Below are 57,671 nucleotides of genomic sequence, written 5' to 3'. Positions count from 1 at the left end.
GCTCAGAGGTATTGACGACATCGTTATTACATTTGAAGGGATCATGTAGCCCGGCAATAACGCTGCAAGATAATTTTGCACACGATGCATGATGTCACCTGTCGCTTCTTCGACCTTGTCTTCGCCATTCAACACCTCGGTCTTGAGGACAATGGCACACACCAATTCAGCAGGGCCAGACCTTACTAAGGCAACAGCCTGTTGCACATAGCTAAGCTCATTCAATGCCGCTTCGACGTCACCCAACTCAATTCGATGACCTCGAATTTTGACTTGATTATCTTGGCGTCCGAGGATTTCAATAACACCGTCGGGGCGGTACCTGCAAATATCGCCTGTTTTGTACATTCGTTCACCAGAAACAGGATGAAGTATGAAGCGCTCACGCGTTCTTTCCGGATCATTAATGAACCCTTTCGCAACACCTGGACCACCTACTAGCATTTCGCCCGGCACCCAGTCAGGACAATCTTCATACTGGTTGTTTTGGATATACAGTCTGTGATTTCTCAATGGCAGGCCGTAGGGAATACTCGTGGCTCCTTCTGGCACGTCCTTTATCTGGTTAGCGATACAAGTGACAGATATTTCTGTGGGGCCACCCAGACTGTTGAGTGATAACGTCGGTAACATTTCATGAATTTTTGGCGGCAGCGACACGGGGATCCAATCACCGGAGATAAAGGCAAGTCTTAAGGTAGAAAGATCCATTGAACGGCTGTTCTCACATAATGACATGAGCATTTGCATGTGGGCGGGTACAGAGTTCCATATAGTAACTCTCTGATGTTGGATTGTTTTTGCCCACACTTCGGGGTTATTCCTCCATCCATCGCCAGGAAGTACCAATGTTGCGCCCGCACTCAACGTACAAAAGATATCCAATACAGAAAGATCGAAACTGTAATTGACCAAGGCAAGCGTTTTGTCGTCACTTTCTATACCGAATTCTGCATTAAAGCCTGCAATGGTATTACCAACACCTTCATGCGTCAGCATGACTCCCTTAGGACGCCCAGTCGTGCCTGATGTGTAAAGGATATAAGCTAATTGGTTACGGGTATCTGATTGTAAACCTTGATCGATAATGCGTGATAAGCGTTGTTTCAATGCCAGATCATTTCTCTCTAGAGTTGGGGGGTCAGCGATCACCATGGTTCTGATATCAGCTGGCCAGTTTAAGTTAGCGTCAGTTTGAGCAGTCAACATCAATCGGATGCAAGCATCGTGAATAATTGTGTTTCGTCTCTTTTCAGGTTGGATAACATCAATAGGCACGTAAGCACCGCCAGCAAGAAGTATTCCCATGATGGCAGCTATTTGCTGAGGTCCTTTATCCAAGAATATGGCAACGGGCTCGCCGGGCTGAAGCCCCTTGTCTAGAAGCGTGTCGGCAATAGAAATAGACCATTCGGCCAGATCGCGGTAGGTGTAGGCTATGGGTGTCTGCGCATCATGAATCAGTGCCACTTTATCCGGTGATGTGATGGCATGATGGCAAAACGACGCATGAAGAAACCCTTCTGGAAGCGGCGCATCTCTTTCTGTATTGAGTTTCTTACGCAACGCAATACAGTCTGAATTTAAGGAAACAGGCACGCGACTGTTCCAGTGGCCTTTTGACTTAGACAAAGAAAGGAGTAGGGTTTTGAACGCATCAAAGGCTTGTTCTATGGCGCCCGGTAGGAATACACCTTTTCGGATATCCCAATCTACGCACAATGCTCCTTTTCGCTCTGTGACTTGGCAATCCAGCCAAACCTGAGGTGTTTGCGTAATCCCAAAATTCAATTTTGCATCATGCATAAATGCATTTTGGGGTAAGGCTTCACCACTGACGCCGACAGTGCTGGTATAAACAACGGGAATGAGCGTATTACTTTTTCTGTCCTTGGTCATATCACGCAGAACATCAATACCAGTGTAACTATCGTGCTCGAGGTCCTTCCAAAGCTGATGCTGCAAGGCAACAGCTCTTTCTTTAAAGTCATCGCCTCGGTCGTGTGCTATTTCCAACACATTCACCGCAATAAAATCGCCGACAATACGATTCACATCTGGATGCGGCGCTTTGCGGTTGAGTAATGTCAGGTTGATGCAAAAGTCATCGTTTCTAGACCAGCGTTGTAACACCTCCGCGAAGGCATTCATCACTGCACCAGATGGCGTGATGTGATGTGACGTAGCGATTTGACAGAACGCTTGCCACTCAGGGGGAGATACCTCTAACGATTGCCTTTCAAAACTTGGCTCGCCGTCAGGTATTGGATGAGCTGATGGATGGATGTTCTGATGAATGGGTAATTCAGGGGCACCAGGTAACGACGGGATACGCTGTTGCCAATATTGACGATCCACTTGGTATTTTGAATCACTTTCTTGGTGTGAATGACACGCTTGCTGGTAGAGCACAATGTCACGGAAAGACACATTTATTGCGTCGAGTTCTTTTTCTGGGTGTTGATACAGCTCCCCCAATTCGGCTAAAAGGATTTGGATACTGGCAAAGTCGGCGATCAATAGATCGGTGGAGTGGTGAAGTATTGAACGATCATCATATTGCGTTAGCCGCAATTCATACAGTGGCCAACATGTTGAATCATAGCGGCGATATGCCATTTCATTTCGAGCTTGGATGATGGCGGTTTCGAAAGCACTAGCGGATAAGCCTTTAGTGTCGCGACATATAACCTCGGGGAGAGTGACATGCTTTAAAATCTGCTGTTTGCCATCTGTACCAATAACAGCACGAAGCATCTCGTGACGAAGGATGAGTTTGTGCCATGCATTTTCTAGACGCGCATGATCCAGCCGTGGCATGTCAAGCTCGATATAGGAATGGCAGCCTACGCCCCCCAACTCATAGTTATTTCTTCTTCCGACAATATACGCCAGTTGTAAATCAGTGAGCGGGAAAGGTTCGTAACGATCCTCTGGGTAAGCTGTTAACGTAACCTCGTCCGGAACATGGTTAAGAAAACCGATGACCTCTGATTTTTTTGCCAATAATATCGATGTAAGTTCTGCTGTCATCACACCCGTGGGTGCTTTGAACTTGAGTGCTTCTCCTTCAACCCAAAGTTGAACGCCACGGTTTTTTAACGCCTCAACGAAGGCTGAAACCTCCATCCCTTTAGTAAACATGTTCATAGCGAACCCTCCTCAAAAATATCTGAACCTTCCGTTTGCCCCTCTGCGAGGTTTTGCCATTGTGCTGATACTTCCTGTGCAAACTCAGCAATGCTTGGTGCCGTAAATAACAGTGAAAGGGGAATAGCGTTGGGGCTAATGCGTTGTTGTTGCATGGTTTGCACAATCCTCGTTGCTGCTAAGCTGTCTCCACCAATCATGAAGAAATTGTCATGGCGGGAAAGGCGATCTATTGCGAGTTCAGCTTCCCAAATTTCTGCAACCTGCTCTTCAATGGGGCCAATTGGCGCTTCATATTGAGTTTCTGATTGACGATGTAATTGCTGAGACAAAGACTTTCTATCCACTTTGCCATTGGCGCTGAGGGGGATGTCATCAACAACTGCCAGCGTTGAAGGCACCATATAATCAGGCAGCAATGCGCGGAGTGGGTCTGTGATGTCCGTATGCGCGAGGGGGGTATCGTCGGTGGAGGCCGACATGACGATCGCGGCGGCCAAAGAGGCAGGCTGGCCGGATGGCGTCAGCACCACAGCAACAGCCCGTGTAATACCCTCGAGGCGGGTCAAGGCACTTTCTACTTCACCCAGCTCAATGCGATGCCCACGCACTTTGACTTGATGATCTAGTCGACCAAGGAATTCCAAATTCCCGTCTGGCCAATACCGCCCTTGGTCGCCCGTACGATACCAGCGAATCACAGACGCATCAGGCACAGTGTCAGACGACGCTTCCACAAAGCGGGCATGGGTGAGGCTTGCATCCCCACGGTAGCCCGTTGCCACGCCGTCGCCGCCAATCCACAATTCGCCGGGCACCCAATCGGGGCAGTCTCGGCCTTGTGCATCAACCACACGATAAACTTGATTCGCCAGTGGCTTGCCATATGGGATGGAGGTCCAATGGGCAGGGAGAGGGGTATCGGGGTCGAAGGCGTCATAGGTATTTGACCAAATGGCCGCTTCCGTTGCACCGCCCATGGCCGCAAGACGAACCTGATGGCCGTTAAGCGCAAACAGACGCTCAGGAATGTCCATACCAATCCAATCACCGGAGAGCAACACTTGTTCGAAAGACAGTAATGCATTAATACTTTCCGCCACCACCATGAGCATATCAAGCAAGACAGGCACAGAGTTCCAGACGGTAACGTGATGGTGCTGGATCAATGAGAGCCAAGCACTGGCATCACGGCGGCTGTCTTCCTCCACCATCACGATAGCCCCTCCGACACTGAGCATACCGAACAAGTCATAGACTGAGAGGTCAAAATCCAGCGCAGAAACCGCAAGTACACGGCTATCAAAGTGCATACCATAACGACGGTTAATGTCATCAACGGTATTGGCGGTAGCTTGATGGGCCATCTCCACACCCTTAGGCTCACCGGTAGAGCCGGATGTGAAAATAATATAAGCAGGGCTTTTGGGTGACACCGTAATGACGTCATTAAGGGGAAGTATGTCTTTGATATCACGGATATCAATGGCTTGCCCCGGAACCGCATCTAGGTTCAATGTGTCGGTAAGGGTAAAGCGTATCCCCGCGGTGGCATGAATACGTTGTTGCCGAGCGAGAGGCTGATGCGTCCCAATAGGCACATAACACCCGCCGGCGGCCAGAATGCCCAATACAGCACAGGCTTGGTCTACGCCTCTGGGTAAGGTGACAGCAACAGGCTCTTCAGGCTTCAGCCCCTGTTTAATGAGCAAGGCAGCGAGTTGGCGAGCACGGTATGCAAGTTCACCGTATGATAGCGTGGTTTGTTCAGCGATAAGCGCGGTGCGTTCAGGTGCTTTCGATTCCCATTCAAAGAAGGGGTGGTGAAGTGTGCGTTCTTGCTGATGATGGCCTGTAGCGTTGAGACTGCGGCGAGCCATGCTCTGCATCACGGGTAACATCGGATCTAATGGCAAGTCCCAAGAAGAGTGCAGAGTATTTAGCATGTTTTCAAAAACAGTAAACATACTATCAAACATGCCTTCTGGGAAAAGCGCCTCAACGCTATCCCATGAAACATGAAGCTCACCGTTGTATTCGTACATTTGGTGATCGAGCCACACTTGAGGGGTTTCAGATAAACCGCCGCCTGAGAGTTGAGGGAATCCAATGTCTGGCGTTTCTTTTAAAAGTTCGTCAGACATACCGAGTGTGCTTGTAAAAACAATCGGTAACGCCGCTGCCGTCATATCCATATCTTTCGCACGTTCGCGCTGCACAAAGATGGAGGAAACTTGGCGATGTTCCAGCGCGCTGAATGTTTCTTCTTGCAAACACAACGCACTCTCAAGAAACGTTTTTGTCCTATCTGGTGAATAACCAACGGGAACCAGCGACGTGAAGTCACCCGCCACGTCGTTGATATCAGGGTGGAGAGGCTTTCTGTCAAACAGTGTCATGTTCACGGTATGAGAACGTCCACCGCTCCAACGACTGATGACTTCGCAAAACACACTGAGCACGGCGACAGACGGCGTAATACCATGTTGCCTTGTCGTGTCTTTTAAGGATTGCCATGTATCTTGACGTAGAATTAAAGACCGTCTTTTGAATTGTGAATTACTGATGGTTCTTGGGTCGACCTCGAGAGGCAGTGCGGCAGACAATGGCAGTGTATCGAGTTTTTCCCGCCAATATTTGATTGCCGTTTCATGTTGCTTTGGCGACGGTGATACCTGTTCGACATAGTCACGAAATGATATGGATGGTGAAGGGATGAAAGCGTCTAGGTTTTGGTATCTCAGCGCCAACTGACGCAGCAGCATTTTTATACTGAATCCATCCAGTGAAAGATAATTGAAGATAAGACCCAAACGACAACGGCTGTCGTTATATGAAAAGGCCTGAGCCGCAAATAAGGTCGCGTCTTTGGCTGATGAGATACTCCGCCACCAACGTGCCAGTTGTGACTTTGCATCCTCCTCGTTATCGCACGTCATCAGATCGATAGATGTAAAGAATCGAGTGGGGTCTTGTGAAACGCGTTGTATTTCAATATCAACAAGCTCAACCCTGAGCATGTCATGATGCTGAACCAAGCTATTCCAAGCGTTTTCAAGGCGACCAATGTTAACGTCTTCGCCGTCCAGCTCCACCAAGTAATGTGTCCCACAATTTAGCGGCAATCCAGGGGATTGTCCCATCCAATAGGCGCGTTGAATCTCCGTGAGAGGGAATGGTTCAAAACGCGCTTCTGGATCTGGCGTGAGTGTGCAAACTGGCTCAACATCTTGCGCGATAAGTCCTGCGGCAAAGTCGGCTAACACAGGTTGAGCGAACAAAAAACGAAGAGGCTGCTCAGCGGAAAGCCCGCGTTCACGCAATGCTGAAATGACCTGCGTTGCCAATAGACTGTCTCCACCGAGAGAGAAAAAGTGGCTTTCCCGACCAATGTCTTTCTCTGGAAGTAACGCACGCCAAACATTTGCTACCTGCACTTCTGTTTCACCTTGTGGCGGCGTGAGTGAGGTTTCCTGAGTGTCAACATGCTGGGTTAATAACAGTTGCGCCTTTTTCCTGTCCACTTTGCCATTGGCACTGAGGGGGATTTCATCAACAACTGCCAGCGTTGAAGGCACCATATAATCAGGCAACAATGCGCGGAGTAGGTCTGTGATGTCCGTATGCGCGAGGGGGGTCTCGTCGGTGGAGGCCGACATGACGATCGCGGCGGCCAAAGAGGCAGGCTGGCCGGATGGCGTCAGCACCACAGCAACAGCCCGTGTAATACCCTCGAGGCGGGTCAATGCACTTTCTACTTCACCCAGCTCAATGCGATGCCCACGCACTTTGACTTGATGATCTAGTCGACCAAGGAATTCCAAATTCCCGTCTGGCCAATACCGCCCTTGGTCGCCCGTACGATACCAGCGAATCACAGACGCATCAGGCACAGTGTCAGACGACGCTTCCACAAAGCGGGCATGGGTGAGGCTTGCATCCCCACGGTAGCCCGTTGCCACGCCGTCGCCGCCAATCCACAATTCGCCGGGCACCCAATCGGGGCAGTCTCGGCCTTGTGCATCAACCACACGATAAACCTGATTCGCCAGTGGCTTGCCATATGGGATGGAGGTCCAATGGGCAGGGAGAGGGGTATCGGGGTCGAAGGCGTCATAGGTATTTGACCAAATGGCCGCTTCCGTTGCACCGCCCATGGCCGCAAGACGAACCTGATGGCCGTTAAGCGCAAACAGACGCTCAGGAATGTCCATACCAATCCAATCACCGGAGAGCAACACTTGTTCGAAAGACAGTAATGCATTAATACTTTCCGCCACCACCATGAGCATATCAAGCAAGACAGGCACAGAGTTCCAGACGGTAACGTGATGGTGCTGGATCAATGAGAGCCAAGCACTGGCATCACGGCGGCTGTCTTCCTCCACCATCACGATAGCCCCTCCGACACTGAGCATACCGAACAAGTCATAGACTGAGAGGTCAAAATCCAGCGCAGAAACCGCAAGTACACGGCTATCAAAGTGCATACCATAACGACGGTTAATGTCATCAACGGTATTGGCGGTAGCTTGATGGGCCATCTCCACACCCTTAGGCTCACCGGTAGAGCCGGATGTGAAAATAATATAAGCAGGGCTTTTGGGTGACACCGTAATGACGTCATTAAGGGGAAGTATGTCTTTGATATCACGGATATCAATGGCTTGCCCCGGAACCGCATCTAGGTTCAATGTGTCGGTAAGGGTAAAGCGTATCCCCGCGGTGGCATGAATACGTTGTTGCCGAGCGAGAGGCTGATGCGTCCCAATAGGCACATAACACCCGCCGGCGGCCAGAATGCCCAATACAGCACAGGCTTGGTCTACGCCTCTGGGTAAGGTGACAGCAACAGGCTCTTCAGGCTTCAGCCCCTGTTTAATGAGCAAGGCAGCGAGTTGGCGAGCACGGTATGCAAGTTCACCGTATGATAGCGTGGTTTGTTCAGCGATAAGCGCGGTGCGTTCAGGTGCTTTCGATGCCCATTCAAAGAAGGGGCGGTGGAGTGTGTGCACTGATCGTGATTGTAGAGTCGCGTTTGTTTCTTGGCGTGACACGCATTGCTGTGCTGGCAATACAAGGTTTAAGTTGGCACTCCAGTCAGATTGGATTAAGCTTTCAATGACTGAGACGTAGGTATCGAACATTTCATCGATCATATGTTCAGGGAATAGAGCGTCGACACTGTCCCAAGATAATGCCAATTCACCATCAAACTCATAAACCTGATGGTCAAGCCAAACCTGAGGCGTTTCTGATAGGCCTCCAGCCACCATTTTGGGGAATCCAGATTCAACCTGCTCAAATAGCCCATTCCCTAAACCCAATGTACTGGTAAAAACAATGGGAAGAGAAGCCGCCGTTAGGCTCATCTCTGACGAACGTTGGCGCTGGATCCAAATGGAAGAAATGGCTTTGTTTTCCAATACATCTGCGATCTCACTCTGCGTCGCAGAGGCTATATCAATTAAGCTACTATTTTGCTGATTGTAAAAGCCAACAGGTGAAAGCGTCGTAAAGTCACCCATAATTGTGTTGATGTTCTTATGGACAGGCTGACGATCAAACAAGGTCAAATTAATAGAATGATCTTTCCCACCACTCCAAAGCCGGAGGACTTCACTGTAAGCAACCAGCAAGACGACTGACGGTGTAAATTGATGCTGCTGCGCTTTTTCTTTTAACGACGTCCATTTTTCTTCACTTAACTTATGTTCTCGGCGAGTAAATATGTGGGCGGTGAGTTGTTCTGGTTGTATTGCCAAAGGCAGAGATGCCCTCAGCGGAAGTACGTCTAGCTTTTCAGTCCAGAATTTTTCAGCCTTTTGTCTCTCTTCGTCACAGGGGGTGATTTGGTTGACGTAATCTCTGAACAGCAAATCTGTTTTTTTAGGGAGAGATCTTATGTCCAAATATGTTTGGCTCAATTGCTCTAGGAACAACTTAATGCTGAAACCATCCAGCGTTAGGTAATTGAAGATGATGCCGATACGGCAACGCGTTTTTCCTTGTAAGTCACGGTAAGACGCGACAAATATATGATGCAGTTGCTCAGTGATCTCGGTGTTGTTCTGACTTTTTGCTGATGTTGCATAGAACTGTTGATACAACCACTGTTGTGCGGTGTGTTCACCGTTCTGATCTGCTGTATTGTCGAACTGGTGACAGGTCGCTGCGATAGGTTGGGAAAAGGGTAATACACGCTGATTTCCATCATTTTCAATGACAACTCTGAGCATGTCATGATGCTGAACCAAGCTATTCCAAGCGTTTTCAAGGCGACCAATGTTAACGTCTTCGCCGTCCAGCTCCACCAAGTAATGTGTCCCACAATTTAGCGGCAATCCAGGGGATTGTCCCATCCAATAGGCGCGTTGAATCTCCGTGAGAGGGAATGGTTCAAAACGCGCTTCTGGATCTGACGTGAGTGTGCAAACTGGCTCAACATCTTGCGCGATAAGTCCTGCGGCAAAGTCGGCTAACACAGGTTGAGCGAACAAAAAACGAAGAGGCTGCTCAGCGGAAAGCCCGCATTCACGCAATGCTGAAATGACCTGCGTTGCCAATAGACTGTCTCCACCGAGAGAGAAAAAGTGGCTTTCCCGACCAATGTCTTTCTCTGGAAGTAACGCACGCCAAACATTTGCTACCTGCACTTCTGTTTCACCTTGTGGCGGCGTGAGTGAGGTTTCCTGAGTGTCAACATGCTGGGTTAATAACAGTTGCGCCTTTTTCCTGTCCACTTTGCCATTGGCACTGAGGGGGATTTCATCAACAACTGCCAGCGTTGAAGGCACCATATAATCAGGCAACAATGCGCGGAGTAGGTCTGTGATGTCCGTATGCGCGAGGGGGGTCTCGTCGGTGGAGGCCGACATGACGATCGCGGCGGCCAAAGAGGCAGGCTGGCCGGATGGCGTCAGCACCACAGCAACAGCCCGTGTAATACCCTCGAGGCGGGTCAATGCACTTTCTACTTCACCCAGCTCAATGCGATGCCCACGCACTTTGACTTGATGATCTAGTCGACCAAGGAATTCTAAATTCCCGTCTGGCCAATACCGCCCTTGGTCGCCCGTACGATACCAGCGAATCACAGACGCATCAGGCACAGTGTCAGACGACGCTTCCACAAAGCGGGCATGGGTGAGGCTTGCATCCCCACGGTAGCCCGTTGCCACGCCGTCGCCGCCAATCCACAATTCGCCGGGCACCCAATCGGGGCAGTCTCGGCCTTGTGCATCAACCACACGATAAACCTGATTCGCCAGTGGCTTGCCATATGGGATGGAGGTCCAATGGGCAGGGAGAGGGGTATCGGGGTCGAAGGCGTCATAGGTATTTGACCAAATGGCCGCTTCCGTTGCACCGCCCATGGCCGCAAGACGAACCTGATGGCCGTTAAGCGCAAACAGACGCTCAGGAATGTCCATACCAATCCAATCACCGGAGAGCAACACTTGTTCGAAAGACAGTAATGCATTAATACTTTCCGCCACCACCATGAGCATATCAAGCAAGACAGGCACAGAGTTCCAGACGGTAACGTGATGGTGCTGGATCAATGAGAGCCAAGCACTGGCATCACGGCGGCTGTCTTCCTCCACCATCACGATAGCCCCTCCGACACTGAGCATACCGAACAAGTCATAGACTGAGAGGTCAAAATCTAGCGCAGAAACCGCAAGTACACGGCTATCAAAGTGCATACCATAACGACGGTTAATGTCATCAACGGTATTGGCGGTAGCTTGATGGGCCATCTCCACACCCTTAGGCTCACCGGTAGAGCCGGATGTGAAAATAATATAAGCAGGGCTTTTGGGTGACACCGTAATGACGTCATTAAGGGGAAGTATGTCTTTGATATCACGGATATCAATGGCTTGCCCCGGAACCGCATCTAGGTTCAATGTGTCGGTAAGGGTAAAGCGTATCCCCGCGGTGGCATGAATACGTTGTTGCCGAGCGAGAGGCTGATGCGTCCCAATAGGCACATAACACCCGCCGGCGGCCAGAATGCCCAATACAGCACAGGCTTGGTCTACGCCTCTGGGTAAGGTGACAGCAACAGGCTCTTCAGGCTTCAGCCCCTGTTTAATGAGCAAGGCAGCGAGTTGGCGAGCACGGTATGCAAGTTCACCGTATGATAGCGTGGTTTGTTCAGCGATAAGCGCGGTGCGTTCAGGTGCTTTCGATGCCCATTCAAAGAAGGGGCGGTGGAGAACATGTCGAGTAACGCTGCGTTCCGTTGAATTTGCCGAGACACGGCTAACACGCTGTTCTTTCTGTAGGGAAGGGTTATAAGGGCGATCCCAACTAACATCATCGACTAAAGACTCTAAAAGCTGGCAGTAGGCATCAAAAGCACTGTCTATAACACCTTCAGGGAAGAGTTCATCTACCGAATCCCAAGCCAACAAGAGACCATCTTCCATTTCATATAATTGGTGGTCTAGCCATACTTGTGGCGTTTGAGAGATCATGTAGTTCAAACTGCCCAGCGTTTCTCGGCATGTCTGAGTAATTAATTGCGTGCCCAGATTACATGCGAATACGACCGGGGCGCTCACCCCTTCAGAGAGCCCTTGCTTTTGAAGCTCACGTTGGATGCTAACGGCAGAATACGTTGAGTGAGAAAGATCTTTATGTAATTGCTTTTGCGTTGCTTTTACACGAGCAGTAAATGGAAGAGGCTGGGTACAATCACATTCAAGTAAAAGAAGGTTTGTAAAATCAGCAATGACGTTTTCAATACCTAGCTGCCCGCCATGCCTATCGAAAATAGGGACATTTAGGACAAAACGAGCCAGGCTGCTCCAATGCGCGAGCACCTCCGCATAGGCGGTGGCCAACATGACGGCAGGTGTCAGTCCTTTTGATGTCGCCTTGCCTTTTATCGCTGTCCATTTGTCATGTGAAAGCGTGTAGGTCCGTCGAATAAAGCGTGGCTCACTCACAGACTCAGGCAAACAAGATAGGGGTAACTGTGGCCCAGAAGGGAGCGTTGCGAGTCTCTTTTTCCAATACGCTTCATCGGCTACTGTGCGACCCTGATCAGCTTGTTTTTTCGCCTCCAAATAATGCTTAAATTGCCAATCTGGGTCTGCGGGAGGGAAATACTTGTCGTTACCTCGTTTGAATTCGCCGTAAAGATCCGCCAGATCTTTCAGTAAAATATGAATGCTTTGGACGTCTGCAACGAGTAGGTCAACATCAAAATGGATCCGTGTCTTATTATCGGGTAGCAGAGAAAGTGAGATATCAGCAACGTGGGCTTCATCGATAGCCAACTTGCGATGAGATAGGTGTTCACGGGTTTCTAATAAGGCAATTTCCGTCTCTTTCGATGTAAGGTTTTGGTAGTCTCTCACCAACAGTGCGGGTAACGCGATGTCGCTACCGATACGTTGCTTACCATCAGATGTAAAGGTCGCCCTGAGCATTGGGTGATGGCAAAGTAGGCGATGCCAAGCGCGTTCTAGCGACCGGCTTTCAACATCGTTTCCATCTATTTCAATGTAGGCATGACAACTCACACCGCCAAGGGTTTGATGGTTTTGTCTTCCTAGCCAATAAGCATATTGCACATCGGTTAAATCAAACGGTTGATCATCATGTTCAAGTGTTTCTGTGCCATTAGAAGTAGAAGTTAAAAGAGGAGATGACTGGCTCCTGTTATCTGAGTGGGTCGATAGTAACCGCGTTAGCCATACTGATAAGATTGGGCATTCTATAAGGTCAGCAAATGTCACGTCAGAACCCGCCCGTCGCCACTTATCAACCAGTCGCATCAATTGAAGTGAATCGAGCCCTTGTTCAATCAGGTTAATGTCTTCTGAAACTGTGGGTTCAATCTCAATGTATTCACGAATATCACTGAGAATAGACGTCTTGCTAGGGCGAGTCTGGAGGCATTCCATTGCGGTCCTCACACTACCTCCTTCCGTAATTTACTTTGTGCAGACTGTGGCGCACTATCCTCTCTAACAACGTATTGAGCGATACAGTTCAGCTTCTCAATGGTTTCAATAAGCTCTCTTTCAGGGACAGATTGATCGACAATCCCGGCGCCAGCCTGAAGCCAACATTTGTCCTCATTACGATAAATCGATCTGAGTACTAACCCCGCATCCATGTGACCATTTTGGTCGACAATCATTACGCTACCGGAGTAAAGAGACCGGTCTTCAGGTTCATACTTTTTAATCGCTAACAGCGACGCTTTCTTGGGAATTCCTGATGCGGTGACGGCGGGAAAGAGCGCTTTGAATGCCGCCCAGTTGTTTTGGTTGCTTGCGAGCTGACCTTTCACTCTGGAGCCTAAATGTTGGACACTGCCTCTTCGTTTGACTGACATGAAGTCACACACTGACAAGGTTTCTTCATCGCATACTTCATGGAGCTCTTCGTAGGCAAGCCTGACAGAAATAGCATGCTCCGCAATTTCCTTAGTCGTAGAGAGTAATTCACTCTTTAGGCGCAACTCTTCTTCGGGCGAGGCACCTATCGCCCGTGTACCAGCAAGTGGTTGTGTGCTTATCCATCCGTTAGAAGCCGTTTCAAGCACTGTTTCAGGGCAGAATCCGGCGGCATTGAGGCCTGCTTGACGCATAATGAACGAACGTGCAGGCGTATTTTGGGCCCGCCCACACTCATAGCTCTTAGCCATGTCGACAGGAAAGTTAATGGGAATTCTTCGAGACAGAATTACCTTTTGGTAGACGTTGGTTTTGATGTCATTGATAGCGCTTAACACCGCAGATTTATAATATTTACAGCTAGCAGGGATCGTTAAATCGACGTGATTGCGCGCTTCAGCGCTTATTGTTGCGTCGTTACTCTTGGCATCTGCCATGCGAAAAACGTCAACAAGATCGTCTAATTCTGAATCTGTCGGGGCTCTAAGCGTGGCGATGCCATCAGAAATTCTTACTTCGTATTCCGGAATAAACAGAGATAGAAGCTTGCTCGATTTTTCCATGGTAACGTCATTCATTAACCCATGAAGGATATAGGAAAGTTCAAATTTAGCCTGTCCATATAGCCTCCAGCCCTTTATGGGTATGTTTTTAGTGGCATGCGACATGGCTTCACTAAAATCATGATATCCCTCAATCTGAATGCGATTTTTTTCCTTGATGGAGATTTCGTCTGGATACACGTCAATGGACAACAAGTTCCCCATACCCAAAGACCATTCTCCCGGCTTTTCATACATCATGAATTGATCGGATAAGCCGCTGTTAGCGACAGCAAGTAATAGTGAGCTCGCTTTTCTGTTGATGGCCAGACTTAATTCTTTGTAATCGTTCATAATAAAACTCCTAATGTTCTGAAAAGAGACAGCTTTGAACGTTGACGATTTAGGCTAACTTTTTTGACTTTTAAGCATGTTGGATTGGGCGATTGCGACCAGCGCTTTTTTGTCTATTTTTCCGACAGATGTCAGGGGCCAATGCGTTGTAATTTCTAATTGATCAGGCTGTTTGTACCTTGGAACGCCAAGACCTCTTAAATAGGTGCGTAAGTCATTAAGAGTTGGTAGGACTTCGTTGTTGGCAGAGGTGATAAATACACAGCTTCTTTCGCCCAGTTGATCGTCAGGAATGGCGACGATCACTGATTCTTTGATGGGCTCAAAGAGATTGAGAAGGGGTTCTATTTCAGAAACGGCAATTTTTTCGCCAGCGCGATTTATTTGTTCTTTTACTCTTCCTTCGACAACGTAATTGCCTTCTGGCGTTTTCATCACAATATCACCAGACTTATAAAATCCATCGTGTGTAAAGGCGATGGCATTGTGGCTATCAGCATTGAAATATCCACGAATGGTATAGGGTCCTCGAGTCAGTAACTCACCCGCTTGTCCATCAGCCACTAGTAAGCCATCATCATCAACGAGCTTTATTTCATCGGCACAAGACAGTGGCCTGCCTTGGGTTTTTAATACTGTATCGAGTGGGTCGCTTCGTCGGGTGTAACACAACAGGCCTTCAGCCATACCAAAGACTTGCTGCAATTCACTCCCTAATTCAGGCGCCACTCTTTTTGCTGTTTCAACGTCGAGTTTCGCACCGCCGACTTGCACAAGCGAAAGGGTATCTAGATCCGTGTTATCCCATTCCCTTGATGACAACCAAAGCTTTAAAAGCGGAGGAACGAGGGCAGTTGTCGTGACTTTCTCTTGTTCGATTAACGTAAAAGCCTCGTCACTGCCTGGCGTTCTGCTCATCACGACTTTCCCTCCAACATGCAATGTCCCAAAGATGCCTGGGCACCCCAAAGGGAAGTTATGCGCTGCTGGTAGGGCCGCTAAATACACGGTTGATGAACTGAATTCGCATACTTTCGATGATTCGATAAAATTGAATGCATAGTCACTATGCGTTCTAGGAATGAGCTTTGGCGTACCCGTCGTGCCGCCAGATAAAAGTAAGAATGCGAGTTCGAAGGGGTTGATGTTTGGAAGCGCAGTCGGGGAGCAATTAAGCACACTGAGTGCAGGGTGCTTTTCTGAAACACCATCGACAAAGAGCGTTTTTATTGATGGAAAGGCAGATTTAATTTTTTCCGCCATCGCAACGTAGTTAAAGCCAAGAAACTTCTCAGGCACAAGATAGGCGGATGGATTAGATTGTTCACACAGCGCCGCGATATCGTTTTCCCTTTGAGTTGGCATTGCTAATACAGGAATCACGCCGATGCGAAACATGGCAAAAAGAGCAGTGACAAAGCAAATACAATTAGGTAACTGAACAATCACCTTGTCACCAGGCTTCAAGCCTGCGTTGAGAAAACCGAAAGCTAACTGTGTAGCTTGTTCATCTAACTGGCTAAAGGTATAGCGCTCAGTTTTGTCAACAATGGCCGTTCTATTTTCAAATTGTTCGGACCAAGTGGTTAACCAGTCACCTAGCGTCTTTGGGAATAAATAACCAGCCTCAAAATAGGCTTTTTGTCTGCCAGGTAATGGCCATTGCAGGGTTTCCCCACCGTTTTCGATATTCATTTTATCTCCGTAAAGTCACTTCTTGCCTGACACACATAAAAGAGAATCTTTCTCATTTAAATTTATGATGATGTCGCGAAGGGGACTACTCGTATCGGGATTAGTTACTCGGATCAGATAAAGTTTTGGTAGAAATGTGATTATTACATTGAAAATAATAGGTTTATTTCCAATTGGCATTGTTCATTTAATCGTTTAAGGGGGGAGTCGTTCCGATACGGGTAGTGATGGTCTTTTTATTTCCCTTACCCTAGTAAGGCTTATTTACTGAAGGCTCACGTTTTATGGATGAACAAAAACAATTGAATTCAGCCTGGCCAGTTCTCTGGCGACTATTAAAAACTCAGCGGCGTAAACTTACCGCTGCAGTTGGGATGTCTTTATTTGCTGCCGCGCTTGAGCTCGCGCCTTACTGGCTTCTTTTTGAAGCGGTTATGTTAGTACAAACCTATCTTCAACAAGAGGTGGTGGATCCCTCTACTTCAGCGCTAATCGCAGACGGTTTTTATCACTTAGCACTGGGGATGGCTGCGGTACTTGTTGCTAAAACGTTGGCTTATAGCTTGGCATATACATTAAGTCATCAATCTGCGTTCTTGATTTTGGCTGACACACGTCGTTTGTTGGCTTCTCGTTTGGCATGGGCTCCCCTTACCTGGTTCCAAGGCTATCAAACGGGTCAATTGAAGCAGGCAGTTATGCAAGACGTTGAGAAAATGGAGAACTTCTTTTCACATCATACTGTGGAAGTATCAGTCGCTGTCTTTGGGCCTCTGCTTGTCACTGGATATTTATTTTGGATTGATTGGCGGTTAGCGTTAGCAGCGCTTATTGTAGCGCCTGTGGCAATATTAAGTTCATTCGTTGTGATGAGGGGGCTAAATAAGCATTACGACCAATATCATGCAGCGTCTGTAGTGCTCAATAATACCGTTGTCGAATATATTCGAAACATTGCAATCATGAAATTATTCCGTCAAGACAGTGAACGTTTTAAAGCAATGTCAGAAAGCCTTGTACACTATTTTTCTGTTGTCGATAAGATCACTGTGATCACCGTTCCTCGATGGGCTCTCTTTACTTGTTTATTGGGTGCAAGCATTTTGTTTATTCTTCCCGTCGGCATCTATTTAGTACAAACAGGCGAAATCGACAGTATTAATGTCGTTATGGCAGCGCTTTTAGGGGCGGGAATGTTGAAACCGTTGTTAAAAATCAGTCATTTCTTTACCGAGATTCAAGAAATCCTATCAGGGGTTCGTCGCTTGATGCCAATTATAGATATGAATGAAAACAGAAAAGATCATGAGACATGCTTACTTCAGTCGCCGCTAAGTTTCTCGCTACATAAACTTCACTTTTCTTATTCGGATGTATCGGTACTAGAAGATATAACTCTTTCTTTTAAACCTTGCACTACCACCATCATATTAAGTATGTCAGGCAGTGGAAAATCAACATTGGTCCAATTGATGGCCGGTCTTTTAACACCTGATAGTGGTGATGTTTTTATTAACGATGTGCCTATAAGGCAACTCAATGAATCTCAGAGGGCTAGCTTACTCTCCTTAGCGTCCCAAGACGCTTTTTTATTCAAAGGAACACTCAAAGAAAACCTCATGTTTGCAAACCCTCATGCATCTGTTCAAGAGGTGAATCAAGCACTTCAAACAGCGGGAATAGAAAATTTAATAAAAGAATTACCTGAAGGCCTAAATACGAAGATTGCAGAGCAGGGGGTTCGATTGTCCGGTGGAGAAAAGCAACGTGTTGCTCTTGCACGTACGCTTCTGGTGAATGCCCCCATTGTGCTTTTGGATGAGGCGACGGCCTATGCGGATAATTTGACACAAAGGGCTTTTTATCAAAACTTGAAAAAGCACTATCCAGATAAAACAGTCGTGGTCGTTGCCCATCGCACATATGGGTTAGAAGATGCTGACCAAATTGTGTTGATGGAAAATGGCAAGGTAAGAGCGAAAGGCTCACATGACACATTAATACAGTCTGATGATTTCTATGCGACGCTATGGCGCTTGCAGAATAACAATGACGATTGGATGCTCAGTCGCCAACTCGCCGACAAGGAAGGAGCTCTTTCTAATGGATAATGCATTATTTTGCGCCGTTAGGCGTGTCATTGAGCATAGCCAGTGTTCTCCTAGATTATTTGTCCTAGGTATTTGTTGGCGTACGATAGAACGAATATTAGACATTCTGCCGATCTTGGTGTGTTACTTTTGGTTTGTTTCAGTCCTTGAACAACAGAAAATGATCGGGCCGGATGCATACTCGGAGACAATACCAATCAATATTTCGGAGGGAAGAACCTACATACTCCTGTTGGCAGTGCTGTTCGTCTTACAGTTTTTATCTGCTTGGCTAGGACAAAAATACAGCTTCCTAGGCGGTTACCAAATCATGGCCGGGTACCGACGCAAAGTGCTCAATCAAATACATTCTCTGCCATTATCAGTGATTTTTAAATATAGAACTGGCAAGCTTTCAGACTTAGTCACTGATGATATCAACCGGATCGAGAACATATTTACTCACTTGGCTATTGAGCTGTTTGTGTCATCGTTAATACCCATTCTCATTATGTCTATATTGGTGACGTTGGACTGGCAGCTAGCGCTCGCGTTGATTGCCGGTTTTCCTCTGGCAATGCTTGTAATGCGCGCAACCCGATCCTTCTTCATTAAAGTAAGCCAAGATAAATTAGAGACAAATCGCGAGGTCTCAGGTGTCATTATTGAGTTTGTGATGGGAATTAAGACGTTACGTCTTTTTAATCGCTCACAGGCATGGCTGACAAAATTGAATGGCTTATTTGACGACATAACCCGCACAAGTGTGAGCGTTGAGGCTTGGGGCGCCGGGCCCGTTGTTCTTTTTCGTCTTTTGGTCGAGTTAGGGTTTGTTGCATTTTTACTCGTGTGTGCTTGGCAAGTAAGAGAATCAAGCTTCGAGCCCTTAATCGCATTATTGTTCATTTTTCTCGCACATAGATTAATAACACCTCTTTTAGACATGGCTCAGTACCTGAATATCATTAGGTATGCAGCGCAGAGCGAGGATAAAACCGAAGCACTGCTCCATGCGGAACAACTTCCAGAACCAGCCTTGGCCCAAAAGCCCAATAGCCACTCAGTCCAATTCAAAGACGTTTCATTTTCTTACGATGGTATATCATGCCTGGAGAATGTGGAATTCACTGCCTATCCGGGCGAAATCACTGCCATCGTAGGCCCGTCAGGATCGGGAAAAACGACGCTGATGAACCTCATATGCCGCTTCAGTGACCCTGATTCTGGTGTGGTTAGTATTGGAGGCTATGACATCAAAAAGATAGGGACGGAGGAGGTATACAAAAGTGTCAGCATGGTTTTTCAAAATGTACAGCTTTTTTCTTCTACCATCATGGACAATATAAGAATTGGTCGACCAGACGCTACGGATGAGGAGGTTTATGAAGCGTGTAACAACGCTTACTGCCTTGATTTCATTAATACGTTACCTCTTGGGTTTGACACGCAAATAGGTGAGAGGGGATCTCGGTTATCTGGCGGGGAAAAACAACGGATTTCAATTGCACGTGCCTTCCTCAAAGATGCACCCATCCTGCTTTTGGACGAAATTGCAGCGTCGGTCGACTCGATTGCCCAATATGAAATTCAACAATCACTCAAAACGTTGATTGCAGGTAAAACGGTTATCGTCATCGCTCATCGCCTCAGTGCCATACAAGGCGCAGACCAAATTCTCGTCATGGATAAAGGGTCAATTGTACAACGAGGAAAGCACAGAGAACTGGTTGAAAAATTGGGTTTATACAAGAATCTGTGGCGAGCACAATATACCTGCTTGGAAGCAACATGATCGTGAATCTTACACTTTCAGAATTTGAGCATCTTCAACGTGTTTGAATGAAGGGATAATAAACCGCTTAGCGTTTACTTGGCGGTTTTAATGACTATCAATTGATTCATGCTGTAACTCGTCGTCTGGCTTAGTCCCTTTGAATTGTTTCCAGTGAGGCTTATGACAATGTCACGATAATGGTTCTGTCGCAAACTTTTAGTCTTTAAGTTAAGATTTACTTAATTATTATTCATGATACTAATTCTGAATGTTTAAAGGTTGCCACGTTCGAGTTATCATTCATCTTCAGACTTCCTTAAGCAGTCACACTGAAGTGACTAATGCACAATTAGGATGAACAAGTTGTTCGATAAAAAGTATGAGGTCGCATGCTTTCGTAATATATTCTGTTCGTTCATATTTAAGCTTACATAACACCTGTGAGATTCATATGAATCCATCAATATAATGATGTGTAGACCAAACTTCTTCTGTTATCCTAACTTCTCGAGTAATTATTCTTTCTATCCAATGCAAGTAATCCGTGACTTCGTTGCGGCTTTGAGGTGGATATTATAGCGAACCAGGACTCGTTACCACCGCAAACTAATGGACATTTAACTTTGGATGTTGTTCAAAAGAGAAAGATCAGAATAGAGCTTTAGTCTTGTTATAAATAGCCTATCTAGTAACCTAGCGCCTTTCTCTTTGTTGAATTATTTAACAAGAGAAATACGTCATCGTCTGAATTTTTACCCATGGCACTTTCTAACTCAAAAGTGTCATCCACCCGACCAAAATCCGTCAGTATAAATACTCTACACAGTTGAAAGGACGTGCGTTTTCCCAATCAAAAATTGCTTATTTTTGAGCTTTTAAGATTTCCTATAGAAAGCGTTCTTTTGCTAAAGGTTAGCGGATAGCTAGCCTAAGCTTGCTCTAACATCTGCAATGGTAATGAATAGTTTGTTTTCAGCGTCCTGAAATGCTTGAAAGCCATAACGATCATAGAAATTTTTTGCACCGTCTTTGGCATCGACGATAACAACTGGAAACGCAACGCTATCACTAGCTGCTAATAGCTTTCGGAGCGCGTCAATAAGCAGCCACTCACCAAAGCCGTTCCCTTTGTATCGGTCATCGACAGCAAGACGAGCAATGAGACCACCAGAAGTCGATGATTGGTGCTTCTTTTGTAACTTACCGGGTAATGCCTTTAAGTCAATTTGTGTCATTGTTAGCGTGTAAAAGCCGATGATATGCGAGTTGTCGTTATCATCTTCCAAAACAAACGTTCTGGTATTGTCTTTCTTTGCTTGCTGACTCGCCATTACTTTTAAGTAATTATTGAGAGCTTCGATGCCACAGTTGAAACGGTTTCTATCGTGTTTAGCTTTATCTAGAAGTACCGTATTCATCGAGCCTTACTCTCGTATCGATCAGAGGCAGCTTTTAGTTTTGAATTCTGCGTTGCAGGATGGTCCAAAGCTTCCATTAGCAACATAGCATCAGCTTGGCTCAGTTTTAAAGCCTGTTCACGTTCAATGACTTGTTTAGCCTTTTCAATTGCAGCACTTAGAACAAATGAGTTAATACTAGACATACCAGCGATCGCGGTAGCTTTAGTAAGTAAATCTTGTGTATCGACATCAACTCTAGCGGTGATGCGAGGCAAAGTAGTAGCCATAATGTTATCTCCTGTTGTGTCACAATCCAATTATGGCCTTAAAGTGTACAATAAACAATATGCGTGTCACTTTGGCACATAATATACGAAAAGGATTAAATGTTGCGTAGTCAGCGCTTAATCCCGAGTAGTGAACAACCCTGTCGCCTCTATCTCTATGTTGGTAAATTGTGTGGTTGCCTTTGAAGTAAGCTTACCTTGGCAAACTCGGACGAGACTCAGCACACGCCATTTCATATTGGAAACATGCTATACAGATAGAACACGCCGACTAATCACTACCTGAAAATGTATATGGAATCCAATTTTTGAATGTTAATCGTTTTCAACGATTAACATTCTCTATACATCTTCAGTTCCCTTGCAACACCAAAGACTAACAAACTAGTCAACGAAATAATTTAAAATAACGCGCTGTTTAAAAAATTCACATAAATTATTATAAATTTTACAATTGATTTTTCCTCTAAGCAGTATTCTTTTATGGATTAGCGGACTCGTAGGCCAGCCCACTTGCGATTTTTTTTATCCAAGTGAACACTTTACGTTTTAAGACACTTGTTTTTTCAAAAATCAGTTTGTTCAGGAGTTATTCATGAGATCATTCGAGCCCAGCAACTTAGACGGAACTGCCCCACCATCACAAGAAATGAAAGAGAGGGATTTTTTTACACTAGAGCCAACTTTGTTTATGTCTGATTTATGTCGGATATTAAGGGAAAGCTTGTGGAATAAGGGGTTTATGGAATTTCCAACTTCAGTAATACGAGCTCACGATTGTCGTTCGGCAGTTCCTCGTTTAGAAATGGCTGATGGCCGTTTCCTTCAGGACTCACCAGCCTCAGCCCTTATAAGAAACTTAAAACTACATCCAGCAGTTTTTTCACTATCTCCTTGCTTTAGGGGTGATGATATTAATTCAACATATCTTCAGAAGTTCTACATGCTAGACTTATACAAAGAAAACGCATCTTTAGATGAAATATGTATACTTTTCAAGGATTTGATTTCTATTTTTTACAGGGGTGAATTTGAAGATTTCTCTGTTGCTAATAAGATTCTCGTAGACTTTAATATAGATTTAAAGACTGATATAAGAGGTTTAGATAAATTTCACACTGCGCTTAGCAATTTGTATGAACCTTCAGAGCTTCTTTTTCCTCTCATGGACCGTTGGATTACTGAAGAAGTGGAGCCTCTTTCTAAAGGAAAATGTTTAATAGCCTATGATTTTCCTTATGCAACTGAAACTTGCGCTAAGTTAAGAGCAGGCACTTTCCTTATATCTGAAAGAATCGAGTTTTTAATAGAAGGGGTTGAAGTTGTACATCTTTATCAATATGAGCCTGACGTTGACAAGATGTTAGAAAGAGCTAAAGCTCTAGGTCATTATGGCCCTGAAGACTCAATTTTATCAGAGTTGGTTCACTCCGGTACGATATCTCCTCATAGTGCGGGTGGGGCAATAGGTATCGAAAGACTGTGTGCTGCTTGCTTGGGGTTAACCAACATAGATGTTTTTTTACAACCTCCTGAGTTCCTAAGTCAGTTAGACCTGCCTAAATAAGCTCCTCTTGAATTACTTACTTTCTATCCGTGACTACTCACTTAAAACACTTGGGAGTCAAGACGGCTTTACAATTAACCAATTCCCTCACTAGCACGCAAGGTGTTTACGTGGAGTTAGGGGTGGCGCCCATTTCAGTGAAAAGTCCAATTCGTCACGATCTCATCAAGGGCTTGATAGTAAGCGTCTTTAAATCGACTCATTCAATCCTTTTAATAAACGTCGTAACCTTTAACTTTGATAGTTAAAGGTACTCGAAAATGTCTCAGCCTAGATCAGCAAGAATGGCTACGCCTTGTGCAGAAGTATTACAATAGTGAGCAGTCTGCCGCTCAGTTTTGTTTAGAGCACAATCTTCATCCAAAAACGTTTGACAACAACCGTCGCAAACTACACCACTTAGTCAACATGCCTAAAAAACGAGCAACTGCCTGCCTCTACGTTACCTACGGAATTACGCCTTGAGGCGGGGGCATGCTCTCTTCATGTGCCTCGTGATGTCACTCCTCAGTGGCTTGGCCTTCTATTGAAGGAGCTTGCTGTTTTATGAAAATTTTCCCTGATATCTCTGTTATCTATCTCCATAAGGCGCCCGTCGATTTTAGAAAGGGCATTAACGGCTTGAGCTTTATCGTTGAACAGAATATGAACCTTAATCCCTTCTCCGAAGCGCTATTCGTCTTCTGTAATCGCACGCGGGATAAGCTCAAAGTTCTCTACTGGCAGCGTAATGGCTTTTGCCTCTGGCAAAAGCGACTCGAAAAAGACAAGTTCGCTTGGCCAAGAAAAATGCCAGGGAAAACCCTTTCATTAACTGAAGAGCAGTGGCATTGTTTGCTTGATGGACTCGATATTGAAAAAATGAAACCCCATCAAACATTGAATTACCAAAGTCTTAATTAAATTAAAAAAATAATAGCGTACAAGGAACTTTCGCGGATCTCTGCGATCTTCCTTATATGCCAAATGAAAATAATCCAGATGAGCTAGCGCTCTTACGTTCAAAAGTGACTGAGCTTGAATCTACGGTACTCACACTTCGCCAGTCTCTAAACGAGAGCGAATTAACTATCCAATCTCTGGTTGAAAAACTCAACCTAGCGCGGCGTAAACGCTTTGGTAGCAGTAGTGAAACTATGCCCCCTCAGGACTTAGAGTTCAATGAGGCGGAGACTTATGCCAATACGACAGATGAAGATGAAGCGCCCGATAATCCAAATGATGACGCCTCGGAAGCGGAAAACACTTCATCCGAGACAAAACGTCGTGGTCGCCCAAAGCTTCCCGAAGACCTACCACGAGAGCGAGTCGTGGTGGATATACCAGAATCAGAAAAAACCTGCTCGTGTTGCCAGTCGATGCTCTGCAGGATGGGGCAAAGCACCAGTGAAAAACTGGTGTATATCCCGCTAAGTTGTACGTTGAAGTCACTGAAAGACCCAAATACGTCTGTCGTCAATGTGATGCGTTAGGAGAGAAGAGCGATATGTTACCCGCCAATCAAAGACTCAGTCTCTGCGTGGTTAGATAAATCGGTCACTCAGGTGCCTCCTAAAAGTAAACTGGGAGAGGCGATTAGCTACAGTCTCAATCAATGGTCGAAGCTAGTACGAGTTATCGATGATGGTCGGTTAAGCATGGATAATAACCGAGCGGAACGTTCAGTACGTCCGTTCACGGTAGGACGGAACAACTGGTTGTTCTCGAAGACTCATAATGGAGCACGCGCCAGTGCTGTGCTGTACAGTCTTATCGAAACCGCGAAGGCTAACGACTGTGAGCCGTATGAGTACCTCGAATACGTGCTACGAGAAATCCCGAAACTGAAGAGTGAGGACGACCATGGTCATCTTCTTCCTTGGAACATGCCAAAAACGGACTAGTCCCCCGTCCCGTAATAGCGCTCAGAATGACAGATACCGCCTTAGTTGGCGGTACCTGTGTTGATATTAGAAAGTCAATGAGTCGGTTCGTAGACGCTTACAAAGGAAGTGCGAAGTATTTTCTTTTTGTTACTGCTGTGCCGTAGGACGGCATAGAGTCCTCACATTTAGAGTTTGGAAGCGTTAGCGAGTAGTCTTTGGTTATTGTTAGCGTGTAGCTGGCGCATAATTTACTGTTAATTAAAATCAATCACTTTGCCTTGTTTTTAACCGAAAGTGTTTTTTGAGGGTAGAGAGTTTGAGCGTCGCTAAAGCTTATGGATTTAAAGTGGCTGTACTGAATATCTTTGATTAATTTAGTGTTCAAACTTTTATACCTTTATGGACGGTCACTTTGAATGAAGCGGAAACTCAAAAATTAATCATTGCAGCAATGAATAACCAAAAGTATGGAAAGAGGCTTAACTTGGTTGAAGAACACTTTGAAAAGCAAAATGTCGCTTAGCTAAGTGTCCAGTCTGACTGGAGCGATCATTAGGGGGAATGGTTAGGATTAAACAAATGTTTATGACTCTACGAGCCTCTGCAATATCTTCTCTAGCGCAGCTCAGAGCCCAATGATCTCTTGCTAATCTGACTAAGCCAAAGCTAACTGGTCAAAATCTATAGTTTTAACGGCCTTGAGGTTAGTAGTCTGCTTTGCTTTCCATAAATCATACTGGTGTTGCATCGCTAACCAACTCTCAGGAGTTCCGCCCAGTACAACCTGTAGCTTTAGTGCCATCTCAGGGCTAATAGAGCTTTGGCCTTTCACGATGCGGTTGAAAGTAGATGGGCTTACACCCAAGTTCTTGGCTACGGCTCTAGAACTAAGGTTAAACGGTTCAAGGTACACATCGTGGATTAGTTCGCCCGGATGTGGAGGGTTGTGCATAATCATTAGTGGTAGTCCCTATAGTCGAGTATAAAAGCGTTTCCATTTCTAAACTGAAACGTAACGCGCCAGTTGCCGTTAACATCAATAGCCCAAACATCATCTTTCTTTGGCTTTAGCGACCTCTTGCGCCATATAAGGCCTAACTAAAAGCAGTTAGGTGTTGAAAACCCCATCCTTCGATAATTAGTCTCAAGAACATCCGAGATCGTAAAAGCAGTAACCTTCTTTATTTCACCTCCGCCTTTCTTTAAATCTCGAATTATCTCCCTACCATTTTCAACACTCGCTCTTTTAACCGCTCCCGGTCTATTAAGCCTAGTGTTAACAATGTTATCGGGGTCTGACATCACTTGAGATATGCCCCTTTCTTCTAATGAAGTCCAATCCTTAACCTCACTAATCACTACATTTTCACCTTTATATGAAGTTGAAAAGTATAATTTATTAGAATCTATTACATCTGAGCCCAAGGTATCAGAGGCACTTTTTAAAAAACCGTCATTGAACTGCAATGCCTCTGTTACGCTACTTTTAGTACTTTCATTTGGAAAGGGTATTTTACCTTCCTCAATATCAGCTAAAATATTTTTGTTCTTTTCAAGCATACTTTTTACATTCTCATATAGCTTTTTCCTAGCTTCTGAATGTTCCAAGGGTTTATCTAAAACTAACTTTTCAGTAGAGAAACCGACTTTTGAAAGCCTTGCCTCCCCATTTTGAATTATTATTTTCGGCCTGATCGAGTCTAATTCACTTGGATTTATTTTAGTTACATCAATTTCAAGACTCCCAGACATCGAGCTAAATGAAATTGAAGAGAGTAGCAATATCAAAAATGTATTTATAAGATATTTAATTTTATATTTTCTTCCCATCATGATTCACCTCTTCAAGGAGTAATTGGTCTATGGTAATCCGGGGAAAGGAGAAGCCAACCAATTTTAATTCCCCTCAATAACATCAGAAACTACAAAAGCGGATATTCACCGTTCGGATTATTGGACTTCAAATCTCTCGCCACACTTCTACCTGTTTAGCACTGCACCTTTAATAACCACATTAGTATTTACAATGTTGTCTGGATAACGTTACGCAAGAGAAATACGCTTGCTCTTAACCTTGGGTCGCTCGAACGTTAGACATCAAAATGGATTATCCTTTGATTTAATTAAACTAGTGCCTCTTCCTAGAGTCTTGATTTTTAGTTAATCAACTCAAAAAATCATTTTTAAAACTTTATCTAAGATACTTTTTCCCTGCTCCCATCACAATATTCGACCTAATTGGCGTGATGCAGGCGCATGAGTGGTCCTGTTTGAGAAACAGGAACCCATAAATTGATAGTGTCATCAAGGTACTTAATTATTTTATTATTATCTTCATCTAAAAAAGGAGTTGAGTTAAACGCTAGCCAATCAAAGTTTCCGCTTGAATATTTATGTACTTCTTGAGAAGAGTAGTTTACGAGTTTACTGTTTTTATTTAGCGCAACCAGGTCGTCACGTAAATCGCTCAAGATTACAGCAGCGGCTTCATTTTCCCAATCACTTAACTTTTGTAGTTTCTTCACGTAATTATCGATTAATGCGCCCACAACGTTAAAGTAATTATTTTGAATAGAGCTAGTCATTTGAGCATAATCAATGAATCGTAATGATGTCTCATAGTTATCACCACCTTGTAGGCTCATTAATGAAACAGCATCATTTAATGCAACATCTACCTTTTTCTTTAGGCTTCCATCAGCCACATGTTTATCGATTTTCTCAATAAGCGAATTTAATTTTTCTTGACTGATTGGCTTTAATGAAATTTCTGATTTATCTACTAATTTAGTATTAACCAGGTCTTTAGCTGCATGATAAGAACTCATAATTTTGTTTTTAAGGGTGGAATGTTCCTCTCCAATTTTCGAATATGCATCATTAATTAATTTTGTAAACTTGGTCTCATCAGTCACATCGACGCCTTGGCTAATTAGTGACTTTGTTATGGCAAAAACAAATGGAGCAACATCAATTTTGGATTTAATATCATTCATGACAGATCCTTGAATTATTGAGCTTTCAATTGGCATAAATATCGATATAAAAATAAGAAAACCTTCTTCGATTTTTACCTCTGAATAATCAAGGTTTTTCAAAAGATGATGCCCAAAATATAACCAAGAATAGTATTTTTTTAGAACATTATTATATGGAGCTATCATTGATTCCTGAAGACTATGGATAAATTTTGTATCTGTAAGCATATCTTTGAATTCAACAACAAGATGATCGCTATTGTCATATATTACATCTACTGTCCTCTCTAAAACTGGGAAAAATACATCATTCAACCAACGCATATTTGGTACTGCAACATTTTTTATCGATTTTGAAAATCGGATGCTGTTTGTGCCTTCATATGATGGATGGAAATTTGCATTATTTAATGGTACATATCCGAAACTGCTTATGTATTTCTTCCCTGTCAATGAGGTTGAATACCAGTATTTTAAATTTTCATTTAATCCGATTAGGTGGCTAATAGTTACTGGTAATTCATTGGAAACGAATTGAGTGGTTATTGGGGTGGATACTGTGTTATCTTTGAAATATTTATCTACTCTATTAGAGTAATTATCATTAATCAATCTATATGCTAATTTGTGGAAACTGTTTTTATATAATTCAACTGTTAATTCTCCAAAATGTTTATATTCATAATTATAAATCTCATCATTATCACCTCTGATTATTTTTTTAAGCTTTAGTAGTGATGCGTCTGTTTTATCAATTGCTTTTGAGTAAACACCCATCAAAGTGCGATCGGACTCTTCCATCTTGTTGATGACCCCAGCCATTTTTATATCACCATAAATTGCAATCCCTTCAGCGATGAGAACGCCTATAACTGGGTTTATAGCTTCCGCAATTGACTCGGAGAAAATTGAGCCGATAACTTCCCCTGCAATTTCCGGGGCTATGTAGGAGCCCAAAAGAACGGCACCACCAGTGATTTCATCAGCATTTTTATTTTCTATGCCGTCAAGCAATTCTAATCCACCACTTACAACGGCAATAGCTCCACCAATTTTCTCTGCCAACTCCATTGCTCCGGTTTCAAATTCTGGTATAACCTCACCAATTTCTTCATTAGTAATCTTTTGGCCAATGGGAGTTTCTTTTTCTGATATCGGTGAGATGTCCTCTTGAAAATCATCAACCTCTTTTTCAAGAGTTGTAGTTTTACATGCTTCCCCCTCATCCAAACGAAAATTGAAAGAGTTAGCACTATTGGCAAATAATACCGCTCCGATTGATAGTCCAATAGTGCTTATTTTAAACTTCATTGTCCATTCCCCCGTATAAAATATGAATTTTGATGGAATTAAAAAATTGGTAAAACTGACAATAGACTATTTCAATCAATCAATAAGAACATTTAAATAATTTATGTTTTATTTATATTGAAAAATTATCATCTTTACTAATTCAAGGGAAAATCATGAGCCACACCAAGAGTTTTGAACTCTGAGTTAAGTGAGAAAGAGCTTGCGGGTGAAAATGCAGCTAGAACAGGGCTTTGTTGCGTAATTCAATGGAACTAAATCCAGAACCTACGCTCTGATCAGCTACGTTCACTCTTTCTCGTAGCTCTATGCTTAAACCTCGTTACAAAACAACCAATCACTCATTAACCGTGGTCTCTGACCTTTTGGATTGATGAAGAGGCAATAAGCGGGTGGGCGGAAAGCAAACAAAATAAGCGCGGGAGGCCGCGTCGGTTCAGTGATTTAGCTATAACGACAGCACTTATGGTGAAACGAGTTTTTTCTATGCCACTGAGAGCGCTGCAAGGATTTATCGACTCGATATTTAGGTTAGCCCATGTACCGTTAAGTTGTCCGCATTACACCTGCATCAGTCGTAGAGCCAAGCAAGTTGAGGTCTCATTTAGGACTAAAACGAGAGGAGCGATACAGCACCTAGCCATTGATGCTACTGGTCTTAAGGTTTATGGCAAGGTGAATGAAAAGTCAAAAAACACGGGACGGATGGCAAGCGTAGAGTCTGGCGAAAGCTGCATATTGCCGTCGATACAAGCACTCATCAGATCATTGCTGCCGAGCTAAGTTTATCAACGGTTACAGATGGAGAAGTACTCCCGAACTTACTGAACCAAACACGCCGAAGTATCCTTGAGGTGTCTGGTGATGGCGCTTACGACACGAGAGCGTGTCACGCTGCTATTAAGATTAAGGGAGCCGTTGCGCTTATTCCAAGCTTTTTTAAACTGGCTTAATAAAAAGCAAGAGATCTCAAATATTTGTTTAATTGATTGATACTGTTGATTTTTCTTATTCTTTTTTCCATTGAACCTATCGAATCATCAATCATTTCAAGATACTTTTCCATTTTGGCTTGCGTCTTCTTCTTGCTTGGTGCTGAGAACTGTCTCCAGACTTGAGACTTAAATCCTTGTTGATTAAAGATGTTACGGTGAGCCTGATTTAAATCTCGGAGCTTCATTTCGAGCAAATGACCCATTCTCATAAGAGTTGCTTCATCAAGAAGGTAATCAGAGTCGGGGACATATTCTGTCAGCATTCGGACTAAGGTCATCACATCATTCTCTCGTTTGGCCACCGCCAGTTTCTGCATTAAACGATGTTTCTCTTCTTTCTTTAACGGGTCAGACTCTTTATCTGGATGGATAACACTCGCAATGCGTTTGTACATTTTGTTGAGTTGAGTACCTCGGAACATTTCTTTGATGTTAAGCGCGTCGTCGTCTTCACTCTCAAAATAATCGAATTCAAAATTGTCCCAATCGTCCTCATTTTGGGCCTGTGGTGAAAACGAGTCGTTATTATGTTCAACAAAAGAGGCCCATAAGTTACTGATAAAAGCTTCAATAGCGAATGGATCACCAGAAGCCAGGATTTCACGGATTTTTTTGTGGGGTAAATCAATATCAGCGCCGAACATCTCCTTCATGCCGTTTTCAAATTCTCGACAAGCTGCATTGAGCGCTTGCTGTTTCTCTTTCTGAAATACTTTATTATGATAGGTTTCATACTCTTCGCATAACGCCTCGACTTTGTCTCTATCATTGATAAAAGGGCGATCAAGCAAGTCCATTAACTCCTGTTCAATCGCTTGCATCAAGCGATTGCGGATATTGGTTTTGAGTTTTTTTGAGGTCAAAAATGACATCAAGTGCTTAACCCAGACACAGTGAAGATGGTCGAGCTTTTTATCATAGGGAGCCAGTTTATCTTTGTATTCAGAAAAAAGCTGATTGACCTTGAGCTCAGCCTTTTGATTACGCCGTTCATTTTTTTCTATCTTCCTCCAGAGCTTAGATAAATAATCCGACTGAGAATGTGGAACGTTGTTTGAGTGAAAAATAGGGAGTGTCATATCCATCCTTTTCTCTTCTAGTAACCCATAAGGTATTCAGGCTAGCAGCGTAAGAATAGAAACGCATTGAACTAATAATAATTTATGTTCCCTGAGCTTGAATTACCCTCTGACGCAGATAAATCGAAACGCTAACCTTAACGTTCAGGGGCCTATTCATTTTGTAAAACAGTAAGCTTAATCTGCTGAATAAGAACCGTGACCATTTTATTAAATTAAGAAGGAAAGTCTCTCACAGCGCCATACTGCTCTTTTTATGCTGCCATATAGACAACATTAAAAACCCTAGCCCTACTAGGCCATACCATCCGGATGAAGGTGAACGTTAAGTGAGGAGATGATGAAAGGGGGCCACATGACTTAGCGTTAAATCGAAGAAGGTGCCTGTCGTATGACAAAAGAAAGTTTCCGCGTCGTTTTTATCTTGTCCTTAATTATTTATTTTTTTATTCATTTAACTATTTATCTTCATACGTAGTGTTCATAAGCGCAGCCCCTTATTGATCACAATTTTAGCCGTTTTTTTTATCCTCCTTTTATTGCACTGCTTTTCTCATGAAAAACCGTGAATAGAAAAATTCTTTCCGAATAAGGCCAAGCGTGCAAGTTAACCCGAAACAACCCGGTGATTAAAACAAGAAAAATGAGAGATAAAGCAGGGTCGGATAAGGTTCAGACGTGCTGATCCCTCCGCTTTCGCGGAGACAAAAATATCCCTTTAATTAGGGGCTAGGTCGGGTTGATACTCACTAAAGAAGGCTGAGGTTGATTGAGCGTACGTGTTTAATGTTGACGCATTGAAGATCTCTTGTATCCCTGACGCGATCTTACGGAAAGATAGCCACTGAAAGCTCAGTCCTTTCTTTGTCTGACGCTTCCGTGTCGCGAGGATCAATTCGCTGATGTTGGCGTAACGCACGACTTTTAAGTCATTAAAGAAGCGAGGGGTAAACTGTTTGTATGCAGGTGCGCTGCGTATCGTCCCTTCGTCTTGGTCGACACACACATTGATCCGCTCACTGTGAAAATAGCTGGCACGCTTTAGATACTTCACCGCTTTCGCAAAGGACTTCGGCGAAATAAACTCCCCAAAGCGCAACGCATAATCTTCTTGAAGTTGATCGTAGCTGATGGTTTTCAATCCCGCTTCAGTGGGCAAACCGATGCGCCCTCCAATGAGGTCTGTGTTCGGCAGAATGCACGCTAATACTTTCGCAATTAAGGTGCGACACTGCACATTATTCACCGCTTCACCGCCCCATGCATTGAGTGACGGGAAACGATTGGGGTTGGTAATAAATTCTTCACACCCTTTTAAGATCCGCGCGTATTCTGGCGGTAGGGTTTCTATCTTACCGCTTCGGAGCAACCGGCGAGACTTAAATCCGATCTCAAAAGGCGTCTTAGGGTTTCGTGCGTTCTCTTCTTCAACGACACGTTGATACAATTCGATCAAATCCAGTTTCCGAGCCTTACGCTTACGGCGATACTCCGCATCGTAACTCGATTTATCGAACGGGGGAGGGGAGGAGTCGTGTCCAGGCGTCTTCATAACATTCACCGTCCACGTTTAAAACACACAGCACTTCATCCCGAGGGATAAACAAGCGGTGTTATTGAGAATGTGTTGTTTGGGCTTTAGCCCACGCCAAGGCTGAGTCAAGGTCATATTTTGAGGTCCAATAGTTTTTTGGGGTGTTTGGATTGGTCGTCCAAACGGTGAAATTTCACGCTATCTCAACCGATAAAAGAAATCAAACGCTGGTTTTTTAGACACAAAAAAGCCGTCTACTATTGGGGAGACGGCTTTTTTGCGAGTGCTATATAGTCAGAGTACCACCTCTAACACACTCTAAATCCTAGAAAAAACACACAACATTGGGCACTACAGGTTAATGAGCAATGTTGTGTGTTTTAACCTTATAGACCTCAGGCAATTATAGCGTGTCGTCACCTGAGATTTCAATCTCGAAGTCTCAAAATGCTCTCTTGATGGTTAATTGTTAACATAATGTAAATAATACGCAGGTATGAAAAATCCATAAATAACAAAAAGATAAAAATAACCTTAGAAAAATTTATAGCATATTGAGATGTGGAAATTAAAATAATTAATCTATTAATTATATAAAATTTAAACAAGCCCTACGTTAAATATCATTTAATTTCTATTAAAATCAATAGTTTGTTTTTGTCAATCCCATTTTAAAATGTCCTCATTTGTCCCAAATAGAAATGTCCCGTTGTTAGGTCTTTCGACTGGAGGCTTTGAATGGTTCGGTGAGCACTGGGTTGATGGTTCGAGGGGCAGTTTGAAGGGCTCTTTGTTGCGCGCGGCGTTTGGGGGCTTTCTTACTGCGGGTTCGTTGCTGTTGTTGTTCGAATTCTTCTTGTTGTTGCTGAGCAAACTTTAAAACTTGGCCGAGGCGTTTGTTGTCGACGATTTGGGTTTGTTGAACATGCTCGAGTTTGTCGAAGGTTTTGAATTCGAGTTTTCGATGCCCGTATTGGATGGCGATTTCACCGTTTGGGTAGTCGAGTATCTTGACGTGTTCGTGCGCTAGTCGGCTGTTTTCTTCAGTAGGTTCAATGAGATAAATCACTTTATCGTATTGAAATGTCAGCGACTTTGAGAGCTTGCGGGTTTCTTGCCAACTGAAAATATCGTCGAGTTCTTGCTTGGACTCTCGAACCGGACGATGCATGTCTTTTGGGTATTGAGCGGGCTTAGCAAAGCGATGGTTAAAATCGGCGGTGAAGTAGGGAAGCCAGGCGTTGGCTTGTTCGATGGTGTCGATACCTTGTAAGCGCATCTCTTTAACCAGCCGGTCTTGCAGCGTGAGGTTGGCTCGCTCAACGCGGCCTTTGGCTTGGGAGCTGTTGGCACAGATGAGTTCTATGGCCAGTTCTTTCAGCACACGCCCGTATTGAGTTTGGCCAACTTGTTTGTGTTTCTCCTGATTCACTCGAAAAATTGAGTGCTTGTCACTGTAAAACGCGATGGGTTTACCGTGCTCATTGAGGTATTCACGCGTGGTCAACATGTAGTCAAATGCGGATTCTGTCTCGCTGAATCTTAGGTTCATCAAACGGCCAGTCGCATCATCAATGAACACCAATAGGCAACATTTGTCGCTGCGGCCTTCAAACCAGTCATGATGGGAGCCGTCAATTTGGATAAGTTCGCCCAAGCAATCACGACGGTAACGAGGCTGATAGACTCGAGGTTTGCGTTGTGAATGTGGAAGCCACAGTCCGTCGGCGATCATCCATTGACGGAGTGTTTCTTTAGAGACGGATAGATTGTGTCGTTCAGTCAGTTTTTCCAGAGCGAACGTTGGTGAGAAGTCAGAGTAATGCTCACGGATAAGTTTCAGTATTTCAATTCTGAAATGTTCTGAGTAGCGTCGATTACTTGGGCGTCCACGCGCTGCGTGTGTAAGACTTTGAGCGCCAAGAGAGACAAGTTTGTTTACCAAACGTCGGATATGACGCGCAGACAGATTCAAAATGATAGCAGCGTCAACTTGGCGTAGTCGTTTTTCACGTACGTCAGTAAGCACCTTGAATCGCTGAATATCTTTTTCACTCATAGTAATAAGCATCCGGATAACTCCTAAGCAGACCAATATAGGTAAGCTTAGGAGGACATTTTAAAATGGCTCAAACCGGACATTACTAAATTGCTCTAACAGTTTTTATGCGTATTATTTACATTATGTTAAATTCAAGAAATGATAAGTCAGTCACAAACCCAACAAAATTAGACGCCAGTGAGCGATTACATGAATCATTGATGTTTCGGTCTGAACGAGAGCGTTTCGGTTTTTTCTATTTAGGAAGACTTTTGTATGAATTTTAAATCAGAATGTATGGTTGAGAACAAGGAAGTCGGTATCGCTTTTAATCTTTCATCAAAGGCGAATAAAACGTTAACGCTATCGGCGAAAAGAGCAGAGCGGGCCAAAAAGCGCGAAGGGAAACTTCGATTAGAAGATCACCTCAAACGTTTTCCTAATTGGTCGCTGTAACGAATGAGATTGCCGTCTGGGATTATTACCTCAGATGGCCTCGAAGGTGGGCTGCCTTCACTATTGCAAAAAGCGCCGCAGAGGGGCGCAGGCCTGCGTAATATGCCTAACAAATTCAGGAGCCCTCTCTGGGGCGACGTCCAAGGCTGTTTTTCTACTCAATTAAGCACGCTGGTTGAGTGGTGAAATAGAGTTACTTGGGAATACCAGACACCACATCCTTTGGATGTGCGCCTTCTACTACAAGAATGCTCAAGCCAGTTTGTAGCACGGCTCTTGAAAGAGAGCCCATCGTTTTGTTTTTTTTAAAAGAACAAAACAATGCCCTAACAAGGAGTGTGGACGATGCAAATTATCTACGGATATTGTCGTGAAGATGAGGCCGCGAGTTTATTAGGCCACTTTGTTGAACAAGGTGATTTTGTCAGCATCAAAGAACTGGGAACGGTTGGGCGTGAACACATGGCGTTTGCCGCTTTGTTGCCTTTTACTGGGCACCTTGCATTTCCTTTCTGTTGGAAGGGCGTTCATTTGGTCGCGGTTCAAAAACAAGCTCAGTCAGTTAATCGTCTCACTCTCCCAACCTCAAATAATGCTTGTAAAAAACGTTATCGGAAGCTTAAGAACACCATCATTAGCGCTCAAAATTGGAAGCAACATGTGAGCCGTAATCGTGGTTTGAAGTACGCGAAATCTTCGATGTTTTCTTAAGGATGTGGGAGGGAGCCCCCTTTCCCTCCATCCTGACCATGTACTTGATAATTTTATCATTAAATAAGGATACTTATTATGAAAACACGCACCCAGCGCACCCTCCTTGTCGGGCTTGGCGTTGCTGTTTCGACACTTCTTATCACTCAGCCTGCTCTGGCTGCCGATATCTTCGCGTCAGGTAAGCAAGCCATGAAAGACACGGCGGGCAAAGGCTCTGCGGTTGAAACCGCCATGCTAGGCACAGGGCTTGCGGGGGCGGTCGTCACTGGACTGATGAGCCGTAACTGGTTTGCGGCCGTTGGCGGGTTCATTGGTGGCTCAGTCTTGTGGAATGTTGGAGCGCCACTCGTCGGCTTAGGTTAAGGAGTCACAATGGAAGACCCTCATCAGTTTTTCTCTATCCCAAAACACATGAACAAAGGTCGCCGCTGGCTCGGGTTCCCTGTTGATGAACTCGTGCCTGCCCTCTGCATTTTTGGCCTCTCATTCTGGCTTAAACACGAAATGATAGGGCTGACGTTATCGCTGGCTTGGTTTGGGGGGTTGCGTTACATCAAATCACAATACGGTGATAATATCGTTACCCTGTCACTCTATTGGTGGGGCGCTTCTTTTGTCAGCCCCGCCCTCTTTAAGCGTACCCCCTCAGCCTGTCGTCGCTATTGGATTTTCTAAGGAGACCCTTCATCATGGACCCGTTTGTTAAACGGGATAAGCTGGCCGTCAAAAGTCTCCTCAACCTTTTTTTGAGTGCAGGCTTTCTTTTCATGCTTATCACTAACCTGGTGCTGGGTTACACCAGTTATCAAGCCCTTACCCATCAGAGCCGAACCCTAATCCCACCCACCCTCTCTCAAGCCTTTACGGTTTCGGATGGCACAGTCGATGAGCCTTATCTTGAGCAAATGGCGGATTATCTTCTCTACTTGAAACTCAACATTACGCCAGGCAGCGTTGGACGTCAGTTTGGTCAGTTACTTGAATATTTAGACGAGACAAGCTGGCACATCGTTCAACCTAAGTTGCTTCGAGAAGCCACGGTAATTAAAAAAGACAACATCAGCAGCCAATTTTCTGTCGAGTCTGTCCGTATTTCTCTCAACACTCTCCAAGTGCAACTCTATGGGAAACTCCAAAAGCACGTAGGCCAACGCGCCCTAGAGCCGGAGATGAAGTGGTATCAAGTCAACTTTAGCTATGACCAAGGCGTCATAGGTTTACTCTCCATTGAAGAAGTCGAGGTCGACACCGATGAATCTTTATGAGCAATCATTCACCCCATCGCCGCAATGGCACCCTTATTTTTTGTCCATCGCGCTTTGGGTGGTCTTTTTCATCCCCTCTTTTGCCCTAGCTGAAAATGCCGCCATGGTGAGCTATGAGTTTGACGAAGGTGACACGATCCCCTTGTCACTCTCTTCCATTAACGTGAACCGTTTGCTGGTCAAAAATGACCGTATTATTTCGATCGTCTGCCCGAAAGGATTTTGCACCTCAACGGGCAACCAAAAAGACGCTTCCGGCTCTATCACCTTAAAAATTAACCTTCCCTTACCGTTTACCGCGCACCTGACGACAGAAAAAGGGCGATTGTTTGCGCTGTTTATTACCCCCAAAGCCACCCCGTCTTTGGTCACGGAGTTTGTTTGGTCGCAAAACTATAAAGAGCAGCAAAGCCCGACTGAGCAGGCGGCGGATTACCCCGCCGCCATGACAGCGCTCACCAAAGCCATGATGCGTTTTGTTCATGATGGCGCCCCCATCGCCGGCTTTAAACGTCACGACGTTGACCCCAAAACCTTACCCAAAGATGCAGCGTCACTGGCCATCATCCCTCAAACGGTCTTCGTTGGCCGTGATTACTCTGGGGTGGTTTATCAACTCAAAAATCAAAGCCGCAGTGACATGACACTGACCACCGCACAGTTCTACAGCTATTCCGCACGCTCAGCCGCGCTCGATACCTATCAGTTAAAACCTGGGCAAACCACCACGCTCTATCTCATTACCGGAGGAGGCGCCACCCATGATCGATAAACCCAAAGACGCCTTTGACCGCTTTAAAAAACGCGTCTTCAAAGATACCGACGGTGACTTTGAAGACGGTGGCACGGTCAATGCCGTAACAAGAAAGCGCAATCGCACCATTACGTTCACGGTCTTGCTGGTGCTTGCCGCCCTGGCTTTTGCTGTTTGGCGGTTAACATTGCCTCCCCAAGAGCAAAGCAAGGACATTCAAGACGTCGGATTTGGTGCTGTCGTCACCGATGATTTTACCGACAAAGACAACCAGTCCGCCCTGACGTTTCAACAAGATAAAATCAACCAAATCGAGCAAAGCTTAGCGCGGTTCGAAGGCACCTTAAGTCGCTTTGGACAAAGCTTAACCTCTGAGTTGGAGAATATTAAAAAAGCCAATGAGCGCGATAAAGCATCCCAATTGACGGAGCTTGAGCAGCAGATGCAACAAAAGCTCGATGAAGTTGACGCGCTCAAGGTCCAACTTGAGACGCAATTAGCCTCAGCCCTCAATGCAGGCGATCCTTCGAATCAACATAGCGTAGAGATCCATCAGGGAAGCACCTTTGGCCAATACAAACTTCCCCCAAGACCGGCCATTAATAGCAACATAGATACCGCCAAGGTGAATGAGTTCCAGTACCAAGAGCAAGATGATGTGGCCTTTAGCGGGGATGCCTTTGATAGTTTTGAATTTCACTGGCAAGCCAGTGTAGAGGAGAGACAATCCCGTCGCACGACCGATAACTACGTGCCAACAGGCACCTTTGTGACCGCCGTGATCACCGGCGGCGCAGACGCTAATGGGGGCGTCTCTGGACAAGGGGATACCTCACCGATTGTCTTTCAGACCGTCAATCAGGGGATTTTACCCAACGGTGAGCAATCCAAATTAAAGAATTGCACGATCACCGGTGCCGTTTACGGCGAAATCTCATCCAGTCGCGGCGTCGCTCGCACCAATAGAATGAGCTGCATCCACCCTAATGGCGATATTCTCGATATCCCCGTCAATGCGACCGTGTTTAACTTTGGGCGCAATGGTATTCGCGGTACCACCATTATGAAAAACGGTAAAATCGTTCAAATGGCCGGCATTGCGGGGATCTTGCAAGGTGTCGGTGATGCGGGTAAAGCCCTGGCACAAACCACGACACCGACGGCGCTCGGACCAAGTCAAAGCATCAACAGCGATAAAATTGGGTTGAATCTGCTTGGCGGCGCCACGGAAAGCGTTGGCAGCAAATTGGCGGACTACTACATCAAACTGGCCGAGCTCTATCATCCGATAGTGGAAGTCAATCCTGGTGCCATCGTCAATATTGTCTTTTTGGAAGGCTTTCCATTAGATCCCCTATTGGCCGATGAATACGAAACCCGTATTAATGAGCAGCGTGAGCAAGTCTCCAACAGCAACCAGCTCTTGGATGTCATCACCAACGTTCCCTCTCTTCCACAAACCACTCAAACTGCCCCCATCAACCCATTAGCGCAAAAAATAACCCAACAAGGGTTAAGCGACGTGGGCTTTGGGCGTGAGGAATAACCATGAATAGGCATTCTTTGTTCTCACTATCGATACTCTTAGGTCTGACCGGTTGCAGCGCGGGCTTTGAGAGCGAATACAGTTGCGATAAGGTCGGCGGCGTTTCAGGGTGTGTCACCATGAACGAGGTTCGAGACAACCTATACGGTTATACCGGAGACAGTGGAAATGCCACCGTCTCTCCTCAATCTCGTCTCGCCCCACCTTCTGTCTTTACCTTACTGCCAAGGCGTAGCCGAGATGGGGAGCCTGAACGAAGCCAAGAAGAGGTTAAAAAACTCACCGTCTTCCCTTTTATCGACAAAGACAATCACTACATCGATACGATGGATGTTTACTTTGTCTTAGACGATAGCCGTTGGTCTGGGCGCCCTGCGCGCGCGATTTGGAAAGATTGATTAGGAAAAAAAGAAACGAAGCTTAAACATCATTTTTATCATGGGCGCGCGACATTCAGTCTCAGCCTTCTCTCAATTAGGGGGTAATCCATCAAGCGGTCCAAGATTGTGTCACGCCCCTTAACATTAAAATAGAAAAAGGGATCCCCCATGTTTTCCTCCTCACGCAGTGGCTTATCCGCCTTATTTCAAGAGGCTAAGCAAGCCCAAAACCACCTTCACCATGAACTGCCGTATCGAGACTACGATCCCATTGAGCGGGTGTTCGACAATACCCACTCTCGCGGTTTTGGTTTTAAAATCAGCCTCCTTGGGGGCGCTAACGACGATTTAATTCAGTCGTTAAGCCACCTTATGGGGGATTTACCCGCAGGGGATAAATGGGATTATCAAGTGCAGCTTTTTGGTCACAACCGAGTGGCGCACTATCTCGAAGGGAACCAAGCCCTACTCAGTCAGCGGGGTGGTATCTGTCAGAAAATGGCCAACGATGACGCCATTTACGCCCACTACGCGGCGCAACACGGGTTTCTACATAGGCAAAAAAACAATCGCTTTGATTTGCGCGACTACGACGCATTCTTTTTTGTCTCCACCACGGAAAAAGACCCACAAGAGCTGCTTGATGCGAGAATGACTCTAGAAACGGGGCTGGCGCAGCTTGGTTTTGATTTACTGCCCGTCACGCCTGAGGGACTGTTGACCAGCGTCGGTGATATCTTAAACTTTGATAAACGCCAAGACAGACCCAATGAAAAAAGCTACAACCCATTAGAACCTTTGAACCTGCAAGCGTTATCTCCCGATACCGAAGCGTTAACCCATCGTGGTCATATCGCCACCCGTCATACCAATGACCAAGGGGAAGAGGTACGCACACGCCTTGTTCATTTAGGACTTTCTCGATTGCCTGGTGATTATCGCTTGTACGCCTTACCAGAAGCCTTTTCTTCAATCCGTAATGTGTCGCGTAACATCACTTGCCCTCATCGCGTTACCTTGAGTTTTCGCAATGAGCCAACCGGTAAGCAAAATGCGGATAACGATAACAAGATAAAAGACTTAACCAAGACGGTGAACAGCCAAATGGCGATACTCGCGCCCATGGCTGAAGATGAACTCAAAGAGCGCAAAGCCTTGCAAAAAGGGTTGTTGTCTAAAGAGTTCACCATTGCATCTATGGTGCTCACGGTCTCGCTGATGACCGATAAAACCCACCAGAAAAAAGACACCCAAGCGGCGAAGGAGTCATTTAGCCATGCTGGCCTTGACATCATTCCACTGAAAATGAATCAGCCACAAGCGCTGCTCTCCACGTTGCCTTTTATGATGAGTGAAGGATTATGGGGCGATTGTAAAAAAGCGGGGCGCGTTCGTACCTTAAAGAGCTCTAACCTGGTGAATTTCTTTCCGCTCATCATGGACTTTAACCAACTCAAAGGTGGCGTATTGCTGCCCACTATGCGCCAACAAATTTCGTTCTTTAACCCTTTCACCTGTGGCAGTGATAACCAAAATATCGCCCTGACGGGAGGCTCAGGCGCAGGGAAAAGCTTCCTAGTCCAAGAAATCGCTGAAACGGTTTACGCCATGGGCGGTAAAGTCTGGATCCTCGATAAAGGAGCCAGCTATAAAAAGCTGACCCTGAGCCTTGGGGGGACCTACATGACCCACGCCAACATCTTCTTAAACCCGTTCACGCATTTAGGCGCCATGCAAAGTGCTGAGTTTGAGTTTGTGGATGATGACGGCAGACCTGTCGATCCCATGATGGAAGCGCTCGATAATATCACGGCGTTGTTTGCCACCATCGCGTCACCCTACGTACCACTGACGGCGTTTCAACAAAGCGTCTTAGGCGATGCGATAGTGACGGCATGGGAGCGTAAAGGTCATCAAGTCTTGGTGGATGATGTCAGAGACGCCTTGATTGAGATTGCTGGAGAAGAAAGCGACCGACGCATTAAAGACATAGCGGTGCAACTGAAAAAGTTCTGCACCGATGGCATGTACAAAGACGTGTTCAACAAGCCATCCATGCTCGACCCCAATGTGGAAATCACCACGCTTGAACTCGATGGGTTCCCGCCTGCTGTGCTCAGACCCGTGATTTTTGCTCTCATGGTGTCGATTAACCAGCAGATGTACCTGGCTGGATCTCGCTCTACCCCAAAGCTGTGCATCATTGAAGAGGCCTGGAGCCTCCTCTCTGGGGCAAACGAGCAAGCGAGGGAGTTCATCAACACCGGTTATCGCACCGCCCGTAAGTTCGGCGGCGCTTTTTGTACGGTGACTCAAGGGATTGAAGACTTCTTTAGCAACGAGGAAGCCAAAGCCTGCTACAACAACTCAGACATTCACATCATTCTTCGTCAAGGGGAAGGGTTTGATAAGTATCTGCTCCAAAACCCGGATGCCTTCTCACCGTTTGAGCAGCGCATCATTAAAAGCTTCGCCCCGTCTGTTGAAGCAGGATACAGCAGCGCGCGCATCAAAGCGGGTGGCCATGTCACCTATCACCGCTTTTTCGCCTCTCCGGTGAAACGCGCCATGTTCTCAACCGAGCCTAAGGAGTTTGAGTATTGTGAAAATCTTTATAAACAAGGCCAATCACTGGAGCGCGCCATTGAGCAAACCTCCAGGCACTTTTATGGCAAAGACATTGACGCCTTTAATCAAGCCATTGGGGCAAGCACTTAGTTTGCTGCCTTTTATCCTCGCAGCAGGCATGGCCACTTTTAACGCTCACGGGAAAGCGCTGGGGCAAGTCGCCCCGGTCTTCCCTATCGGTGAAATCGACATGCTGGAATGGATACACCAAAGACTGAAAGGGTTTGAGGCCAGTGGTCAATTGGCGGACATGCAAAACGAGTTCACTGAGCGCGCCCTGCAAAGCATTGAAAACCCGCCGCCGGTTGCAGGCTTAACCACCACAACCGCTCCCCGCACCTTTTACGTAGATCCAAGCATCACTCTCCCTAAAGACATCATCGCCCCCACCACGGGGGCCGTGATTGCCAAAGCGGGTACCAGAGTGAACCCCTTTGATAGCCGCACTTGGCCAAAGGTAGACGGTCAAGACGTTCTGCCTCGATTTGAGCTCAGTAAGGTACTGGTCTTTTTTGATGCCAGAGACGCGCAGCAACGAAGGTTCGCCAGCGAGTATCAAAACGCCAAGCCAATCAAGTGGGTGCTGACGGGAGGCAGCCCGAATAAAATGGCGACCTTACTTGATGCAAGAATGTATTTTGCGCAGCAAGGCCACTTAACCCAATCGCTTAACATCACTCACGTCCCGGCCATTGCCTATCAAGATGGCACGCGCTGGCGCATCGATGAAGTGAACGTATCGGGTTTGCAGCCCTTGGAAGTAGAGCAATGATAATGAAATGGCCTTAGAAGTGCGCGCCTCCCCTTGATCATGCTTCCAATATCACTTCTTTTTCTATTAACCAAGCTCGCTTTTGGCTGCGATAATGTGGCGAAGCCTGTTGTCGAGACAAAAGGAGTCCCACGCTCTGCGTGGAAAAAGGACCCCACCATGACTCAACGACACTTGCGTTTACTGTTGTGCTGCCTATTGGTTTTTATTGCCCCATCAACCCTAGCCGCCAGTGCGGCGTGTAAAAGCCGTTTTATTAACCCCATTACCGATATTTGTTGGGATTGTTTGTTCCCGATGACAATAGGCTCATCCACGGTCATGCCGTCCAAATATCCAGACACCAATAACCCCACAATGCCTATCTCTTATTGCCCGAAACCCCCGCCTATCTTTGTGCAAATCGGCATCAACATTGGCTATTGGGAGCCCTATGCTTTAACCGATATCACGCGCGTCCCATACTGTATGGTGAACATGGGCGTGCAAATGTCAGGCGCCAACACTCAGCGTATCGGTGGTCGCGTGACCGCTCGCGACAGTGACAGCAGTGACGGAGGTTTTTATCACGCCCATTGGTATAAGTACCCCATCATTTATTGGCTGCAACTGATGCAATCCACCGCCTGCATGGCCACAGATGTGTTTGATGTTGCCTACATGACGGAAATTGACCCACTTTGGGACGACGATGAGTTATCACTCATTCTCAATCCCGAAGCGTTACTGTTTGGTAACCTAGTGGCTCAGCTTGCGTGCGTGCCCGAAGCCATGTTGACCTCCACTAACACGGCCTTACCTATTGATGCGTTATTTTGGTGTTTAGGCTCACAGGGCAGTGCCTATCCGCTTACTGGCACCACCAACTATCGAGACACGCCCATCCAGGCGGCGACACTCTTGATGCAAAAGCTTAACTACAAACTGCATCGACAAGGGATCATCTGGGAGACGCGCGGCGAAGATGGCGCGATTTGTTATCAATATCCCGATCCTATTTTGCCAAAATCTCGTTATCGGTATCAAATGTCGGGCCCTATTCCCGATGCCGCCTGGTGTCACCCGTACACCACCACGACCACGCTCTGGGAAGCCGGCCATGACAATCCGGTCACAGGGGATAACTTTGGTTTTGTACAATGGCGAAAGCGCAACTGTGTCTTTTTATAAGGTGACGCGATGATGCCCAGACCTACCCACAAAAATGAGACTGACCTATTCATTGCCAGTCACCCTGACTCCCTTACCGATTTTTTAAAAATAGATCTCGCCAACCACAAGCACATTTACTGCTGTTTCCCGCTCTCGCAATTTTGCTTCTCGTTTTGTCGCGATCTCAATGCTCGTCAGGGGCAGTCAATCAGTTGCCAAAACGCTCACACCCTCTACCCACCCTTTCAGCGGCCATAATGAAGAGGTTACTATGACCATTCCATCTTTTGAGAGCACCTTTAGGCGCTCTCTTGTTTTTCTGTGTTTTTTTATCGCGTTACCCACCCAAGCTTACACGGAGCAAGAGCTCAAAGCTTTTGCCAAGCTTGAGCAAAAAATGACTCAACAACCGGAGGCGGCGAAGGCGGGGGCCACTGACGACATACAAAATAAAGCCCAGGCTTATCGAGAAGAAGCGCTGACTCTCAGCCGCAACGTTCAAGACTTGGTCAAAGAAGAGACTCTTTCCCCCTTACTGGGAAGACAAAAGCCCACGCGCCACCCTGATCAAGCCCCAAAAGGGGTAATGGTGTTTGTGTCACTCACCATGCCCAAGATCGCGCTAAAACAGCTTCTGATGCAAAGTGAACACTTAGGCGTTCCACTGGTGATACGCGGTGTCTTACCCGAAGGTTTTCCGGCCACGGTCAAGCGGATCGAGGCCTTGATACGCTCACCCAATAAGGCGCCCATTCAAAGCGGCTTTTCCATCAGCCCCGATTGGTTTAAGCAATTTGATATTCACCACGTACCGGCCTTTGTTTCGGTCAAACAAAACCGCTGCTTGCCTAAGCAGCCTTGCAAAGCCAGTGACTACGACATCCTTTACGGTAACATTTCACTTTACCAAGCTCTGGATTACCTCGCTGCCGGGGATGCGCAGCAAAACATTCACCCGCTGCTGCGCACGCTCTATTCCCAATAACCCTCTCTCGCCCCAATTTTTGATGAGGTGCTCTTTATGCGCATTGACCTCTGGACTGCGCTCACGCTCAGTTTTTTATCCACTATCTCGCTTGCCAGCGAACAACACACCTTTACCGAGAGCGCTCATTGGGCGAAACAAACGGCAAGCCAAGCGCTCGCGCCTCATGCCCTCCCGCTCAATGTCGATGACTATTGCAAAGACGCCACGTGTCGACAAGAGATCCGCAGTCCAAAAGAATCCACACTGTCAGACAGTGAGATCAATGCACAAAAAGGGACAGAGTTTGTGACCAATGAACTGGCTCAAGACATCAACGCGAACTTCAATAAAGGTCGACCCGATGTTAAAGACGACCCGGCGATGCGCTTTGCCTTACTTGGCCAAGAGAATGCTTTTGAAATCACTCATGGCATCTCAAATGCCTATGTGGATTGTGAGAGTGGCTCCCAGTGCGTCATTGATAACATCGCAAAGCAATGTCACCGGCCGACTCACAACCTGGTCCCGTGTGACAAAATCCCGGTCGCCTCCGTGAGCCTCAGTGAAGTACTCTACCGCTGTCCGTCCGGCTGGACACTGCAAGGGGAGGATTGCCAACGCCCCCTCCCACAATGCCGATACAATAATGACAATTACGTGAGGCGAACGGGGGGAACCCGAGCTTTTTCAGGATCAGAAACCGCGTATTTGTGGGATAACCAGATTGTCTCTCCCAGGCAAGGCTACACGATTGGCGATTTAAAACAGACCGACCACATTGTCTGGAAAAGTAGCGAATACTGGGATAAACGCTACCAGATTTGTCGCCCCACCATACAGACGATGAAAGCTTCCTTGAGTTGTTCAAGCGGGTTCACCTTATCCGGGGGGAACTGCATCAAGAACAATATTACCTGGCGAACACAATGCAGCCTGATGAACTCGTGCAATGTCGCTAATCAGCAATGCATTGAAGGTCGAGCCACCCGCACCATTAATGGCATTCCGACCACGCTCGATTGCTGGAAATATCGGGTCAACCATCAGTGTGACCGACCGGATACCTGCGCAGCTCTTCCGAAAGACTGTACGACTCAAACTCGACATTGCCGCCTTAAGCAAAATGGGGTGTGCATCGAGCAAGAGGTCACAAAGCGCTGTGCTGAGAAGACATGCCGAGCCACTGACCTGCAATGTGGTGAGCACTCCTTCTGTCTTGACGGAGAGTGCTACGTGGAGGCGCCCAAACTGAACAGCCATTTTGATAAGTCCGTTGCGGCCTTGGCAGGGCTTGCCGAAGCCGTGAAAGACATCGGAGACCCACCCAAAATATTCACGGGTAAGCCGATGAAGTGCAATAAGAAACTCGCGGGTTTTAACGATTGTTGTAAAGACTCAGGATGGGGGCAAGGATTGGGAGCGAAATGCAGCGAAGCGGAAGAAGCGCTGGGGAAAGCCAAAGAGAAAGGCTTAACCCTGTACGTGGGGCAATACTGCGCCAAGAAAGTGCTGGGTGTCTGCACACGTAACAAGCGCAGTTACTGCGTTTACGACAACAAGCTAGCCAAAATCATTCAAGAGCAAGGCTCTATTCAGCAACTGGGCAAACGGTTAGGCAGTGCAAAAAATCCCACCTGCGCCGCCATTACGCCAGAAGAACTGGGTCAAATCAACTTTGAGCACATTGATTTTAAAGAGTTCTACCCAGAAATGCGAGCCAACACCAACCTCCCCAACTTTGATGAAATCAAGAAACGACTTCAAAGTGCCACGGGCGGATAACCACCTCGACTGAACCAAGGTCTATGATGATGAAAAAACACTGCTTGGCGTCATTACCCTGGCGCCTCCGCCTCAAACTTTCACAGCTTTGCTTCACTCCCCTATAGTTGTTTTTTCATAAGAGCCTCTGCGGTATAAATATCCCTATTCATTAAACGCCCAATTTCGAAAGCTGCAGCAATACGATAGTGTGTAACTTTTTGTATTTTTCGTCCCGATTTATGGTCGAACCACCAGACGCCATCACTGTAAATTTCTTTAAATAAATATGAATAATCAATAACTGATGACGGTATAATATAACCTTCAGATGCCGCGATGCCTGCCAGAATAGAATGGTTTCCACTACAAACAAATCCAATACCCCACGGAAGCCAAACTTCGACATCATGATTGTTATCCTGCCTCCAATTGCAGCTTTCATCTAATGCTTTATGCCGTCCGATATAAGACAAATTACAAACATATCGTTCAAGATTCCACGGTCTTGTGAAAATGATGTGGTAACTCAGCGATAATTCGTACTCTTCAGCATTAAGGTAATTACCCAATAGCTCTCCATCAGAGCCATATAGGTAATCAAAAATAAACTTACCAAAGAAGAAAAAATTCGCGCTAGATATAGCACCGGTACCTCTTTCGGCTACAGCAAGATTACCCTCCGCTTGGATCGGCCTTAGCACAATATTAAGAAAATCAGGCAACGCCCTTGGGTTACGACTTTGAATATCATTCGCCACTCTCATTAAATGGTCAAACTTCTGTTTGTTTTTATTTTTTAACATCCCTTTAATCCTATTTAACATACACACCTCAATGACCAGGAAGGACATCGTTATGTTTATCAAACCCTTTCAAACTTTTTTGCTCAACACCTTGACGCTTTTACGACTCATTCCAAGTGACGTGATACACATCAAACAGCTTGACCGCTATCCCGACATCACGAAAAGGCTGGATGAATATCGAGAGCTGATAGAGAACATTGAGAAGCAGACCCACTACTTTAGCAGTGAGCAAGGCATCTGGTCGAAACACCACGCTTTGCTGCACGATAAATACCTTCAATACTTACTCACGTTGCGCAATCCATCCCCACAGCAGATGCGCCACTTACGCGAAAGACCCAAGTGTTTAACCTCATAATCGCTTTATCTCACTTAACCAAGGTCTATGATGATGAATAAAACACTGCTTTGCGTCATTACCCTAACGCTGCTTGCCCATCTCCCACCCACTCTGGCTCATGAAACCCCTCCAGGGTGGCGATGGTACAACGAGCCTAAGGCAAGGCCCGACAAACCCAAACCTAAGCCGCTACCAAGCAACACGCAAACCACCGTATCAAGCCCTAAAACGTTATCGGCGACCGAACAGATGGCCTGGTTTCACTCCGTGCATATTGAGGCGCAAAACGACGCGGTCATTCATCCCAAAGATAAAGACAAGCTCGCGAAGTTTTTAGCGTTAAATCATTTTATCACGGACCAAACCGACCAATTGGGCATGACCTTTAAAGCGCTGCTGCTCGAAAGACCGGAGTTTTCTTACACCAAAGACCATCCGACCGAGCAAGCGGCAAGACAGGTGTATTTAGAGTTAGAGGAGAAGAAGAAAACCGCGGCGGTTGAAAATATGAAGCAAGACGGATGGGGCTTTTTCTTTGTCTATGACGGGGAAGATACACTGAGCCAGCAACTCGCCCCATCCATTCAAGCGTTTGCTGACCGATACCATTTTGAGCTCCTTGGGATCAGTAATGACGGAACCTTCATCACTCACCTCAAAGAAAACCGCCACAATCAAGGCAAAGTCTCGATGCCTTTTACGCCCGCCTTAATTTTGGTGCAGCCAAGCACTGGAGAGATGAAGCCACTGGCGTACGGCTGGATAAGCCAAAATGATTTAATTGGACGCTTTTACAACGTCGCCACCAATTTTGAGCAATCGGATTTTTAAAGCAACTTCGTCCATGCCGCTCTCTTAAAGGATGTTCACTCTCTTTTATTTCTTCCTAAAACGTCAGGAGGCGCTATGCCATTTCTTCGTACCCTTGTGCTGGCTTTTTTGATTCATGCAACCACCGCACATGCTGCTATGCAAAACCAATATGCCCTGGTGTTCTTTTTTGAAAGCACCTGCCCGTACTGCCATAAGACAGCCCCTAAAATCACTCGCCTTGGCGAACGATTTCAATTACCGGTTTACGCCTTCTCTGTTGATGGACCAGGCATTCCAGGGTTTGAGGTCCCTATTCCTGTCACACCAGAGATAGGCAAAACCTTTTTTCCAGGCCAGAGGAAAACGGTCATGCCTGCGACCTTTTTAATGAACGTCAACAGCCGTAAATTCTCACGTCTGAGCATTGGAGACGTACCAGAAAGCACGCTAGCTCATAGCATTCAGAACGCCCTTAACGATCCGCGTGTGCAGGAGGCGCTGCAATGAAGCGATCACTTTTCCACCACTTATCCACCGTTTCGGTGCATAAGCGAGTTATTCCTTTCGTTCTTATAAGCTTATCTAGCGCTAGCCACGCCGACACCAACCACTCACTGGCGCGTTTTTTTGATAACTCAGGGTATAACGCCAACGTCTCAAACCCAACGGCTTACCAAGGGCAGTCGGCCAACTACTACACCGGTGGCAGTTTGTTTGTGCGTAATCAAATTGTCGATGCACAATTGGTCAGCGTCACTGTCCCCTCAATCAGTACGGGATGCTCTGGCATTGATATGTTTATGGGAGGATTTTCACACATCAGCTCAGACCAACTGGTGAAACTGGGCAAAGCGATTATTCATAATGCTCCTCCTTTTATTGTCAATTTAGCCCTGCAAACCTGGGCGCCGCAGCTCAAACAAAACCTGGATAATCTCCAAGCCAGGCTCGACAAATATCTCAATCAATCGGTGAACTCTTGTGAAGCCGCGCAAGCGTCCATCGGTGGACTGGCCGCCTTTGCTTTGCCCGCCACCAAAAAGCACGTCTGCGCGACCCTCGGTACACAAAACAACGCCTTCTCGGATTGGGTGCAAGGTCAGCAGGAATGTGGCGCAGGAGGCAAAGCGGCCGGTCAGTTAGAGGACGCCAAAAATGACCCTGCGCTAAAAGATATGACCCAAACCCATCACAACGTGGTTTGGTCTGCGATTATGAATAACGCTTTTTTGTCCTCCGACAAAAATCTAGCGCAATTTATGATGAGCTTGTCAGGCACTTACGTGTACGACAAAGACGGCAACCCGCGTTACTACCCTAGCCTTTTGACCGACAACAACAATCTGGTCAATGTCTTGCTCGAAGGGGGCAAGTCTGACGTTTATCAGTGTCGCAAAACAGCCCCTGATGCGTGCATTACCATTACCAAGCGCAATAACCTCTCCATCACTCAAGCCAACGGGATTCAAAACCAGATACGCAAACAACTGGACTCGATACTGCAACTCACGCGTCAACAAGAGGGCTTTCTGGAGCTGATTCAAACGCCGGTACTCAAGTTCTTTATTGACGACTTATCCGCCAAGCAACCCCCCGATACCAGCAACTACTCGCGAATGATAGCGGTGGAGCTGCTTAATCAGTACCTCGTGAGCATGTTAAATGTTGCCAGCCAATCCTTAGCCAACACCAACAACAGCCAGGATGACATCGCCCTCATCACTCGTGATATCGATAACGCCAAACGCTTTACCGCGGGGCTTGCCGATAAAGCCATTGAAGCGCTCAACAAACGCAATCAACTGATTGACTCGCAAAGAAAAACCGCGCTGCAAAGCACAAATGAAATCAGCACGACCACCAAACCTGCGCAAGCTTATGGGAACTGACCTATGATACTCGAATATTACACTTACACTTCCGGCGAAGTGGTCAACAAAGCCTTTAATGCGCTGGCCACTTTTTTTAGAACCAATACCTTTGGGGATTACTTACAGATGTGCCTGATGCTGGGGCTTGTTACCAGTTTGTTTATCTTCATGCTGTCACGGAATCCCAAAGACCTCATCAAATGGATGGTGGTGTTCTTTGCCGTGCCCCTGTTTTTAATCAATATGAAAGCCGACATGCTCATCATCGATAAGACGCAACCGGGTAAGGCTTACAAAGTGGATAATGTCCCTTACCTCGTGGCTGTGCCTACTTACTTTTTCTCGTCTATCATGGTGGGGATGGCTGAAGGCGTGGAAGGCATTTTTACTACCTCTGACGATGAGCGTTATGGTCGTACTGGGATGCTGTTTGGCTCTGAGCTGTATCAGCTGTCAAGACAATCTAGAATCAATGAGCTGGCGCTACAAAAGCTCTGGCGAGACTACTTTCATAACTGCATGATTGGGGATGTGAGAATCAATGGGAAATACACCTGGGATGAACTCTTTGCCGCGCCTGATATTTTTGCCTTTCTAGACGGCGTTAAGCAAAGCCCACTGCGCGCCCTTTTTCTTGATGAAGGGGGCGGTCAAAGCACCTACAAGCGGTGCGAAGAAGCCTACCCTATCATCAAGCAGCGCTTTAATGATGCCGCAGATAAAAACATGAGTTTGTTAGCGCATCAATTGCTCGGCAAAGACGCGGACCGTTATAAACCCCAAGTGGTGCAATCGTTGCAGCGCAGCTACAACAAATTTTTTGCCATCAGTACCAGCGCGTCCAACACCATCAAACAAAATATGTTGATGAACGAGCTGCGCTATAACCTTGATAGCCTAGACCCAACGCAAGCCGCGCTCAATTACGCCTATACCACCAACAAACTGCAAACCACCTCGATGTGGGCGTCATTGGGCTTAATGGCGAGAGAATACTTGCCGATGCTCCATACGATGATGTTTATGTTGTTCGCGTGTTTGGGCTTCTTTGTTGCCGGGGCGGCAGTCATTCCTGGCTTAACCATGATGGTGCTCAAAAACTATTTTGGCACGTTTGCCTTTTTGGCCACTTGGCCAGCCTTGTTTGCCATCATCAACGGCTTTCAGCTTTGGGGGCTGGAGTCTCTGTCTACGGATGTATCGGGGAAGTTCGGAGGGCTGGTGCTCTCCAACGCGAATACCGCGGATGAGCTTCACAGTCGCTTCGCCTGGATGACCGGTATCTTGATGGTAGCCGTCCCTATGATAGCCAAAGGGATTTTAAAAGGTGGTCAAGAAGTCCTGTCGAGCATGAACTATCAGCTATCGAGCATGATTAACTCGACCAATGCTAGAGCCAGTGCTGCGGCTTCCACGGGTAATCTGGATTTTGGCAGTATGCAGATTGACAACCACAGCATGAACAACACGCATGCCAATAAGTTTGATACAAATACCCTAACCAACCAGGGCCACACCTACACCCAAAACCCAGACGGCTCGGTGACCACACAACACGGAGATGGGCGCACCACCTACGACAGCTCACAAACCACCAGTCGCGGCAACATCAGCGCCAACACGCAAAGCATGCTGCAAGAGAGTGTGGCGAATGCCCGCAATCAAACGCAGCAAAACCTAGAGCAAAATAGTACCCAACTGGCTCAAACCATCCAAGGAGGCGCCGCGCTGAGCGACCGCTGGCATGACAGCGTGGGTAAAAATCTGGCTTACGGTGAAGGCAATACCAGTGGCTTTAATACTCAAGTCAGCGAAGGCATGAACGACATGCAAACAGCGGTTGACAGCGTGAGTCAACAAACGGGTTGGACGAAAGACCAATCACACGCTTACCTGCAAAGTGTCTATGGCGGCTTCGAGGGCGGCCTAGGCACAGGCAAAGGGGCATCGCCATTCAATTTAGGCGCCAGTGGCGGCGTGAAATGGTCTGATGATGAACGTACGGCTTACAGCAAGATGAATACCGAGCAAAAGCAGCAGCTTGAGCAAGCCACGCAGCAATACACCGAAGGGGCAAATGCTGTGACCAGTGCCGGCACGCAGGTGGATAATAAAGACACCCGAACGTCGGTTGAGCAGTTTGCGCATGATTTTGCGATTAACGCCAGCAACACCAAATCTCTTGGGGCAAGTGCATTGCAAAGCCAATCGGATTTAGATGCCCTATCAAATACTCAAACGCGCCTAGACTCTGGCAGTGCCAGCTTTACGGCCAACGCGATTCAAGGCTTCCAGAATTACTTGGAAAAAGACATAGGATTAAACCAACCAGACGTCCAACGCCTGATGACCGCCCATCAACCGGAAGACATTGCTGATGCTAAAAAGTCTTGGCAAGAATACACACGCACTGAAGCATTCGCCACCATGGCGGGGTTAGATGGTGACGCGGCAAAAATTGTGGGCAAAATGAACCAAGCGCACCAAGCCACCACACCAACAGGGCCACTTACCCTCTCACCGGAGCAAAACAAAACGATGGAGAAAGAATGGGGTAGTACCGTCGATACCGTGGCTGCTACTCGCACGGCTATGCTGCACAACAATGAAACGGGCGGACTGTTTAATCAAGAGCGCTTTGATGGGGTAACCGATGAGGTCAAACTTCAGCAAGAGGAAGCGCAGAAGCCCATCATCAAACCTGAGCCGATGATTGAACTGACAGTCAAGTCGCAGGTAGAAAAGGAGATCACTAGACCCGAAAGGACGGAATACGTCACCTCCGACCAAGCCTATCCTGCGGTGCCAAGATACACACAAAACCCGAAAGAGTGATACTTAACTAGGTGCATAAAAAAGAACTTTATGCACTGCCTAAATACTGGTATTATGATCAGGTGCCTAAAGGGAGAGTGACCATGAAAACAGTCTTACCATTACTGCTACTTACCTGCGCGAGCGTGCAAGCTCAACCCCACTCTCCTGAGCTCACCCAACTGCTGAGCGAGATACATGAGCAATACGAACTCGCAGTAATAAATAAAAGACCATATTCCCAAGACCTGCCAGACATCACCAAACTGCCCTACTTCTTGCAGCACATTGATGAGACAGACACCGTGGGATCCATACGCTTAAACGCCTACCTACAAGGTTTGCATACGGCGTATTTTGACAATGCCTATAATCAAAAACGCCTAGGCGGAGGAAGCTGGTTCTGTATGCGCGATACCATGGCACTCGATCCAAGGCGCCACCCTGATTTCCTTGAAGATATGATCTGGATGGTACTTGAGAAAACCGCCAAAAACGATCCGCAGAAGTTCAGACGAGCAAACTATGCAGGGGCCTTCGGCGTTGATATTTCAATGATTATTAACTACGGCTTACAAACCGAATACCCTTGCTACAGCCCTATCCCTAAATCGTTACAATTTAACGGTTGGAAATATTAATCTCGGCACAGGATATCCATCGAGAGTGAAGGTTATTTCAGGTCAAAAGCCAGTACGAGAGAATAGGAATGGATTCAATGTCTCTAGTCTAGACTGGGTATTCGTTAGTAGCTGCTTGGGCGTAGAAACGTTCCTTTTCCTATGAATACCAAGCTATAGAGTCTCCTCTTAAAATGGCTGTGATCGCATCGGTACGCTGCTATTTCTAAACGAAATTGCCCCATTACGTGTTGGAGCTGATGCTGGCAACATTCCCTGAGGTTACTCTTTGACTTAATTTATCTCATGTCTTTATCTATTTAGTAGCGTTTCACATTTCATACCATCACGATGACTAATTTACTCTAATAAAGGATTAATTTCGAATTAGGTCACCAATAAAAAAATTAGTATGTCGAAATACGAAATTTCATAAAAAAATCCATTTAAACATTAGGATAGGTAAATATATTTGTAGTTATGTGCCGCATGTTTGTTTTAATGAATGCCGTAAATATTTCAAATAACGATGGGCTTCAAGTATACTAAGGTCAAGCACTATGTAGGAGGGTGAATCATGACAGCAACTGACCGTATTTATCAAAAGATAAAACGCTCTCGCCGCTATGTGTTCGAACGTAAAGATTTCGACAACTATGCGAGCTATGACCAAATTGGTCGTGTCTTGAAAAAACTGGTGGATAAAGGTGTACTGATGAAAATAGGGTATGGCTTATACACCAAGTCAACGATCAACAGCCTAACTAATAAACCAATGCCAATGAACCCCGGTGGTCCTGACGCAATCATGCGTGAGATCCTAAAATTGCGCGGTGTAGACTTTGAGATGGATGCCATGTCATTGAAGAGCATCAATGGACAGTCCACTCAAATACCAGCGTCCATCAGATACACGTGGGATTCTAAGCATTTCAACCGCAGCCTTAAGGTTGGTAACAGAGTATTGAATAATCGACAATGAGCATACCAAAACTAAAAAAGCAGTTTCTTGAAGTCTCTGATGCCCTCGACTTAGGTAACCCATCGATCACGGAAAAGGACTATTGGGTGGTGTCACTGCTTGCCATGTTGGAAAACGTGAAAAGTGAGCACCACAGGCTCGTTTTTTCAGGTGGAACAGCTTTGGCCAAGTCCAACATTAAGATCCTGCGTATGTCTGAAGACGTCGACATAAAATTGATTCCAACTCAGGAATTTCTCGACAAGGGCACAGGTGCGAAGAAAAGAGCTCGTAAGGCGTTAGTCGAACACCTCATAGCGAGGTTAGTTGAGCACCCTTATCTGAATTACAGTGATAAAACGGTACGCGATGAGTATCGCTATGTCGAAATCGAAATAGAGTACCCGCAACAATACCATCAAGCACCGTGTCTACGACCTTATATCAAACTTGAGTTCATCGAGACCATTGAACTTCAAGGCGTTGAATCTCGCTCTATTTCATCGCTGGTAGCACAGAGCTACAAGCAACCTGCCGAAGTAAGCGCTATGTCGTGTATTTCCATTGATTCGACGTTGGTTGAAAAAGTGCTTTCCATGTTACGCCGCACCATGTCAGTCAAGCGTGATCCAAAGCGTAAGGATGACGAAACATTGGTTCGTCACATCTACGATGTTCATTGCATTAGCGTAGAGCATACGATTGATATGGACGTGTTAAAGCCGATGTTTGATACCGTGTTGGAAGAAGACAAGGAGCGATATGGAAATCAACATCAGGAGTTTATCGACGATCCACGTAATGAGTTAAAGCTGGGATTAGAAGAGCTAGAAACCAACGAGGAGTTTCGTAAACGTTTTGGGGCGTTTGTGGCTCCAATGGTGTACAACTCAGAGCCACATAACTTTGATACCTGTTTTGCTTCGTTTAAAGGGATTTCAGAGCAGCTTATCGCCTAACCCTCGATGCTGCTGCCACTGCTGCTCTTTAGTTACACTCTTAATCGGTGTATGTTTCCTTAAGGTCATTGTGCTGGAAAGTCTATGCCGATGCTCTCATCTACCACATATACATCTCAAGATGTAGTTAATGAGCTTATTACCAATAAAGACGACTTTGTCAAGCAAGATAACGAAAAATAATAAGCAAGCAGTCCCTGCATAATCGCTTGAATTATTTAGTCGTATTCTAACTAATTTTTGTCCGTGCGACCTGAAGTCGTATGAAGCGTTGTTCACCGCTTAACGAGTGAACCGTCTGTATCACCAGATGAACCTACGAGCCTGAATAAAGCAGCGGCTCGGACAATGTAACGAAACTTGGCCGTTGGGCTGAGTGGGAAAAGAATCGTGAGAGGACGTTCCTCCTGAAAACCACAATTCAGGTAAGTGCTAGGGAGTCAGTATGATGAACGTATGTGAATCCATTCAAGGTGCGTTATATGATGAAGCAGCGGAAGTGGTTAATACGCTGTGGCCAAAAGGCAATGAGAGTTGGAAAGAGGTTGGACAGTACTTTTTCGTGGTCGCCGCACTCTCCGCACTATAGTGGGCATCTAACCTGACATTGCGCGACATACGGAACAGGGTAAGCCTGTATCACTCCCTTTGGGAAAGCCTTTGTGGCCGATAGTGATGCAGGTATAGGAGGTCGGAAAAAGCGAAAGCTACATTGTAATGATGCAGATACAGACTTATGTCTGATCACGAAAGTGAGCCCACTTCCGACTGGTCTCCCATTGCGAGAGAATTTGAAGAACTTTATTCAAGGAGAAAAGCAAATGATGGTCTCGAAAGAGATTAGTGCATCTTCTGACGGCGCTCAATGGCAGTCCATCGACTGGAAATCCGTTGAAGCGCACGTATTAAAGCTTCAAATGCGTATCGCAAAAGCAACTAGAGAAAAGAAATACGGTAAGGTGAAGTCTTTACAGTGGCTCTTGACTCATTCTCGTTCAGCCAAGCT

At 46.0% G+C, this 57,671-nt stretch carries 41 protein-coding genes and 3 pseudogenes (2 of these 44 running past the window's edge); 30 read left to right on the top strand and 14 right to left on the bottom strand.

Translation table 11 applies throughout. The features are described from left to right. The 4 genes in view from QWZ07_RS26050 to QWZ07_RS26035 are tightly spaced (at most 54 nt apart) and all read right to left on the bottom strand, a layout consistent with a single transcriptional unit that may run on beyond the window. On the bottom strand, positions 1-3,150 hold the 5' portion of the coding sequence (locus QWZ07_RS26050; RefSeq protein WP_192854023.1) for a non-ribosomal peptide synthetase. The gene continues 1,548 nt to the left of window position 1, outside the view; the window shows 3,150 of its 4,698 coding nt (coding positions 1-3,150); its start codon is at positions 3,148-3,150; its stop codon lies off the left edge, out of view. Continuing rightward, on the bottom strand, positions 3,147-13,073 hold the full coding sequence (locus QWZ07_RS26045; protein WP_261891696.1) for a non-ribosomal peptide synthetase: 9,927 nt from the start codon (positions 13,071-13,073) through the stop codon (positions 3,147-3,149). Before QWZ07_RS26045 ends, QWZ07_RS26050 begins: the two co-directional genes overlap by 4 nt. 8 nt (positions 13,074-13,081) lie before the next feature. After that, positions 13,082-14,467: a salicylate synthase gene (locus QWZ07_RS26040; RefSeq protein ID WP_192854465.1), complete on the bottom strand. Its 1,386-nt coding sequence runs from the start codon at positions 14,465-14,467 to the stop codon at positions 13,082-13,084. A 54-nt stretch (positions 14,468-14,521) separates the two neighbouring features. Further along, positions 14,522-16,162, bottom strand: coding sequence for a (2,3-dihydroxybenzoyl)adenylate synthase (locus QWZ07_RS26035; protein ID WP_192854467.1), 1,641 nt, complete (start codon positions 16,160-16,162; stop codon positions 14,522-14,524). A gap of 284 nt (positions 16,163-16,446) precedes the next feature. Here QWZ07_RS26035 and QWZ07_RS26030 point away from each other — a divergent pair, with 284 nt between their 5' ends. Beyond that, the gene (locus QWZ07_RS26030; RefSeq protein ID WP_192854469.1) at positions 16,447-18,273 is read left to right on the top strand and encodes an ABC transporter ATP-binding protein; all 1,827 of its coding nucleotides are present in this window, start codon (positions 16,447-16,449) and stop codon (positions 18,271-18,273) included. Further along, positions 18,266-20,044, top strand: a complete 1,779-nt coding sequence (locus QWZ07_RS26025) for an ABC transporter ATP-binding protein (protein ID WP_192854471.1) — start codon at positions 18,266-18,268, stop codon at positions 20,042-20,044. The genes QWZ07_RS26030 and QWZ07_RS26025 overlap by 8 nt, the downstream gene beginning before the upstream one ends. A gap of 905 nt (positions 20,045-20,949) precedes the next feature. Here QWZ07_RS26025 and QWZ07_RS26020 read toward each other — a convergent pair. Both QWZ07_RS26020 and QWZ07_RS26015 read right to left on the bottom strand, forming a co-directional pair. Then, a complete protein-coding gene (locus QWZ07_RS26020) occupies positions 20,950-21,444 on the bottom strand; it encodes a GNAT family N-acetyltransferase (protein ID WP_192854472.1) in 495 nt (164 codons plus the stop codon). Continuing rightward, entirely contained in the window at positions 21,441-21,713 is a 273-nt protein-coding gene (locus tag QWZ07_RS26015; protein WP_192854474.1) for a type II toxin-antitoxin system TacA family antitoxin, read from the bottom strand. Before QWZ07_RS26015 ends, QWZ07_RS26020 begins: the two co-directional genes overlap by 4 nt. A 595-nt stretch (positions 21,714-22,308) precedes the next feature. On the opposite strand from QWZ07_RS26015, the gene QWZ07_RS26010 reads away from it, so the two are divergent. The 4 genes and pseudogenes from QWZ07_RS26010 (at position 22,309) to QWZ07_RS26525 (ending at position 25,163) form a co-directional block, all read left to right on the top strand. Continuing rightward, complete coding sequence (locus QWZ07_RS26010; RefSeq protein WP_192854475.1) at positions 22,309-23,280, top strand: amino acid--tRNA ligase-related protein; 972 nt, start codon at positions 22,309-22,311, stop codon at positions 23,278-23,280. 297 nt (positions 23,281-23,577) lie between these two features. Next, positions 23,578-23,745 carry a hypothetical protein gene (locus tag QWZ07_RS26530; protein WP_404976481.1) on the top strand — a complete coding sequence of 56 codons (168 nt, stop codon included), beginning with the start codon at positions 23,578-23,580 and terminating at the stop codon, positions 23,743-23,745. An 81-nt stretch (positions 23,746-23,826) separates the two neighbouring features. Beyond that, positions 23,827-24,183, top strand: coding sequence for an IS66 family insertion sequence element accessory protein TnpB (gene tnpB / locus QWZ07_RS26005; protein WP_192854477.1), 357 nt, complete (start codon positions 23,827-23,829; stop codon positions 24,181-24,183). 56 nt (positions 24,184-24,239) lie between these two features. Then, positions 24,240-25,163 (top strand): annotated as a pseudogene (locus QWZ07_RS26525) (IS66 family transposase). Positions 25,164-25,800: 637 nt separating this feature from the next. On the opposite strand, the gene QWZ07_RS25990 reads toward QWZ07_RS26525, so the two are convergent. The 4 genes from QWZ07_RS25990 to QWZ07_RS25975 form a co-directional block, all read right to left on the bottom strand. Further along, on the bottom strand, positions 25,801-26,103 hold the full coding sequence (locus QWZ07_RS25990) for a HigA family addiction module antitoxin (RefSeq protein WP_048659320.1): 303 nt from the start codon (positions 26,101-26,103) through the stop codon (positions 25,801-25,803). After that, positions 26,103-26,234, bottom strand: coding sequence for a type II toxin-antitoxin system RelE/ParE family toxin (locus QWZ07_RS25985; protein ID WP_290256834.1), 132 nt, complete (start codon positions 26,232-26,234; stop codon positions 26,103-26,105). Before QWZ07_RS25985 ends, QWZ07_RS25990 begins: the two co-directional genes overlap by 1 nt. A gap of 9 nt (positions 26,235-26,243) precedes the next feature. After that, positions 26,244-26,978 carry a hypothetical protein gene (locus QWZ07_RS25980; RefSeq protein WP_171750915.1) on the bottom strand — a complete coding sequence of 245 codons (735 nt, stop codon included), beginning with the start codon at positions 26,976-26,978 and terminating at the stop codon, positions 26,244-26,246. 401 nt (positions 26,979-27,379) lie between these two features. Then, positions 27,380-29,434, bottom strand: coding sequence for a hypothetical protein (locus tag QWZ07_RS25975; RefSeq protein ID WP_192854478.1), 2,055 nt, complete (start codon positions 29,432-29,434; stop codon positions 27,380-27,382). Positions 29,435-29,777: 343 nt separating this feature from the next. On the opposite strand from QWZ07_RS25975, the pseudogene QWZ07_RS25970 reads away from it, so the two are divergent. Continuing rightward, a pseudogene (locus tag QWZ07_RS25970) lies at positions 29,778-30,366 on the top strand (IS5 family transposase); the annotation flags it as partial. Positions 30,367-30,383: 17 nt separating this feature from the next. Here the strand turns inward: QWZ07_RS25970 and QWZ07_RS25965 are convergent. The 3 genes from QWZ07_RS25965 to QWZ07_RS25955 all read right to left on the bottom strand — a co-directional run bounded on the left by QWZ07_RS25965 (position 30,384) and on the right by QWZ07_RS25955 (position 35,101). Beyond that, the gene (locus QWZ07_RS25965) at positions 30,384-31,514 is read right to left on the bottom strand and encodes a hypothetical protein (RefSeq protein WP_225998602.1); all 1,131 of its coding nucleotides are present in this window, start codon (positions 31,512-31,514) and stop codon (positions 30,384-30,386) included. 712 nt (positions 31,515-32,226) lie between these two features. After that, positions 32,227-33,060, bottom strand: coding sequence for a hypothetical protein (locus tag QWZ07_RS25960; protein ID WP_171750913.1), 834 nt, complete (start codon positions 33,058-33,060; stop codon positions 32,227-32,229). A gap of 694 nt (positions 33,061-33,754) precedes the next feature. Beyond that, positions 33,755-35,101, bottom strand: a complete 1,347-nt coding sequence (locus QWZ07_RS25955) for an ISNCY family transposase (RefSeq protein WP_192854754.1) — start codon at positions 35,099-35,101, stop codon at positions 33,755-33,757. 258 nt (positions 35,102-35,359) lie between these two features. Between QWZ07_RS25955 and QWZ07_RS25950 the strand changes: the two genes are divergently transcribed. From QWZ07_RS25950 to traN, 13 genes are all read left to right on the top strand, one after another. After that, the gene (locus QWZ07_RS25950) at positions 35,360-35,539 is read left to right on the top strand and encodes a TraY domain-containing protein (RefSeq protein ID WP_048661537.1); all 180 of its coding nucleotides are present in this window, start codon (positions 35,360-35,362) and stop codon (positions 35,537-35,539) included. A 345-nt stretch (positions 35,540-35,884) separates the two neighbouring features. Further along, positions 35,885-36,250, top strand: coding sequence for a hypothetical protein (locus tag QWZ07_RS25945; protein ID WP_192854481.1), 366 nt, complete (start codon positions 35,885-35,887; stop codon positions 36,248-36,250). Between the two features lie 78 nt (positions 36,251-36,328). Then, a complete protein-coding gene (gene traA / locus QWZ07_RS25940) occupies positions 36,329-36,616 on the top strand; it encodes a type IV conjugative transfer system pilin TraA (protein ID WP_048661539.1) in 288 nt (95 codons plus the stop codon). Positions 36,617-36,625: 9 nt separating this feature from the next. Beyond that, positions 36,626-36,928 (top strand): type IV conjugative transfer system protein TraL, encoded by a 303-nt coding sequence (gene traL / locus QWZ07_RS25935; RefSeq protein WP_048661540.1) that lies wholly within the window; start codon positions 36,626-36,628, stop codon positions 36,926-36,928. Between the two features lie 14 nt (positions 36,929-36,942). After that, positions 36,943-37,518 carry a type IV conjugative transfer system protein TraE gene (traE, locus tag QWZ07_RS25930; protein WP_192854483.1) on the top strand — a complete coding sequence of 192 codons (576 nt, stop codon included), beginning with the start codon at positions 36,943-36,945 and terminating at the stop codon, positions 37,516-37,518. After that, positions 37,505-38,290, top strand: coding sequence for a type-F conjugative transfer system secretin TraK (gene traK / locus QWZ07_RS25925; RefSeq protein ID WP_182795665.1), 786 nt, complete (start codon positions 37,505-37,507; stop codon positions 38,288-38,290). The genes traE and traK overlap by 14 nt, the downstream gene beginning before the upstream one ends. Continuing rightward, positions 38,280-39,818: a TraB/TrbI/VirB10 family type IV secretion system protein gene (locus tag QWZ07_RS25920; protein WP_132785210.1), complete on the top strand. Its 1,539-nt coding sequence runs from the start codon at positions 38,280-38,282 to the stop codon at positions 39,816-39,818. Before traK ends, QWZ07_RS25920 begins: the two co-directional genes overlap by 11 nt. A 2-nt stretch (positions 39,819-39,820) precedes the next feature. Further along, positions 39,821-40,216 (top strand): type IV conjugative transfer system lipoprotein TraV, encoded by a 396-nt coding sequence (traV, locus tag QWZ07_RS25915; RefSeq protein ID WP_135382269.1) that lies wholly within the window; start codon positions 39,821-39,823, stop codon positions 40,214-40,216. Between the two features lie 150 nt (positions 40,217-40,366). Further along, positions 40,367-42,916 carry a type IV secretion system protein TraC gene (traC, locus tag QWZ07_RS25910; RefSeq protein WP_192854485.1) on the top strand — a complete coding sequence of 850 codons (2,550 nt, stop codon included), beginning with the start codon at positions 40,367-40,369 and terminating at the stop codon, positions 42,914-42,916. Beyond that, positions 42,867-43,598: a type-F conjugative transfer system protein TraW gene (gene traW, locus QWZ07_RS25905; RefSeq protein WP_225998604.1), complete on the top strand. Its 732-nt coding sequence runs from the start codon at positions 42,867-42,869 to the stop codon at positions 43,596-43,598. The genes traC and traW overlap by 50 nt, the downstream gene beginning before the upstream one ends. A gap of 159 nt (positions 43,599-43,757) precedes the next feature. Continuing rightward, positions 43,758-44,768 (top strand): conjugal transfer pilus assembly protein TraU, encoded by a 1,011-nt coding sequence (gene traU, locus QWZ07_RS25900; protein WP_048661614.1) that lies wholly within the window; start codon positions 43,758-43,760, stop codon positions 44,766-44,768. Between the two features lie 253 nt (positions 44,769-45,021). Further along, positions 45,022-45,735 carry a type-F conjugative transfer system pilin assembly protein TrbC gene (trbC, locus tag QWZ07_RS25895; RefSeq protein WP_192854487.1) on the top strand — a complete coding sequence of 238 codons (714 nt, stop codon included), beginning with the start codon at positions 45,022-45,024 and terminating at the stop codon, positions 45,733-45,735. Positions 45,736-45,771: 36 nt separating this feature from the next. Beyond that, positions 45,772-47,499, top strand: coding sequence for a type-F conjugative transfer system mating-pair stabilization protein TraN (traN, locus tag QWZ07_RS25890; protein ID WP_192854489.1), 1,728 nt, complete (start codon positions 45,772-45,774; stop codon positions 47,497-47,499). A gap of 101 nt (positions 47,500-47,600) precedes the next feature. On the opposite strand, the gene QWZ07_RS25885 is transcribed toward traN, so the two are convergent. Then, the gene (locus tag QWZ07_RS25885; protein ID WP_192854490.1) at positions 47,601-48,284 is read right to left on the bottom strand and encodes a DUF6710 family protein; all 684 of its coding nucleotides are present in this window, start codon (positions 48,282-48,284) and stop codon (positions 47,601-47,603) included. A 52-nt stretch (positions 48,285-48,336) separates the two neighbouring features. Between QWZ07_RS25885 and QWZ07_RS25880 the strand changes: the two genes are divergently transcribed. From QWZ07_RS25880 to ltrA, 10 genes and pseudogenes are all read left to right on the top strand, one after another. After that, positions 48,337-48,645, top strand: coding sequence for a hypothetical protein (locus QWZ07_RS25880; protein WP_192854492.1), 309 nt, complete (start codon positions 48,337-48,339; stop codon positions 48,643-48,645). A 33-nt stretch (positions 48,646-48,678) separates the two neighbouring features. Beyond that, complete coding sequence (gene traF / locus QWZ07_RS25875; protein WP_422109560.1) at positions 48,679-49,458, top strand: type-F conjugative transfer system pilin assembly protein TraF; 780 nt, start codon at positions 48,679-48,681, stop codon at positions 49,456-49,458. Between the two features lie 75 nt (positions 49,459-49,533). Further along, positions 49,534-49,947, top strand: a complete 414-nt coding sequence (gene trbB / locus QWZ07_RS25870) for a type-F conjugative transfer system pilin assembly thiol-disulfide isomerase TrbB (RefSeq protein ID WP_132974764.1) — start codon at positions 49,534-49,536, stop codon at positions 49,945-49,947. After that, positions 49,944-51,329: a conjugal transfer protein TraH gene (locus tag QWZ07_RS25865; RefSeq protein ID WP_192854495.1), complete on the top strand. Its 1,386-nt coding sequence runs from the start codon at positions 49,944-49,946 to the stop codon at positions 51,327-51,329. The genes trbB and QWZ07_RS25865 overlap by 4 nt, the downstream gene beginning before the upstream one ends. Positions 51,330-51,332: 3 nt before the next feature. Further along, the gene (gene traG / locus QWZ07_RS25860) at positions 51,333-54,146 is read left to right on the top strand and encodes a conjugal transfer mating-pair stabilization protein TraG (RefSeq protein ID WP_192854497.1); all 2,814 of its coding nucleotides are present in this window, start codon (positions 51,333-51,335) and stop codon (positions 54,144-54,146) included. 83 nt (positions 54,147-54,229) lie between these two features. Then, complete coding sequence (locus tag QWZ07_RS25855) at positions 54,230-54,766, top strand: hypothetical protein (protein WP_192854498.1); 537 nt, start codon at positions 54,230-54,232, stop codon at positions 54,764-54,766. Positions 54,767-55,322: 556 nt separating this feature from the next. Then, positions 55,323-55,727 (top strand): DUF6088 family protein, encoded by a 405-nt coding sequence (locus tag QWZ07_RS25850; protein ID WP_192854500.1) that lies wholly within the window; start codon positions 55,323-55,325, stop codon positions 55,725-55,727. Next, positions 55,724-56,665, top strand: coding sequence for a nucleotidyl transferase AbiEii/AbiGii toxin family protein (locus tag QWZ07_RS25845; protein ID WP_225998605.1), 942 nt, complete (start codon positions 55,724-55,726; stop codon positions 56,663-56,665). The genes QWZ07_RS25850 and QWZ07_RS25845 overlap by 4 nt, the downstream gene beginning before the upstream one ends. A gap of 445 nt (positions 56,666-57,110) precedes the next feature. Continuing rightward, positions 57,111-57,254, top strand: a complete 144-nt coding sequence (locus QWZ07_RS25840; RefSeq protein WP_192854745.1) for a hypothetical protein — start codon at positions 57,111-57,113, stop codon at positions 57,252-57,254. Between the two features lie 232 nt (positions 57,255-57,486). Continuing rightward, positions 57,487-57,671: pseudogene (gene ltrA / locus QWZ07_RS25835) on the top strand (group II intron reverse transcriptase/maturase); it runs 1,286 nt beyond the window's last position.

This window comes from Vibrio lentus, from assembly GCF_030409755.1.
Lineage (GTDB): Bacteria > Pseudomonadota > Gammaproteobacteria > Enterobacterales > Vibrionaceae > Vibrio > Vibrio lentus.
Note: the sequence above shows the minus strand (reverse complement) of the source record. Positions and strands in the feature narration are given on the sequence as shown.

Bases quoted from the DNA above. Each gene is read 5' to 3' on its own strand.
- traL (WP_048661540.1), top strand. From the start codon at position 36,626: ATGGAAGACCCTCATCAGTTTTTCTCTATCCCAAAACACATGAACAAA.
- QWZ07_RS26035 (WP_192854467.1), bottom strand. From the start codon at position 16,162: ATGAATATCGAAAACGGTGGGGAAACCCTGCAATGGCCATTACCTGGC.
- QWZ07_RS26040 (WP_192854465.1), bottom strand. From the start codon at position 14,467: ATGAACGATTACAAAGAATTAAGTCTGGCCATCAACAGAAAAGCGAGC.
- QWZ07_RS26030 (WP_192854469.1), top strand. From the start codon at position 16,447: ATGGATGAACAAAAACAATTGAATTCAGCCTGGCCAGTTCTCTGGCGA.
- QWZ07_RS25950 (WP_048661537.1), top strand. From the start codon at position 35,360: ATGAATTTTAAATCAGAATGTATGGTTGAGAACAAGGAAGTCGGTATC.
- QWZ07_RS25975 (WP_192854478.1), bottom strand. From the start codon at position 29,434: ATGAAGTTTAAAATAAGCACTATTGGACTATCAATCGGAGCGGTATTA.
- QWZ07_RS25955 (WP_192854754.1), bottom strand. From the start codon at position 35,101: ATGAGTGAAAAAGATATTCAGCGATTCAAGGTGCTTACTGACGTACGT.
- traE (WP_192854483.1), top strand. From the start codon at position 36,943: ATGGACCCGTTTGTTAAACGGGATAAGCTGGCCGTCAAAAGTCTCCTC.
- traC (WP_192854485.1), top strand. From the start codon at position 40,367: ATGTTTTCCTCCTCACGCAGTGGCTTATCCGCCTTATTTCAAGAGGCT.
- traU (WP_048661614.1), top strand. From the start codon at position 43,758: ATGACTCAACGACACTTGCGTTTACTGTTGTGCTGCCTATTGGTTTTT.
- trbB (WP_132974764.1), top strand. From the start codon at position 49,534: ATGCCATTTCTTCGTACCCTTGTGCTGGCTTTTTTGATTCATGCAACC.
- QWZ07_RS26015 (WP_192854474.1), bottom strand. From the start codon at position 21,713: ATGGCTACTACTTTGCCTCGCATCACCGCTAGAGTTGATGTCGATACA.
- QWZ07_RS25960 (WP_171750913.1), bottom strand. From the start codon at position 33,060: ATGAAGACGCCTGGACACGACTCCTCCCCTCCCCCGTTCGATAAATCG.
- traG (WP_192854497.1), top strand. From the start codon at position 51,333: ATGATACTCGAATATTACACTTACACTTCCGGCGAAGTGGTCAACAAA.
- traV (WP_135382269.1), top strand. From the start codon at position 39,821: ATGAATAGGCATTCTTTGTTCTCACTATCGATACTCTTAGGTCTGACC.
- QWZ07_RS26010 (WP_192854475.1), top strand. From the start codon at position 22,309: ATGAGATCATTCGAGCCCAGCAACTTAGACGGAACTGCCCCACCATCA.
- QWZ07_RS25990 (WP_048659320.1), bottom strand. From the start codon at position 26,103: ATGATTATGCACAACCCTCCACATCCGGGCGAACTAATCCACGATGTG.
- QWZ07_RS25880 (WP_192854492.1), top strand. From the start codon at position 48,337: ATGTTTATCAAACCCTTTCAAACTTTTTTGCTCAACACCTTGACGCTT.
- tnpB (WP_192854477.1), top strand. From the start codon at position 23,827: ATGAAAATTTTCCCTGATATCTCTGTTATCTATCTCCATAAGGCGCCC.
- QWZ07_RS25845 (WP_225998605.1), top strand. From the start codon at position 55,724: ATGAGCATACCAAAACTAAAAAAGCAGTTTCTTGAAGTCTCTGATGCC.
- QWZ07_RS25840 (WP_192854745.1), top strand. From the start codon at position 57,111: ATGATGAACGTATGTGAATCCATTCAAGGTGCGTTATATGATGAAGCA.
- traN (WP_192854489.1), top strand. From the start codon at position 45,772: ATGCGCATTGACCTCTGGACTGCGCTCACGCTCAGTTTTTTATCCACT.
- traK (WP_182795665.1), top strand. From the start codon at position 37,505: ATGAATCTTTATGAGCAATCATTCACCCCATCGCCGCAATGGCACCCT.
- QWZ07_RS26025 (WP_192854471.1), top strand. From the start codon at position 18,266: ATGGATAATGCATTATTTTGCGCCGTTAGGCGTGTCATTGAGCATAGC.
- QWZ07_RS26020 (WP_192854472.1), bottom strand. From the start codon at position 21,444: ATGAATACGGTACTTCTAGATAAAGCTAAACACGATAGAAACCGTTTC.
- QWZ07_RS25945 (WP_192854481.1), top strand. From the start codon at position 35,885: ATGCAAATTATCTACGGATATTGTCGTGAAGATGAGGCCGCGAGTTTA.
- traW (WP_225998604.1), top strand. From the start codon at position 42,867: ATGGCAAAGACATTGACGCCTTTAATCAAGCCATTGGGGCAAGCACTT.
- QWZ07_RS25865 (WP_192854495.1), top strand. From the start codon at position 49,944: ATGAAGCGATCACTTTTCCACCACTTATCCACCGTTTCGGTGCATAAG.
- QWZ07_RS25850 (WP_192854500.1), top strand. From the start codon at position 55,323: ATGACAGCAACTGACCGTATTTATCAAAAGATAAAACGCTCTCGCCGC.
- QWZ07_RS25980 (WP_171750915.1), bottom strand. From the start codon at position 26,978: ATGATGGGAAGAAAATATAAAATTAAATATCTTATAAATACATTTTTG.
- traF (WP_422109560.1), top strand. From the start codon at position 48,679: ATGAATAAAACACTGCTTTGCGTCATTACCCTAACGCTGCTTGCCCAT.
- traA (WP_048661539.1), top strand. From the start codon at position 36,329: ATGAAAACACGCACCCAGCGCACCCTCCTTGTCGGGCTTGGCGTTGCT.
- QWZ07_RS25965 (WP_225998602.1), bottom strand. From the start codon at position 31,514: ATGGATATGACACTCCCTATTTTTCACTCAAACAACGTTCCACATTCT.
- trbC (WP_192854487.1), top strand. From the start codon at position 45,022: ATGACCATTCCATCTTTTGAGAGCACCTTTAGGCGCTCTCTTGTTTTT.
- QWZ07_RS26045 (WP_261891696.1), bottom strand. From the start codon at position 13,073: ATGGAATGCCTCCAGACTCGCCCTAGCAAGACGTCTATTCTCAGTGAT.
- QWZ07_RS25855 (WP_192854498.1), top strand. From the start codon at position 54,230: ATGAAAACAGTCTTACCATTACTGCTACTTACCTGCGCGAGCGTGCAA.
- QWZ07_RS25885 (WP_192854490.1), bottom strand. From the start codon at position 48,284: ATGTTAAAAAATAAAAACAAACAGAAGTTTGACCATTTAATGAGAGTG.
- QWZ07_RS25920 (WP_132785210.1), top strand. From the start codon at position 38,280: ATGATCGATAAACCCAAAGACGCCTTTGACCGCTTTAAAAAACGCGTC.